General features: G+C 65.4%; 59 protein-coding genes, 2 tRNA genes and 1 pseudogene (2 of these 62 cut by a window edge). 33 read left to right on the top strand and 29 right to left on the bottom strand.

Translation table 11 applies throughout. The features are described 5' to 3' along the window. Window positions 1–236, bottom strand: the 5' end (the start) of a protein-coding gene (gene purM / locus PU724_RS05060) for a phosphoribosylformylglycinamidine cyclo-ligase (protein WP_127285793.1). Its footprint begins 844 nt before the window's first position; only the first 236 of its 1,080 coding nucleotides appear in the window; its start codon is at window positions 234–236; its stop codon lies off the left edge, out of view. 426 nt (window positions 237–662) lie between these two features. Between purM and PU724_RS05055 the strand changes: the two genes are divergently transcribed. The 5 genes from PU724_RS05055 to PU724_RS05035 all read left to right on the top strand — a co-directional run bounded on the left by PU724_RS05055 (window position 663) and on the right by PU724_RS05035 (window position 3,868). Continuing rightward, window positions 663–1,220, top strand: a complete 558-nt coding sequence (locus PU724_RS05055; RefSeq protein WP_127285792.1) for a CDP-alcohol phosphatidyltransferase family protein — start codon at window positions 663–665, stop codon at window positions 1,218–1,220. Further along, the gene (locus PU724_RS05050; RefSeq protein ID WP_128273039.1) at window positions 1,192–2,394 is read left to right on the top strand and encodes an AI-2E family transporter; all 1,203 of its coding nucleotides are present in this window, start codon (window positions 1,192–1,194) and stop codon (window positions 2,392–2,394) included. Before PU724_RS05055 ends, PU724_RS05050 begins: the two co-directional genes overlap by 29 nt. A gap of 6 nt (window positions 2,395–2,400) precedes the next feature. Continuing rightward, window positions 2,401–3,105, top strand: coding sequence for a DnaA regulatory inactivator HdaA (gene hdaA, locus PU724_RS05045; protein WP_354420623.1), 705 nt, complete (start codon window positions 2,401–2,403; stop codon window positions 3,103–3,105). An 89-nt stretch (window positions 3,106–3,194) separates the two neighbouring features. Beyond that, window positions 3,195–3,449 carry a FitA-like ribbon-helix-helix domain-containing protein gene (locus PU724_RS05040; RefSeq protein ID WP_354420621.1) on the top strand — a complete coding sequence of 85 codons (255 nt, stop codon included), beginning with the start codon at window positions 3,195–3,197 and terminating at the stop codon, window positions 3,447–3,449. Beyond that, window positions 3,446–3,868, top strand: a complete 423-nt coding sequence (locus PU724_RS05035; protein WP_354420619.1) for a type II toxin-antitoxin system VapC family toxin — start codon at window positions 3,446–3,448, stop codon at window positions 3,866–3,868. The genes PU724_RS05040 and PU724_RS05035 overlap by 4 nt, the downstream gene beginning before the upstream one ends. 286 nt (window positions 3,869–4,154) lie before the next feature. Here PU724_RS05035 and PU724_RS05030 read toward each other — a convergent pair. Next, window positions 4,155–4,231 (bottom strand) — tRNA-Pro (locus tag PU724_RS05030). Between PU724_RS05030 and PU724_RS05025 the strand changes: the two genes are divergently transcribed. Continuing rightward, the gene (locus PU724_RS05025; protein WP_127285786.1) at window positions 4,204–4,389 is read left to right on the top strand and encodes a hypothetical protein; all 186 of its coding nucleotides are present in this window, start codon (window positions 4,204–4,206) and stop codon (window positions 4,387–4,389) included. The genes PU724_RS05030 and PU724_RS05025 overlap by 28 nt on opposite strands. Window positions 4,390–4,400: 11 nt before the next feature. On the opposite strand, the gene PU724_RS05020 is transcribed toward PU724_RS05025, so the two are convergent. After that, a complete protein-coding gene (locus PU724_RS05020; protein WP_354421252.1) occupies window positions 4,401–5,570 on the bottom strand; it encodes a flavin-containing monooxygenase in 1,170 nt (389 codons plus the stop codon). A gap of 117 nt (window positions 5,571–5,687) precedes the next feature. Next, window positions 5,688–6,662 (bottom strand): NAD(P)H-dependent oxidoreductase, encoded by a 975-nt coding sequence (locus PU724_RS05015; protein ID WP_354420617.1) that lies wholly within the window; start codon window positions 6,660–6,662, stop codon window positions 5,688–5,690. A gap of 246 nt (window positions 6,663–6,908) precedes the next feature. Between PU724_RS05015 and PU724_RS05010 the strand changes: the two genes are divergently transcribed. Continuing rightward, window positions 6,909–7,214, top strand: a complete 306-nt coding sequence (locus tag PU724_RS05010; protein ID WP_354420615.1) for an ETC complex I subunit — start codon at window positions 6,909–6,911, stop codon at window positions 7,212–7,214. A 58-nt stretch (window positions 7,215–7,272) separates the two neighbouring features. Further along, window positions 7,273–7,349 (top strand) — tRNA-Arg (locus PU724_RS05005). Window positions 7,350–7,403: 54 nt separating this feature from the next. Here the strand turns inward: PU724_RS05005 and PU724_RS05000 are convergent. The 3 genes from PU724_RS05000 to PU724_RS04990 all read right to left on the bottom strand — a co-directional run bounded on the left by PU724_RS05000 (window position 7,404) and on the right by PU724_RS04990 (window position 9,065). Next, complete coding sequence (locus tag PU724_RS05000) at window positions 7,404–7,715, bottom strand: hypothetical protein (protein ID WP_354420613.1); 312 nt, start codon at window positions 7,713–7,715, stop codon at window positions 7,404–7,406. Window positions 7,716–7,890: 175 nt separating this feature from the next. Further along, the gene (locus tag PU724_RS04995) at window positions 7,891–8,244 is read right to left on the bottom strand and encodes a hypothetical protein (RefSeq protein WP_127285782.1); all 354 of its coding nucleotides are present in this window, start codon (window positions 8,242–8,244) and stop codon (window positions 7,891–7,893) included. A 563-nt stretch (window positions 8,245–8,807) separates the two neighbouring features. Continuing rightward, window positions 8,808–9,065, bottom strand: coding sequence for a DUF982 domain-containing protein (locus PU724_RS04990; protein WP_127311481.1), 258 nt, complete (start codon window positions 9,063–9,065; stop codon window positions 8,808–8,810). 437 nt (window positions 9,066–9,502) lie between these two features. On the opposite strand from PU724_RS04990, the gene PU724_RS04985 reads away from it, so the two are divergent. Beyond that, the gene (locus PU724_RS04985) at window positions 9,503–9,862 is read left to right on the top strand and encodes an ArsR/SmtB family transcription factor (RefSeq protein ID WP_127287233.1); all 360 of its coding nucleotides are present in this window, start codon (window positions 9,503–9,505) and stop codon (window positions 9,860–9,862) included. A 127-nt stretch (window positions 9,863–9,989) separates the two neighbouring features. Here PU724_RS04985 and PU724_RS04980 read toward each other — a convergent pair whose 3' ends face one another. The 5 genes from PU724_RS04980 to PU724_RS04960 form a co-directional block, all read right to left on the bottom strand. Next, on the bottom strand, window positions 9,990–10,793 hold the full coding sequence (locus tag PU724_RS04980) for an ABC transporter permease (RefSeq protein WP_354420610.1): 804 nt from the start codon (window positions 10,791–10,793) through the stop codon (window positions 9,990–9,992). 4 nt (window positions 10,794–10,797) lie between these two features. Beyond that, complete coding sequence (locus tag PU724_RS04975) at window positions 10,798–11,631, bottom strand: ABC transporter permease (protein ID WP_292101882.1); 834 nt, start codon at window positions 11,629–11,631, stop codon at window positions 10,798–10,800. Between the two features lie 24 nt (window positions 11,632–11,655). Continuing rightward, window positions 11,656–12,768: an ABC transporter substrate-binding protein gene (locus PU724_RS04970; protein WP_127311731.1), complete on the bottom strand. Its 1,113-nt coding sequence runs from the start codon at window positions 12,766–12,768 to the stop codon at window positions 11,656–11,658. Between the two features lie 71 nt (window positions 12,769–12,839). Further along, window positions 12,840–13,934 (bottom strand): ABC transporter ATP-binding protein, encoded by a 1,095-nt coding sequence (locus PU724_RS04965; RefSeq protein WP_292101883.1) that lies wholly within the window; start codon window positions 13,932–13,934, stop codon window positions 12,840–12,842. Window positions 13,935–14,062: 128 nt separating this feature from the next. Then, window positions 14,063–14,959: a LysR substrate-binding domain-containing protein gene (locus PU724_RS04960; protein ID WP_126055475.1), complete on the bottom strand. Its 897-nt coding sequence runs from the start codon at window positions 14,957–14,959 to the stop codon at window positions 14,063–14,065. Between the two features lie 82 nt (window positions 14,960–15,041). Here PU724_RS04960 and PU724_RS04955 point away from each other — a divergent pair, with 82 nt between their 5' ends. From PU724_RS04955 to PU724_RS04945, 3 genes are all read left to right on the top strand, one after another. Beyond that, entirely contained in the window at window positions 15,042–16,628 is a 1,587-nt protein-coding gene (locus PU724_RS04955) for a zinc-binding metallopeptidase family protein (protein ID WP_354420607.1), read from the top strand. A gap of 31 nt (window positions 16,629–16,659) precedes the next feature. Then, on the top strand, window positions 16,660–17,592 hold the full coding sequence (locus PU724_RS04950; RefSeq protein ID WP_127311353.1) for a dimethylarginine dimethylaminohydrolase family protein: 933 nt from the start codon (window positions 16,660–16,662) through the stop codon (window positions 17,590–17,592). A 210-nt stretch (window positions 17,593–17,802) separates the two neighbouring features. Next, window positions 17,803–19,242: an FAD-binding oxidoreductase gene (locus PU724_RS04945; protein WP_354420605.1), complete on the top strand. Its 1,440-nt coding sequence runs from the start codon at window positions 17,803–17,805 to the stop codon at window positions 19,240–19,242. 58 nt (window positions 19,243–19,300) lie between these two features. Here PU724_RS04945 and PU724_RS04940 read toward each other — a convergent pair whose 3' ends face one another. Then, window positions 19,301–19,510, bottom strand: a complete 210-nt coding sequence (locus PU724_RS04940; RefSeq protein WP_127286627.1) for a hypothetical protein — start codon at window positions 19,508–19,510, stop codon at window positions 19,301–19,303. Beyond that, on the bottom strand, window positions 19,507–19,683 hold the full coding sequence (locus PU724_RS04935) for a hypothetical protein (RefSeq protein ID WP_354420602.1): 177 nt from the start codon (window positions 19,681–19,683) through the stop codon (window positions 19,507–19,509). The genes PU724_RS04940 and PU724_RS04935 overlap by 4 nt, the downstream gene beginning before the upstream one ends. A gap of 100 nt (window positions 19,684–19,783) precedes the next feature. Between PU724_RS04935 and PU724_RS04930 the strand changes: the two genes are divergently transcribed. Then, window positions 19,784–20,104 carry a hypothetical protein gene (locus PU724_RS04930; protein WP_292101888.1) on the top strand — a complete coding sequence of 107 codons (321 nt, stop codon included), beginning with the start codon at window positions 19,784–19,786 and terminating at the stop codon, window positions 20,102–20,104. Window positions 20,105–20,135: 31 nt separating this feature from the next. On the opposite strand, the gene PU724_RS04925 is transcribed toward PU724_RS04930, so the two are convergent. The 5 genes from PU724_RS04925 to PU724_RS04905 all read right to left on the bottom strand — a co-directional run bounded on the left by PU724_RS04925 (window position 20,136) and on the right by PU724_RS04905 (window position 23,786). Continuing rightward, complete coding sequence (locus tag PU724_RS04925; RefSeq protein ID WP_292169220.1) at window positions 20,136–20,840, bottom strand: SOS response-associated peptidase; 705 nt, start codon at window positions 20,838–20,840, stop codon at window positions 20,136–20,138. 584 nt (window positions 20,841–21,424) lie between these two features. Then, entirely contained in the window at window positions 21,425–22,384 is a 960-nt protein-coding gene (locus tag PU724_RS04920; protein ID WP_354420600.1) for a squalene cyclase, read from the bottom strand. A 30-nt stretch (window positions 22,385–22,414) separates the two neighbouring features. After that, entirely contained in the window at window positions 22,415–23,002 is a 588-nt protein-coding gene (locus tag PU724_RS04915; RefSeq protein ID WP_354420598.1) for a dihydrofolate reductase family protein, read from the bottom strand. A gap of 103 nt (window positions 23,003–23,105) precedes the next feature. Beyond that, entirely contained in the window at window positions 23,106–23,561 is a 456-nt protein-coding gene (locus tag PU724_RS04910; RefSeq protein ID WP_127311823.1) for a hypothetical protein, read from the bottom strand. 78 nt (window positions 23,562–23,639) lie between these two features. Next, window positions 23,640–23,786, bottom strand: a complete 147-nt coding sequence (locus PU724_RS04905; RefSeq protein ID WP_189605964.1) for a hypothetical protein — start codon at window positions 23,784–23,786, stop codon at window positions 23,640–23,642. A 113-nt stretch (window positions 23,787–23,899) separates the two neighbouring features. Between PU724_RS04905 and PU724_RS04900 the strand changes: the two genes are divergently transcribed. From PU724_RS04900 to PU724_RS04890, 3 genes and pseudogenes are all read left to right on the top strand, one after another. Then, window positions 23,900–24,166: a metal-sensing transcriptional repressor gene (locus PU724_RS04900; protein ID WP_354420595.1), complete on the top strand. Its 267-nt coding sequence runs from the start codon at window positions 23,900–23,902 to the stop codon at window positions 24,164–24,166. Next, window positions 24,163–25,173, top strand: a pseudogene (locus PU724_RS04895) (cation diffusion facilitator family transporter); the annotation flags it as partial. The gene PU724_RS04900 and the pseudogene PU724_RS04895, both read left to right, overlap by 4 nt. 57 nt (window positions 25,174–25,230) lie before the next feature. Then, window positions 25,231–25,944 (top strand): nickel/cobalt transporter, encoded by a 714-nt coding sequence (locus PU724_RS04890; protein ID WP_354420593.1) that lies wholly within the window; start codon window positions 25,231–25,233, stop codon window positions 25,942–25,944. An 18-nt stretch (window positions 25,945–25,962) separates the two neighbouring features. Here the strand turns inward: PU724_RS04890 and PU724_RS04885 are convergent, their stop codons facing one another. Continuing rightward, the gene (locus tag PU724_RS04885; protein WP_128347007.1) at window positions 25,963–26,529 is read right to left on the bottom strand and encodes a cytochrome c; all 567 of its coding nucleotides are present in this window, start codon (window positions 26,527–26,529) and stop codon (window positions 25,963–25,965) included. Beyond that, window positions 26,526–28,034 carry a multicopper oxidase family protein gene (locus PU724_RS04880; protein WP_354420591.1) on the bottom strand — a complete coding sequence of 503 codons (1,509 nt, stop codon included), beginning with the start codon at window positions 28,032–28,034 and terminating at the stop codon, window positions 26,526–26,528. The genes PU724_RS04885 and PU724_RS04880 overlap by 4 nt, the downstream gene beginning before the upstream one ends. Before the next feature lie 242 nt (window positions 28,035–28,276). On the opposite strand from PU724_RS04880, the gene PU724_RS04875 reads away from it, so the two are divergent. From PU724_RS04875 to PU724_RS04850, 6 genes are all read left to right on the top strand, one after another. Then, window positions 28,277–28,438, top strand: a complete 162-nt coding sequence (locus PU724_RS04875) for a hypothetical protein (RefSeq protein WP_354420589.1) — start codon at window positions 28,277–28,279, stop codon at window positions 28,436–28,438. Between the two features lie 264 nt (window positions 28,439–28,702). Next, entirely contained in the window at window positions 28,703–29,770 is a 1,068-nt protein-coding gene (locus tag PU724_RS04870) for a type III polyketide synthase (protein WP_354420588.1), read from the top strand. Next, a complete protein-coding gene (locus PU724_RS04865) occupies window positions 29,767–30,486 on the top strand; it encodes a methyltransferase domain-containing protein (RefSeq protein ID WP_354420586.1) in 720 nt (239 codons plus the stop codon). The genes PU724_RS04870 and PU724_RS04865 overlap by 4 nt, the downstream gene beginning before the upstream one ends. Continuing rightward, on the top strand, window positions 30,483–31,727 hold the full coding sequence (locus PU724_RS04860; protein ID WP_354420584.1) for an NAD(P)/FAD-dependent oxidoreductase: 1,245 nt from the start codon (window positions 30,483–30,485) through the stop codon (window positions 31,725–31,727). Before PU724_RS04865 ends, PU724_RS04860 begins: the two co-directional genes overlap by 4 nt. A gap of 493 nt (window positions 31,728–32,220) precedes the next feature. Continuing rightward, window positions 32,221–33,693 carry a tlde1 domain-containing protein gene (locus tag PU724_RS04855; RefSeq protein WP_354420582.1) on the top strand — a complete coding sequence of 491 codons (1,473 nt, stop codon included), beginning with the start codon at window positions 32,221–32,223 and terminating at the stop codon, window positions 33,691–33,693. 291 nt (window positions 33,694–33,984) lie between these two features. Continuing rightward, entirely contained in the window at window positions 33,985–35,232 is a 1,248-nt protein-coding gene (locus PU724_RS04850) for a glycosyltransferase (RefSeq protein WP_354420580.1), read from the top strand. A 2-nt stretch (window positions 35,233–35,234) separates the two neighbouring features. Here the strand turns inward: PU724_RS04850 and PU724_RS04845 are convergent, their stop codons facing one another. After that, complete coding sequence (locus PU724_RS04845; protein WP_354420578.1) at window positions 35,235–35,990, bottom strand: bestrophin-like domain; 756 nt, start codon at window positions 35,988–35,990, stop codon at window positions 35,235–35,237. A 278-nt stretch (window positions 35,991–36,268) separates the two neighbouring features. Between PU724_RS04845 and PU724_RS04840 the strand changes: the two genes are divergently transcribed. Both PU724_RS04840 and PU724_RS04835 read left to right on the top strand, forming a co-directional pair. Continuing rightward, a complete protein-coding gene (locus tag PU724_RS04840; RefSeq protein ID WP_354420576.1) occupies window positions 36,269–37,054 on the top strand; it encodes a ThuA domain-containing protein in 786 nt (261 codons plus the stop codon). A gap of 174 nt (window positions 37,055–37,228) precedes the next feature. Beyond that, the gene (locus PU724_RS04835; RefSeq protein WP_354420574.1) at window positions 37,229–38,287 is read left to right on the top strand and encodes a Gfo/Idh/MocA family protein; all 1,059 of its coding nucleotides are present in this window, start codon (window positions 37,229–37,231) and stop codon (window positions 38,285–38,287) included. A gap of 89 nt (window positions 38,288–38,376) precedes the next feature. Here the strand turns inward: PU724_RS04835 and PU724_RS04830 are convergent, their stop codons facing one another. Beyond that, the gene (locus tag PU724_RS04830; RefSeq protein ID WP_426213048.1) at window positions 38,377–38,601 is read right to left on the bottom strand and encodes a tRNA-specific adenosine deaminase; all 225 of its coding nucleotides are present in this window, start codon (window positions 38,599–38,601) and stop codon (window positions 38,377–38,379) included. A gap of 369 nt (window positions 38,602–38,970) precedes the next feature. Here PU724_RS04830 and PU724_RS04825 point away from each other — a divergent pair, with 369 nt between their 5' ends. Beyond that, the gene (locus PU724_RS04825; RefSeq protein ID WP_354420572.1) at window positions 38,971–39,477 is read left to right on the top strand and encodes a GFA family protein; all 507 of its coding nucleotides are present in this window, start codon (window positions 38,971–38,973) and stop codon (window positions 39,475–39,477) included. 25 nt (window positions 39,478–39,502) lie between these two features. Here PU724_RS04825 and PU724_RS04820 read toward each other — a convergent pair whose 3' ends face one another. Continuing rightward, complete coding sequence (locus PU724_RS04820; RefSeq protein WP_354420571.1) at window positions 39,503–40,228, bottom strand: 3-keto-5-aminohexanoate cleavage protein; 726 nt, start codon at window positions 40,226–40,228, stop codon at window positions 39,503–39,505. Window positions 40,229–40,298: 70 nt separating this feature from the next. After that, window positions 40,299–40,766 carry a winged helix-turn-helix transcriptional regulator gene (locus PU724_RS04815; RefSeq protein WP_127391951.1) on the bottom strand — a complete coding sequence of 156 codons (468 nt, stop codon included), beginning with the start codon at window positions 40,764–40,766 and terminating at the stop codon, window positions 40,299–40,301. 108 nt (window positions 40,767–40,874) lie between these two features. Between PU724_RS04815 and PU724_RS04810 the strand changes: the two genes are divergently transcribed. Beyond that, on the top strand, window positions 40,875–41,471 hold the full coding sequence (locus PU724_RS04810) for a dihydrofolate reductase family protein (RefSeq protein ID WP_354420570.1): 597 nt from the start codon (window positions 40,875–40,877) through the stop codon (window positions 41,469–41,471). Between the two features lie 349 nt (window positions 41,472–41,820). Here the strand turns inward: PU724_RS04810 and PU724_RS04805 are convergent, their stop codons facing one another. Further along, window positions 41,821–43,074: a cytochrome-c peroxidase gene (locus PU724_RS04805; RefSeq protein ID WP_426213047.1), complete on the bottom strand. Its 1,254-nt coding sequence runs from the start codon at window positions 43,072–43,074 to the stop codon at window positions 41,821–41,823. Between the two features lie 245 nt (window positions 43,075–43,319). Then, on the bottom strand, window positions 43,320–43,772 hold the full coding sequence (locus PU724_RS04800) for a MarR family winged helix-turn-helix transcriptional regulator (RefSeq protein ID WP_127284962.1): 453 nt from the start codon (window positions 43,770–43,772) through the stop codon (window positions 43,320–43,322). Between the two features lie 103 nt (window positions 43,773–43,875). Here PU724_RS04800 and PU724_RS04795 point away from each other — a divergent pair, with 103 nt between their 5' ends. Then, window positions 43,876–44,700: a p-hydroxycinnamoyl CoA hydratase/lyase gene (locus tag PU724_RS04795; protein WP_127284963.1), complete on the top strand. Its 825-nt coding sequence runs from the start codon at window positions 43,876–43,878 to the stop codon at window positions 44,698–44,700. Window positions 44,701–44,782: 82 nt separating this feature from the next. After that, window positions 44,783–46,282: an AMP-binding protein gene (locus tag PU724_RS04790; RefSeq protein WP_292169568.1), complete on the top strand. Its 1,500-nt coding sequence runs from the start codon at window positions 44,783–44,785 to the stop codon at window positions 46,280–46,282. A gap of 15 nt (window positions 46,283–46,297) precedes the next feature. On the opposite strand, the gene PU724_RS04785 is transcribed toward PU724_RS04790, so the two are convergent. After that, on the bottom strand, window positions 46,298–46,969 hold the full coding sequence (locus PU724_RS04785) for a phytochelatin synthase family protein (RefSeq protein ID WP_128274696.1): 672 nt from the start codon (window positions 46,967–46,969) through the stop codon (window positions 46,298–46,300). 184 nt (window positions 46,970–47,153) lie between these two features. On the opposite strand from PU724_RS04785, the gene PU724_RS04780 reads away from it, so the two are divergent. The 5 genes from PU724_RS04780 (at window position 47,154) to PU724_RS04760 (ending at window position 51,212) form a co-directional block, all read left to right on the top strand. Further along, window positions 47,154–47,576, top strand: coding sequence for an OsmC family protein (locus tag PU724_RS04780; protein WP_354420569.1), 423 nt, complete (start codon window positions 47,154–47,156; stop codon window positions 47,574–47,576). A gap of 13 nt (window positions 47,577–47,589) precedes the next feature. Then, on the top strand, window positions 47,590–48,114 hold the full coding sequence (locus tag PU724_RS04775; protein WP_127284966.1) for a carboxymuconolactone decarboxylase family protein: 525 nt from the start codon (window positions 47,590–47,592) through the stop codon (window positions 48,112–48,114). Window positions 48,115–48,218: 104 nt separating this feature from the next. Further along, window positions 48,219–48,962, top strand: coding sequence for a 2OG-Fe(II) oxygenase (locus PU724_RS04770; RefSeq protein ID WP_127393463.1), 744 nt, complete (start codon window positions 48,219–48,221; stop codon window positions 48,960–48,962). Between the two features lie 179 nt (window positions 48,963–49,141). Beyond that, on the top strand, window positions 49,142–50,764 hold the full coding sequence (abc-f, locus tag PU724_RS04765) for a ribosomal protection-like ABC-F family protein (RefSeq protein ID WP_127284968.1): 1,623 nt from the start codon (window positions 49,142–49,144) through the stop codon (window positions 50,762–50,764). Window positions 50,765–50,861: 97 nt separating this feature from the next. Next, entirely contained in the window at window positions 50,862–51,212 is a 351-nt protein-coding gene (locus PU724_RS04760; protein ID WP_127310621.1) for a hypothetical protein, read from the top strand. A gap of 75 nt (window positions 51,213–51,287) precedes the next feature. Here PU724_RS04760 and PU724_RS04755 read toward each other — a convergent pair whose 3' ends face one another. Continuing rightward, a protein-coding gene (locus PU724_RS04755) for a bifunctional diguanylate cyclase/phosphodiesterase (RefSeq protein WP_354420568.1) crosses the window boundary here: on the bottom strand, window positions 51,288–53,705 show its 3' portion. 210 nt of this gene lie beyond the right edge of the window; 2,418 of the gene's 2,628 nt are visible here — the last part of the coding sequence; its start codon lies beyond the right edge, outside the window; its stop codon occupies window positions 51,288–51,290.

Here is a 53,705-nt window from a genome sequence, read left to right as displayed (position 1 = left end):
TTGAGCTTGGTGCCGACGCCGTCATTGGCGGCAACCAGCACCGGATCGGAGAAGCCGGCGGCTTTGAGGTCGAACAGCCCGCCGAAGCCCCCGATCTCGCCATCGGCGCCCGGCCGGCGCGTGGCGCGCACCAGCGGCTTGATCTTCTCCACCATAAGATTGCCGGCATCGATATCGACACCCGCCTCGGCATAGGTGAGCCCGTTCTTGCGCTTGGCTGTGTCGCGCTTGGTCATATCCGGCTCGTCGCTGTTTCCACTGTGCTTGCGGGCTCTTCGCATGAATGGTTTCGGGGAGCAAGGATGACGGCCCTCCCGGGCGACAAAACCGTGGACAGCAATGGTTGCAACAGCGCTGGCGACTGGCGAAGTCCGAGGCGACAGCTGATCTCCCCCCTTGCGAGGGAGATGTCCGGCAGGACAGAGGGGGTGTGGAGGATCGCGACCTTCGAACGATCAGTTGATGCCCGTTGAGCAATGGCCGATACGTCGGCGGGACAGCACCCCCCTCTGCCTTGTCAGGCATCTCCCCCCCAAGGGGGGAGATCGATCGTCATCGCCGCTTTCGCCAATCGCCCGTGTGGAAGAATGAGGCGCTCGGTCCTTGCGCCTACCTCCCATCTCCATCATCTATCTCCCAACAAGCCACGACGGGGCAGACGTTTGACCATCCCCAACATGATCACGATCATGCGCCTGGTTCTCGTGCCCGCCGTGGTGCTGGCCATGCTGCAGGCGCGCTGGGACTGGGCCTTTGCCGGCTTCCTCGTCGCCGGCATCTCCGACGGCGTCGACGGCTTCATCGCTCGCCGCTTCAACCAGTTTTCGAAACTCGGCGCCTATCTCGACCCGATGGCCGACAAGCTGCTGCTGGTCTCGGCGTTCGTGGTCATGGGCTTCATCGGCGAGTTGCCGCTGTGGCTGGTCGTCACCATGGTCTCGCGCGACGCGCTGATCGTCTGCGCCGTGCTTCTGTCGACGGTGATGGCGCATCCGGTCGAGATGAAACCGCTCCTGATATCCAAGGCCAACACCGCCATCCAGATCATTCTGGCGGCGGTGGTGCTTGGCGAATTGGCTATTTCGATCCACTTCGACCCGCTGAGGCCGGCGCTCATATTGCTGTCCGGGGTCTTGACCGTGGCTTCGGCCGCGGCCTATCTCGTGACCTGGTTGAGGCATATGAGCGGCTATGGCGAAGGCTCCAAACCGGACTCCTGACCAAGGATCCATCGCGGCGGCCGCCGAGGCAGCGGCGGCCGGCGAAGCCGCGTCTTCGGCGTTCCGCCGCCAGATATTCTTCTGGCTGGGCACCGCCGTCCTGCTCGCCCTGTTCCTCTACGTCTTCTCCAGCATCCTTCTGCCCTTCGTCGCCGGCATGGTGCTTGCCTATTTCCTCGATCCGGTCGCCGACCGGCTGCAGCGCCTCGGCCTCTCCCGGCTGATGGCGACGGTGGTCATCCTGATCGCCTTCATCGTCGTGCTTGTGCTGGCCTTCGTCATCCTGGTGCCGGTGCTGGCGACGCAAATGGCCGATTTCGCCGGCAAGCTGCCGGAATATCTCACCCGCCTGCAGGCATTGATCACCAGCTTCGACCCGAAATGGCTGGAGCAGAGATTTGGCGTCAACGCCAACAGCTTGCGCGACGGGCTGAACTCGCTGCTCACTTCCGGCTTTGGCCTGCTCACCACCGTCTTCACCTCGATCTGGAGCTCCGGCGTGGCGCTGGTCTCGGTGATCAGCCTGTTCGTGGTGACGCCGGTCGTCGCCTTCTACATGCTGCTCGACTGGGACCGCATGGTGGCCGAGGTCGACAGCTGGGTGCCGCGTGACTATGTCGAAACGGTGCGGACGATCGCCCGCGACATCAACACCGCGACCGCCGGCTTCGTGCGCGGCCAGGGCACGCTCTGCCTGGTGCTCGGCGCCATGTACGCCACGGGCCTGACTTTGGCCGGCCTCAACTTCGCGATCCTCATCGGCCTCTTCGCCGGGCTGATCTCCTTCATCCCCTATGTCGGCTCGCTGACCGGGCTGGTGCTCGCGGTCGGCGTCGCCTTTGTCCAGTTCTGGCCGGACTGGGTGATGATCGCTGCGGTGGCCTGCGTGTTTTTCGTCGGCCAGTTCATCGAGGGCAACATTCTGCAGCCGAGGCTGGTGGGCAAAAGCGTCGGCCTGCATCCGGTCTGGCTGATGTTTGCGCTGTTCGCCTTCGGCGCGCTGTTCGGCTTTGTCGGCCTGCTGATCGCGGTGCCGGCTTCGGCGGCGGTCGCCGTGCTGGTGCGCTTCGCCATTGCCCGCTATCTCGAATCGCCGCTCTACAAGGGCCACGCGACCGAGCCCATTCCGCCGCTGCCGGCCAACCGCCGCCGGGCCGCCAAGCCGCGCGGCTGACACGCCATGGCCGCTGACAGAACCGATCCGCCGCGCCAGTTGCCGCTCGATCTCGGCCACGGCACCGGCTACTCGCGCGACGAGCTCGTGGTGTCTTCGACCAACGCCCAGGCGGTGGCGCTGGTCGACCGGTGGCCCGACTGGCCGTCGCCGGTCGTGGTGCTGGCCGGGCCGGCCGGCTCCGGCAAGACGCATCTGGCCTCGATCTGGCTGGCCCGCGCCGGCGCGATAAGGGTCGATGCCGGACGCATCGAACAGTGCATCGCCGATCTTGGCGAGATGCCCGTCCTCATCGACGACATCGACAAGCACCCCGTCGACGAGACTGGCCTGTTCCACCTCATCAACGCCGTCCGTGGCGCCGGCTCCTCTCTGCTGCTGACGGCCAGGCGCTTTCCCTCGGCCTGGGGTGTCGCGCTGCCCGACCTCATCTCGCGGCTGAAGGCTGCAGCGACCGTCGAGATCCACGAACCCGACGATCTGCTGCTCGCCGGCGTCATCACAAAGCTTTTCGCCGACCGCCAGGTCGAGGTCGAGCCGCATGTCGTGCAATATCTGGTCAGGCGCATCGAGCGCTCGCTGGCCACCGCCATGCGCGTGGTGGAACGCCTCGACCGCGCAGCGCTGGAGCGCAAGACGCCGATCACCAGGGCGCTCGCCGCCGAAACCGTCAGCGCCATGGACGAAGGGCAGGGCGAGTTCGAGATTTAGGCCTTGTCCGGTAGCCAGCAGGTGACGTCAGAGCCGGTGAGATCAGAGACATATGGTGATATGATGTCAATGACATCGGGATGATATCAATGCCATCTGTGACGATCAGAAATATTCCGGAAGAAACCCACCGCGCTCTGCGCGTGCAGGCCGCCGTCCACGGCCGAAGCACGGAAGCGGAGATTCGAGCCATACTCGAAAACGCCGTGCGGCCGGAAGGGCGTGTGAAGCTGGGCGCTTTGCTGTCCGACATCGCCCGCCGCGCCGGGGTAAAAGGTGAGGATGTAGATGCCTTGGAGCAGGTCCGCGATAAAAGCCCGGCCGAGCCTCTGAGACTCGAATGATCGTCCTGGACACCAATGTCGTTTCGGAGGTGATGAGGCCACAGCCCCATCCGGCGGTTCTGGCATGGCTGGACGATCAGGCTGCTGAAACATTGTATATTTCCAGCGTGACTCTCGCTGAGGTGCTGTTCGGCATCGAGGTGATGGCTGCGGGGCGCCGCAAGAATGCCCTGGCTGAGGCCGTTGCTGGCATACGCGCGGTGTTCGAACAGCGCGTTCTGCCATTCGATGCGCAGGCAGCGAGGCAGTATGCCGGCCTTGCCCCAAAGGCCAGAGCCGCGGGCAAGGGGTTTCCTACACCCGACGGCCACATAGCGGCTATCGCCGCCGCCAAAGGCTTCCGCGTCGCTTCACGTGACGTGTCGGCCTTTCACGCGGCCGGCATACCCGTCGTCAATCCATGGGAAAGCGCCACTTAACTGTCCCATTTCGGGACAAGGCCGCCGGCATCCATCTTGCAACATCCAGTTTGCCGGCTGATCCCGGCCCCGATCGCGTTCCAGATCGGGTTGTGGGCTCGCCGGGTGTAAGGCGGTTGGGGTTCTCGCCCGGCGAGCTTACCTTCCAGAGATATCGTCTGCATCGTCATATATGGATCACAACGTGGTCCATCGGGGCAGCCGATAGAGGTATCTGTGACGGACGCCAGGGGCACCTCGTGCGCGCACTCGCCGGAGCTCGGGTGCTCAGGGACGGGGAGAAAAATGGTCGGAGTGGAGAGATTCGAACTCCCGACCCTCTGGTCCCAAACCAGATGCGCTACCAGGCTGCGCTACACTCCGAGGCCCTGCGGCGTATAAGGTTCCAGACCCGCGAAGGCAACCCACGAAACGAGAAAAACGAAAGCGCTGTATCGTTCATCGGGCACGAAGTGCTGACGAATGACGAAAGCTGGCTGCAGTCGACGAGGGAGAACTTCGCCGCCTTCATGCAGAAATGAGCGATTTGCGCTCAGCGTCGTCGTCTGGCGATCTCACGGGCGATCGCGGCGCCCTGGATGCGGGCATTGGCAAAGCAGCCGCGGATGCTCGGCCGCATGCCGGTGAACCAAAGGCCGGGCAGTCTCGGGTCGCTGTCGGCGCCGTTGAACAGCGGCACGCCCTTGGCGTCGAGCACGCCGAGCGAGCCCACCATCGGCTCCAGCCCGGTGCGGTAGCCGGTTGCGGCGATGACGATGTCGGGGGTGATCGTCTGGCCGTTGTCGAGGATGACGCCGTCGCGGGTGAATTCCCTGATCTGCGGAACCACGATGACACGGCCGGCCTTGATGGCATCGACGGCGCCGTCATCGGAGGCGATCGCGGTGTAGTCGGAGCCCAGTCGGCTGGCGCCGCCCACGCGTGACGACGGAAGGCCGAATTTGCGCAGGTCACCGAAGACGAGGCGTTGGGTCAGCGCCATCGCCCAGTCGGCCAGCCTCACGGGCAGCCGCGCCATGAAAGGCGAAAAACGGTGCACTGCGATCTGGCCGATGCGCTTGGGCAAGAGCGAGGGGCCGTTGCGGGCGGCAAGCCACATCTGTCCGGTCTTGACGCCGGAAAGGTGATTGAGCGCGTCGAAGCCCGAATTGCCGGCGCCCACCACCAGTGCCGTCTTGTCCTCATAGTCCTTCGCCGCGCCGAAATCGGCCGAATGGACGATGCGCCCGGCAAAGTCCTTCATGCCTTTCCAGGCGGGAATGAACGGATGCCGGTCGCGACCTGTAGCGATCACGACATGGCGCGCAAGCCGCGGCCCGGCGGTTGTCCTGACCGTCCAGTGATCGCCGTTGAAGGTCACTTCCTCGACGACGACGCCGAATTCGACCGGCAGCCCGTGCGTCTCGGCGAATTCGTTGAGATGGCTGATCACCGTGGTGCGGTGCGGAAAGGCGGGCGTGCCGGCGGGGTAGGCGACGCCGGGCAGGGAAGAAAGATCGCGATGGGTGTTGAGGTGCAGGTTTTCGTGCCGACGGTGCCAGGGTTCGGCCAGCCGGCTCTCCCGCTCCAGCACCTGCGTTGCCACGCCGGCCTCGATGAGCGCCAGGGCGACGCTGAGCCCGGCCGCGCCGGCGCCGATCACGATCGCGCCGTCGAAGGTCTCCGGTCGGCCGGCCTGAGCCTGCAAGGTTTCCGCGTCCATGTCCTTGTTTGTCGCCGTCATCACCCTGTCTGGCACGGCGTTGTATCCGACATATGCCGCTTGCAGCGCAATGGGAAGATGCCGCGGTTGCAAAGCCGCCGGCGTTATGTCGCGGGGCTATCCGGCCTTCGCCGGGTCGGCATGGCGGTGGACGAGCCTGAACGCGCCGTCCTCGAAGCGGAACACCTCGGTCACCCGCAAGGTCATCGCCGTGGTCTCGCCATTCTTGCCCATGCGCGCCTCTGCGTGCTGCAGGCCGGTCCAGAACGCCAGGCCGCCGCTCGCCGAAGATTGCAGCACCTCGAGATCGGTGCTGCCGCCTTCATGGAAGTTGCGCGCGTCGCGCTCGTAACGGCTCGCGACGGCGTTGGCGCCCTGGAGATGATCGCCCCGCGGCGAGAAGAAAGTCGCCGGTTCCGCGTGGGTGACGATCGCCTCGAGCGATTTCGCGTCGCCGTTGACATAGTCTTCGGCGATCTTCTCACGCTGCCGCATGAACGCTTCGAAGGAGGCATCGTCTGGCCGGATGGTTCGGATCCAGTCCTCCAGGGCGCTCATGAATTTCTCCAGGAATCCAGCGGTTTCGCTGCTCTTCACCCCGCCCTTGTCGTCCAGCAGGTCGGCGACGGTGCTGATATAGGCTTCCGGCTGCTGCATCACCGGCATGTCGAGAAAGACGAAGGTCTGGCGCAGCGCATGGTTGGCGCCAAACGCTCCAAGCTTGTTCGGTGTGACGCTGACGACCCCGGCCGGCAGGCCTTTGAACACGCTCTTGCCTGACGGGCGCGAGCCCACATCCAGCGCGTTCTTCAGGCAGCCGGGGATCGAGCGGTTATATTCCGGCGTGACGAAGAGCACCGCATCGGCGCTGCGGATTTCCGCGCGGAATGTCGACCATGCGCGCGGCGGATCTTCGCCCTCGAGGTCCTCGTTGTAGAGCGGCAGGTCGCCGATCTCGATGAAGCGGCAGCGCATCGAGTCAGGCGCGCGGGCGGCCAGTGCCCTGGCGATCTTGCGGCTGTAGGACTGGGCGCGAAGGCTGCCGACGATGACGGCGAGCTGGATTGCGCGGGTTTGGGCTGCATTGTTCATGATGCGTGTCCGGGCTGTTGGAACGGCTGCGTTTGCCTGGGTGCCGGCGCGGGGCGCCGGCGGCGGAATTCGTCCCGCTCGCGAGACAGGTCGCCTGATGTTTTGGATAATGCCCAGGCCTCGGCGAGGTTCCGACGCGCCGGCTGACGCCCCGCCCGGCGGCCGTTGGCCTTGCCGTCGGGGCCGTTGCACAGTAATGACAGGCGAAAGGTGGCGCTGCCGCCGGCCCGCAACAACGAGGTGGACATGTCCGCGCGCATTTTCAGCCCAGCCAAAACCGCGATGCAGTCAGGCAAGGCCAAGACCGGTCACTGGGTTCTGGAATTCGATCCCGCGCAGCGCAAGAAGATCGACCCGCTGATGGGCTACACCACCTCGGGCGACATGCTGAGCCAGGTCAGGCTGACCTTCGACACCAGGGAAGAAGCGGTGGCCTATGCCGAAAAGGAAGGCCTCGCCTTCCGCGTCGAGGAGCCGAAGGAGCCCAAGCGCCGGCAGATTTCCTACGCGGAGAATTTCCGCTATGACCGCAGGACGCCCTGGACGCACTGACTGGCAAGCCGGGCGGCGCGCCCGGCCGAGAAGCAGAAAGCCGGCATCGCCGGCCAGCGGTCCCGTAGCTCAGCTGGATAGAGCACCGGCCTTCTAAGCCGATGGTCGCAGGTTCGAATCCTGCCGGGATCGCCAATATCTCCGATTTTGTTGACTTTTTGGCGGGGCTGGCGAGGCTGAAGCGCCGGCCTAAGTGCGCGCGGCGCCGTTCCCCAGGCCGGCGAGCTGCTGTGCCGGCCGGCGACCGATCGGCGCTTCGCGCCGGTCATGTCCGCGCCCCACTTCGATGATCCCGACCAGCGCGCGAACGAACTCGACCATGTCGTTTGCGGTGATGGCTGCATCGTCCGGACTTTGCCCAATATGCTCGGCCGCCTTGCAGCAAGACAGGCGGATGAGATCGTAGTGCAGATCCCTCTCGTCATCCGGCAAAGCCGCTAATCTCATGGCCCGGCGATGAATCAACCGCAGCAATTGTTCCAGAGCTGTTTCGACACTCATGCGTTTGCTCCGCATTGGTCGAACGTCGCGGCGCTCGAGGGCGCACGTTGGGACGTCGATGAGGAGGGCATTGCCCTTCCTCCACGCGCAAAGGCTGCATGACAGCCGTTAACATATCGTTTCCTGCTAATATGATGCGCGGCAGGGCCACGCGCCGAGCGCGATCCAGGCGGACCTAGAGCCAGCGCCCGCGGCGGGGATCGTCCGCACCGGTAAGGATGAGACCAAGCATCAGGCCGATCGTGCCGCCGAGAACGAAGGCGGTCGAGACCGTGCCCGGATTTTCCTGGACCACTCCGGAAACCGATTGCGCTCTGCTGCGAAGTGCCTGAGCGGTCCGGCTGGCACGATCAGCCGCGCTGTCATACCAGCCATTGGCCTCCTCCAAAGCCTCTTCGGCGCGCTCGGACAATGTTCGATTGATCTTGTTGATCTCGCGCTTCAACTGCGCGACCTGCTTTTCGAGTGCCTCCTGAGCCTCGCGTTGGGTCATTTTGGGTGTCGAGGATTGGTCGTCTGTTTCGGCCATTGGTTTTCTCCTTCGCGTCGGTCAACGGCCGGCGTCGGAATATGGTTCCCGCCGTCAAGAGTTCCACCACCGTGAAAGTCTCGATCGGACCGGGTCGGACCAAAGCCTGATCGCCGAGCGCATTGGGCCGCGGCCGGCAACCAATTTCACGGTCGCGAGTTGGTGAGCGGCTGCGGCAAGGCCTGTCGTCAGTCACCGGATGTCCGCAAGTTCTTCTTGACATAGCGGGCGCCGATTGGCATCGCCACCAGCGGCAAGCGGTGTGGCGTATTCGAATAGCGAGACGAATGTGACCTCTAGCCCAAGCAGACTGAACCTGCATGACGAAGCAGGCCGACCCGCAAACGACAACCATACTGCCCCCCGAGTTTTTTCGATCCTCGATCTCATCTCAACCGACGACGATGAGGTCGCGAACCGTGTCAGACGCGCGGAGCGCTTCGCTATAGCCGTGCTGATCGCGATGGCTGTCTGCCTGATCGCAGGCCCTATCGTCTATGCGACCCTGATGTTCGGGATCTGAAACTCGAACGGATGGAACTGTCCATCCCGCCCGGGCACCATCATTCCGACGCGTGCTCCACCAGCACATGCGCCTCGCGCGCGGCGCCGATGAACGCGTCCCGGGCGGCGTCGGCCGGAACCTCGCCGCTCATCGCCCTGCGGCAGGCGCGCAGCGCCGAGCCGTGCAGCGCGCTGCCGGCGTCGCGCCACTGACCCGCCAGCAGCTCGGCCGCCTGCTGTGCGCTCGAAATGTGCCTGATCGCGCCCGCGACGCCTACCGAAACCGTGACCGGCCTCGAAAACCAACCCTGGGTCATGTTGGAACCCTCACTGCCTTCAACCATCCAAAACGCGGGAACGGCCGCGAGGTTTCATTGCCCTTCTCAACAGCCCGTGAGGTCGGCATTGCCGATGCATCCGGCCCTTGCTTCACCGTCTCGGAGCGGTGAGGGCGCTGCGACCACACGCAAAAAATCGTTATATTGTTGCTGAAAGAGCGCCGTGCTGGTACTTCTTGGCGGCGCGGGTTCGGAAGTTTGCGAATCTGCGCCGGCTTGCGCCGCTTTCCAAGGCGCGTGGGTCGTCCCGGCCATGATCCCGAATGGTGGCAACCGATTCTTCGAGAAGGATCATGGTCAAACAAGAAGCAGAGCTCCGTTCCGATATCGTCGGGATGGTTCGCTCAGGTAACGCTCTGGATGTCTGATGCCATTGCCCCCGTGGCTTCGGAAGAGCACGAAGTATGGGGAAATCGATGGTCTCGAAGGAACTCACTTCCAACGCCGAAACCGCGGCCGCGTTTCTGACCGTGATGGGCAACGGGAAGCGGCTTATGATCATGAACTATCTGGCTGCGGGCGAACTCTCGGTCGGCACTCTCGCCGAGAAGGTCGACCTCAGCCAGTCTGCCCTGTCGCAGCATCTTGCTAAGCTGCGCAGGTTTGGCCTGGTCGAAACCCGCCGCGACCGGCAGATGGTCTATTACTCCTGCAAGTCGGCCGCGGCGCGCGAGCTGCTCGCCTTGCTGGATGGCCTGCTGGCGACCGAGCGACCGCTCGCCGGCCAGCACCGGCAGTACGTGGCCGAAAGGCAGCGCCGGCCGCAGGCGGCCTGAACAGGCACGCCTGGCGCTCCCGCCGCGCCCGGCAGCCTGTCGATCCCGTGACAGGGCACCGGCCTTCCAGGCCGGTGCCGATGTCTTGTCTGCCTTTCGCCCTGTTTCCGTGAAACGGTGAATCGCTTTACGGCGCTGCGCGTCTGGTCACCACGCTCCTCACCGCAAGCACCAGCACGGTGATGATGATCAGGATCACCGAGAGCGCGGCGATCGCCGGATCGATGTTGTCGCGCAGCCCCATCCACATCAGGCGAGGCAGCGTGATGGCGTTGACCGAGGTGATGAACAGCGTCACGCCGATCTCCTCCCAGGACAGCACGAAGGAAAGTAGCGCAGCGGTGACGATGCCGAACTTGATGTTGGGCATGATGACGCGCGTCGCGCGCTCCCACACGCTGGCGCCGAGGCCGCGCGCGGCGAGGTCGATGCGGCGGTCGAGCTGGCTGAGCGAGACCAGAATCAGCACCGTCGCGAAGGGCACCGTCATCACCGAATGCGCCATCGCCACGCCGAGCCAGGTGTCGTAGCCGAAGAACGCGCTCGCCCCCGAGATCGAGGTCAGCAGGAAGTAGAGCGTGATCGCCGACACCACCGGCGGCACCACCATCGGCAACAGCACGAAGCCGACGAGTGCGGCTGTGAAGCGCGGCTGGAACATCCACACCCCAAGGCTGAAACAGAGCGCCAGCACGGTCGAGATGGCGCTGCTGACCACGCCGATCCGGATCGACAGCAAAATGGCGTCGATCCAGCGCGGGTCCTCGTAGAGCGATCGGTAGTGGCGCAGCGACAGTTCGCCCGACGGCATTGCCAGCATCCGGCTCGGCGTCAGCGACACCGGGATGACGGCAAGCAGCGGCAGCAGCAGGAACAGCGCCACCAGCACGGCGAGGATCAGCGAGACGGGACCGGGACGATAGGTCGGCATCGCGCTACACCAGCTGCTTCGGTTTGACGTAGCGGAACAGGAGCGCCATCAGCGCGCCGACGAACAGCACCAGCACGACGCTGATCGCCGCGCCCAGCCCCCAGTCTGGGCTCTGGAAGATGCGCAAATAAATCAGCTCGGCGATCATCACGCTGCGGCCGCCGCCGAGGATCGCCGGCGTGACGAAGAAGCCCAGCGAAAAGACGAAGACGATCATCGCCGAGCCGATGATGCCGGAGCGCGTCATCGGCACGAACACCGTCCAGAAGGTGCGCATGCGGCTGGAGCCCAGACCGCGCGCCGCGAGCAGCACGCGCTCGTCGAGGCTGCGCATGGCCGATGCCAACGGAAACACCGCGAAGGGAATGAGGAAATGCGTCATGCCGACAATGACGCCGAATTCGTTGCGCACCAGGGTGAGCGGCTCGGAAATGAAGCCCATCGACTGCAGCCAGGTGTTGATCAGGCCGCGGTTGGAGAGCAGCGCCACCCAGCCGAAGGCGCGCGTCAGCACCGAGATCCAGAACGGCACCAGGATGCAGAATTCGGCGAGCACGCGCTGCGCCGGACTGCCGCGCACCCACACCACGGTGATGGCATAGGCGGCGGTGACCGACACCAGCGTGACGATGAGCGCAATGCGCAGCGTGCGGATGAACACCGACTGCACCAGCGGGTCGGTCGCGAGCGCGGCATATTGGCCGAGCCCCGGTGTCGGCAAAGTGAAGCTCCACTTCACCACGCCGAGGAAGGGCCAGGCATAGGCAAGCACGAGGAACAGGAGCAGCGGCGCCATCAACAGCGCCGCGCCCGTCCTGTCGGAGAGGGTGCCTCTCATGTCAGTCAGAAAATCCGCGCCCGCTCAGGCGGAGATGATCTTGGTGTATTCGTCGAGCGCCGGCCCGTAATTCTTGGCGTACCACTCCATGTCGAGCGCGATCTGCTTCTTCATGTTCTCGGGATCGACCGGGTTGATGCGCTTCTTGTCGGCGGGGATCAGCGCGTCGGCGGCCGGATTGGCCGGGCCCTGTCCGAGCTTGTCGAACATGACCAGCTGCTTCTGCGGATCCTGCGCGCTGGCGATGAACTTCATCGCCGCGTCCTTGCCGCCGGGGTTGTTCTTCAGCACGGCCAGCGCGCCGGGCGAGATCAGGCCCTGGTCCCAGATGAATTTGATCTTGCCGCCGGAGTCCTGCTCGATCAGCGAGGCGCGCGTCGACCACACGATCGCCATCGAGGCCTCGCCGTTGAGCAGCACGCTCTGGCTTTCGGCGCCGCCACCCCAATAGGCGACAACATTCTCCTTGAAGGCGGCGATCTTGTCATGCGCGCGCTTCAAATCGAGCGGGTAGAGCGAGGCCGGCGCGATGCCGTCGGCGAGAAGCGCTGCCTCCCAGCTCGACACGCCCCATTTGTAGAGCGAGCGCTTGCCGGGGAATTTCTTCACGTCGAAGAAATCGGCCATGCCGGTCGGCGCCTCGCTGCCGTATTTCTCCGAATCGTAGGCGATCACATAGGAGAAGAAATAGGTCGAGGCGGCGTATTCCCAGCCGAAGCCCTCGCGCATCTTCTTCTTGTCGACGACCGCGTAGTCGATCGGCTCCAGCATGCCTTGCGCGCCCAGCGTGATCGCCGAGAACGGATCGACGTCGACGAGGTCCCAGGTCGGCGCGCCGCTCTTGAACTGCGCCGCGATCGCGCCTTCGGTCGGGCCCGAGCCGTCCATCTTGACGGTGATGCCGGTGTCCTTGGTGAAGGCCTGGCCATAGGCCGCGTCATAGGCGGTGATGGCGTCGCCGCCCCAGTTCACCAGCACCAGTTCCTTTGCCGCGGCGAAGGCGCCGGTCGAGCGCATGAGCAGCGGCGTGCCTGCCAGCACGAGGCCTGCCAGTTGCGCGAACTGGCGGCGCGAGATCTCGCCGCTCCTTGCCCTGGCGGCAAGGGATTCGATGGCGTGTTTCTTGGTATCGGTCATGTCAGTTCCCCTTGTTTTGTCGTTGATCTGATCCGGAAAGCCGGTGCGGCGAGGTCAGGCCGCAGCGGCGGTCATTGTCCTCCGTCCGGAAGGAGGAAACCTTTTTCGGCCGGCCAGGTCAGCCAGACGGAATTGCCCTTGCTTAGCGCCGCCGCGGCCACCTCGTTCGGCACCGACACCGTCACTTTCGAACCTTGGCGCGTCGTAAGATCAAGCCTGGTCGCAGCGCCCAGATAGGTGGAGGCGATCGCGGTCGCCGCGATGCCGTTCTCGCCCACCGCCGCCTCGCGCGCGATCGACATGTGCTCCGGTCGGATCGCCAGCAGGGCGTCGCCTTTGACCGTCTCGGCCTTGCAGCGCATGTTGACCGCGCGGTCTTCGCACAGGCCGACGGCGCCATTGTCGGCGGGCTTGACGCCCTTCACCGGCAGCATGTTGATCTCGCCCAGGAACTCGGCGACGAAGCGATTTGCGGGCCGGTCATAGACCTCGTCCGGGGCGCCGACCTGCAACAGCTTGCCATGGTTGAAAATGGCGACGCGCGACGACAGCGCCAGCGCCTCGCTCTGGTCGTGGGTGACGAAGACGAAGGTGGTGCCGGTCTCCTGGTGCAGCCGCTTCATCTCGGCCTGCATCTGGCCGCGCAGGCTCTTGTCCAGCGCCGAGAACGGCTCGTCGAGCAGGAGCACGCCCGGCTCGAACACCAGTGCGCGGGCGAGCGCCACGCGCTGCTGCTGGCCGCCGGAAAGCTGCGCCGGCAATTTCTTCTCGTGGCCCTTCAGCCCGACGCGCTCGACCATCTCGCCGACGCGCTGCCTTATCTCGGTGGCCGTTTTCTTGCGCACCTTGAGCGGGAAGGCGATGTTCTGCTCGACGCTCATATGCGGGAACAAAGCGTAGCCCTGGAACACCATGCCGGCGGCGCGCTGCTCGGCCGGCCGTTGAGTGATGTCGACACCGTCGCTGAACAGGCGGCCCTCGCTCGGCTGCACGAAGCCGGCCAGGATCATCAGGAATGTCGTCTTGCCGGAGCCCGACGGCCCGAGCAGGGTCAGGAACTCGCCGCGGCCGATATCGAGCGTCAGATTGTCCAGCGCCCGGAACGAGCCGAAGCTCTTGCCGATCCCGTTCGCCTTGATTTCTGCGGCCCGGCCGGGTTGCTGCATTCCTGCCTCTTCCTCAGTCTCGGTTGAAATCGTAGGCACGGCGCGCGTTCACCGCAATCGAATAGTTTTCGTCTGATCGGCAAATTTGATTCACGTCTGGGCCGACTAGGCGGAAAGGGCGCTCCGCCTCAATACGGCCCGACCCGGTTCTCCGACAGCTTCGATCGCAGCCATCCGCCGAACGCCTGCAGCACCGGATGGTTGGCCTTGGCGTGCTCCGACACCAGGAAATACGACCGCGGCGATTTGATCGCGATGTCGAAAGGGCGCACCAGCCGGCCCTCGTTCAGCGCCTTGCGGCTGGTCAATTCGTCACCCATGGCTATGCCCTGGCCGGCGATCGCCGCAGAGAAGACGAGGTTCATGTCGGAAAAGAAGATGCCGCCTTCGGTGTCGGGGTTCTCCACCTTGGACAGCGCCAGCCAGCGCGCCCAGTCCTCGGTATCGCCGAGATGCAGGAGGTTGGCGCGCAGCACGTCGGCGGGTTTGGAAAAACCGCCGACCTTGTTGAGCAGCGTCGGGCTGCAGAGCGGGGTGAACGAGATCTCGCACAGAAGCTCGGCCGCGCGGTTCGGCCAGTTGCCGACACCGAAGGCGATGAAGGCGTCGGCGTCGGGATTGCTGACGTCGTCGAGCCGCCTCGGCGTCAGGATGTGCAGCGCGACATCCGGGTACATCTGCCGGAACTCGCCGATATGGGTGCAGAGGAACAGCGAGGCGAAGCCCGGCGTGCAGGAGACGGCGAACGAGCCGCCGACGCCGGTGCCGGCGTTGCGCCCCACAGCGTCGCCGAGAACGGTCAGCGCCTTGCGCACGTCGCTGGCGTAGCGCTGGCCGCGCGGGGTGAGCGCCACTCCCTTGCCGATGCGCTCCAAAAGGTCGAAGCCGAGGTCGCGTTCGAGCAGGCGGAGCTGGTGCGAGACGGCGCTGCGGGTGAGGTGCAGTTCGTCGGCGGCGCGCCACACGCTGCCATGACGGGCGAAGCTGTCGAGGGCACGCAGGGCTTGTGTGGATGGTATGCGCAAGGGACCTCAGGTGAACCGAATTTGCACGAGCCGGGAAAACATATCACTTTTTGAAAAGCCGCTTCACTGCTTTCTTCTCACCATGGAGCAACCGGCGACGACATCGGCGCAAGCGACCGCGCTTGCCTGCCTCGACGACATCCAGCCGTCGCTATCGGCATGGACGCGCACCATCTTCGACTTCGGCGAGACCGCCTGGCGCGAGTACCAGTCGGCCGCCTGGTATGTCGAACGCCTGAAGCGCGAAGGCTTTTCGGTCGAGGAAGGCTCGGGCGGCATGCCGACCGCCTTTTGCGCCCACTGGACCAACGGCGCCGGCCCAACCGTCGGCATGTATGCCGAGTACGACGCCGTGCCCGGCAACTGCCAGGATGCGGCGCCGGTGAAGCGACCGCGCCCAGGCCTCGGTGTCGAGGCCGGCGGCCACACCGATCCGCATTCGGGGCTCGGCATCGCCAGCCTAGGCGGCCTGCTCGCCACCAAGGCGGCGATGCAACGCCACGGCATTCCAGGCACTTTGCGCTTCACCGGCGAGCCGGCCGAGAAGGTGAGGGGCTCGAAGCCGATCCATGCCGCCAAGGGCTACTATGACGGCCTTGCCGGCATGATCTCCTTCCATCCTTTCTACATGCTGCCGCTCTGCAACACCGCGCGCTGGGACACCCATTGCGGCGCCGCTTACGCGATGATCTATCGCTTCATCTGCGACGAGCCGGAAAATTGGGTTCGCGCAAGCGATGGCGCTCCCATCCCGCAGGCGCATTCGGCGGTGAGGGCGCCGGGTGCCAACGACGCGCTGATGCTGATGTACATGGCTTCCAAGGCGCTGCGCGATTCCATGCTGCCGCACCAGGGCGGCTGGTCGATCAGCGAGGCGATCCTGACCGCGGGGCAGGCGACCGCCGACAATCTGCCGGCTGGACTGGCCGAGATCCAGTATATGATCCGCGTTCCGACCATTGCCATGGCCGAGCAGGTCACCGCCGTACTCGACCGCAACGCGGAGGCGGCGGCGACCATGAGCGGCTGTCGCCACGAGCGCCATTGGGTGTCGAAGTCGCGGCCAGGCCTCGCCAACCATGCCATGGCCGAGATAACCTACGCGGCGCTTTCGACTGTCGGTCCGCCGCGCTGGGACGAAGAAGCGAGAGCCGTCGCTCGGGAAATCCAGGTCAGTGCCGGCGGGGTCGCGACCGAAAACCCTTTCATCGACGAGCTGGAGCGGCTGATTTCGCCACGGGAGGCCGAGGCGATCCTGCGTCGCGATCTGCCGCCTTCGCAGGTCAACTCGACCTCCGACGATTACACCGACATGAGCTGGCATGCGCCGACGGCGCGTTTCTATGTCGCGCGCCCGGCGCTGCGCTCGGCAAACGGCCATGCCTGGCCAGGCTGGGTGATGAACGCGCTGGGCGCCATTGCCGCGACGATCGACCCGATGGTGACCTGTGCTTCCAAGACTGTTGCGCTGACGGCGCTGCGCCTGCTCGAGGACAAGGCCGCGCGCGATGCCGCCATGGACGAGTTCGTTGCCCGCACCGGCGGTGGCATCGGCGGCGCGAATTGGATCGCGCCGCTCTGCGACTACGAGCCGCCGATCAATTTCCGCTGGCCGGAATATGTCACCACCGCGCGTGGGCGCGACTGGTGGATACCAAGCAGCCAATGATCTCAAGCAGACCACCTCGAGGAGAACAACCATGACCGTCCATGACCGCATCGTCGCCGAGCCGTTCTCGCTGCAGCGCCGCAACCCCAACGGCGGCACCAAGCCGCTGACCGCCTGGGGCTTCGCCAACGAGACCGATGTGCTGACCGACGTCTTGCTCGGCTCGCCGAACTTCCTGCGCCATCTGTCGACCAGCTCGCTGTCCAGAAAACATCTGCGCGAGGCGCCCTGCAACGTCCAGATCGCGCAGGCGCAGCACAAGGACCTGGTCGCCGCCTACGAGCATTTCGGCGTCAACATCCATTGGCATGAGCCGACGCCGGAACTGCCGATGCAGGTCTATTCGCGCGACTCCAGCGTCATGACTCCCTACGGCGCCTTCATCACCGCCATGGCCAACTGGTGGCGGCGCGGCGAGAACTACGCCGCGATCCGCACCTATGAAAAGCTCGGCATCCCTATCTACGACATGGTCACCGCCGGCACTTTCGAAGGCGGCGACTTCAACGTCATCGAGGACGGCGTGGTGCTGATCGGCTGCGGCGGCGCCCGCACCCAGGAGGAGGGCGCGCGCCAGGTGCAAGCCTGGTTCGATAAGGAGGGCTGGGAGACGCGCATTGCCTTCATCGACGAGTACTACGTCCACATCGACCTGATGGTCGTGCCGATCGCCGAAAAGCTTACCGCGGTGTGCCTCGCCTGCACCGAACCCGGCATCGTCGATTGGCTGAAGGGCAAGGGGCACGAGATCATCGACGTACCCTTCCAGGACACGATGGCGCTCGGTTGCAACTTCATGTCGCTCGGCAAGGACAGGGTGATCGCGCCGACGTCGAGCCAGACGCTGATCGGCCAGTTGAGGGCGCGCGGCTTCGAGGTCGCGGCGATCGATATGAGCGAGATCTCCAAAACCGGCGGCGGCATCCACTGCATGGCGCAGGCGCTGAAGCGCGAGAAGGCGTAAGAGGGCGTCACAGGAGCCGGGCTGGCTCAATCCTGGCATCCTTTGTTCTGTCGGACAGAGGATTTCGCCGAGTCGTGAGCTGTCCGGCTTCATCTAGCTCGAATTATTGCTCTACCGCGCAAGCCTCGTTGCCGACGAAAACTTGCGAGAAATCTAACATAAGCGCACACTAAAATGCTGGGGGCTCACCAACAAGATCGGGAGGAAAGCATGAATGCCATGAGCTTCACCACCCTTGACGGCGCTAAGGCGACCGTCGACGCCGCGGCCGTGGACGCTTTCTCGGCGCAAATTCGCGGTACGGTGCTGCGGGAAGGTGACGCCGCCTATGACGGCGCACGCAGCATCTGGAACAGCATGATCGACCGGCGGCCGGCGCTGATCGTGTGCTGCGTCGGCGCCTCCGATGTCGTTGCCGCCGTGAATTTCGCCCGCGAAAACAAGCTACTCGTCTCCGTGCGTGGCGGCGGCCACAACATCGCCGGCAGCGCCGTCTGCGACGGTGGTCTGATGATCGATCTGTCGCTGATGAAGTCGGTGCGGGTCGACGTCGCGGCGCGCCGCGCCTGGGTTGGGCCGGGTGCCACGCTCGTCGATGTCGACAGGGAAACACAGGCCTTCGGACTGACGGTGCCGGTCGGCATCAACTCGACCACAGGCATTGCCGGCCTGACGCTGGGCGGCGGCTTTGGCTGGACCACCCGCAAATTCGGCCTGACCATCGACAATCTCGTCTCCGCCGATGTGGTCACCGCCGACGGCAAGCTACTGCGCGCCAGCCAGAGCGAAAATCCCGATTTGTTCTGGGCGCTGCGCGGCGGCGGCGGCAATTTCGGCATCGTCACGGCGTTCGAGTTCCAACTTCACCAATTCGGGCCGCAAGTGCTGTCGGGCCTCGTCGTCCATCCCTTCGCCGATGCCCAGAAAGTGCTGCGCGAATATCGCGAGGCACTGGAGACCGCGCCCGACGAACTGACCTGCTGGGTCGTCATGCGGCAGGCGCCGCCGCTGCCCTTCCTGCCGGCCGAATGGCACGGCAAGGAGGTGCTGGTGCTGGCCATGTGCTATTGCGGCGACATCGAGGCCGGCGAAAAGGCGACGCGGAAGCTGCGCGCCATCGGCTCGCCGATCGCCGATGTCGTCGGGCCCAATCCGCTCACCGGCTGGCAGCAGGCCTTCGACCCGCTGCTTGCGCCCGGCGCCCGCAATTACTGGAAGAGCCATGACTTCACCGAGCTTTCCGACAGCGCGATCGAGATCACCACGGCGGCGATAGCCAAGCTGCCAGGCCCCGAATGCGAGGTGTTCTTCGCCCATATCGGTGGCGCGGCCGGTCGTGTGGCGGCGGACGCCACGGCGTTCCCGCAGCGCAGCTCGCATTTCGTCATGAACGTCCACGCCCGCTGGCGCGAACCGGCAATGGACAAGGCCTGCATCGACTGGGCCCGCGGTGTCTACGAGGCGACAAGGCCCTATGCCGTCGGTACGGCCTACGTGAACTTCATGCCGGAGGACGAGATCGACCGGGTCGAAGCTGCCTATGGCGGCAACTATCGCCGGCTGCTGGAGATCAAGCAGCGCTACGACCCGCAGAACCTGTTCCGCATGAACCAGAACCTGCGTCCGAAGGAGGGTCTGCGGGCGGCATGACGGCCAGGCATCCGCCGAGGCGACGGCGCGGGCAACCGCGTCGTCGCGCCAACGGGGCTCAGCCGATCACCGCCGGTGTATCATCATAGCTCACCGTCACCAGCTCCGGGTGGCGGTGAGCGAGCGCGAGGATTTGTGTCTCCAATTCGCAATTGTAGGCCATCAGCGCTTTCACCGTCTCTAGCGGGCTCGCGTAGCGGGCGATCAGCTTCTCGGCCTCGGCCTGCAATTCAGCCTGCGCTTCGGCGTCGAGATGCAGGATGCTCATGGCCGCCTCCTTGGAGCCTGCAGCCCATCGAGGCGCCCCTGTAGATGCCCATTGAGTACGATCATCTCCTTCAGCGCCTTCACCGCATCGCCCTTGTGGAGCGCAATGAACTTGTGGGCTACGGCCTGAAGCGCCGCTTCCTGGCGGCTGTCCAGCCTCACGATCAGGTCCATCCCGACACCTCCTCGTATATCGTGTGCGAAGTGAACAAAAAGGGTACAAAATTGTCAAGGGCGAATTGACCGGAAGAGGAATGCGTTCCTATTATTAGGCATGCCTGATACTGACGGAAGACGAAAGCGCGGCGGCGGGCGGCGGCTCAGCAACGCCCATGAGATTGGGCAGCTCGTGCTCGTCCGCTGCGGGTTGTGCAACGTCAAGCGCTGGTATCAGCCCGACGACCTCATGAAGATTTTCGGCGACATTGAACCTGACCTGGTGGGCAGCAAGATGCGCTGCGAGCGCTGCGGCAAGAACGAATTCATGCATGCCGAGACGCAGAGCCCGTCGGCCCTGGAAAGGCAGGGCATCCGGGTGAGGCGACTTGCCGAGATAAGGACGGTGCGGCGTGTCGTGTGGCGGGATGAGCAATAAGAAGGCGGGCGGCCATTGCCAGCTTTGGCTTTTAGAACAACGATCCCTGCGCCGGCGGCTCCGCCGGAAACTTGATCTGCGTCGCCGGCTTGTCGACGATCACCAGCGCGTCGTCCGGCGCCGGGCGCTGCAGCTTCCGCGCTTCCGGCCAGGGCGCGGTCAGCCACGTCACGATCTCCTCCGGCGTGGTCAGGATCACCGGCATCGCCTTCTCGTGGATCGGCGCGATCAGCGCATTGGGCTTGGTGGTCAGGAAGCCGTAGAGCTGATGGTCGCCCGGACCTTCCTTGACCTTGCGCACGCCTTGCCAGGGCGTCCACAGGCCGGCGAAGAAGAACAGCGGCCGATCCTCGCCGCGCGCGAACCAGAAGTTCTTCTGCACCCCGGTCTCGGGGTCCTTGTCGCCAGGCTGGGGCGAGGGCTCGGCGAAACTCGTCACCGGCACCACGCATCGGTTCTCGACGCCGAGGTAAGGCATCCAGTGGGCGTATTGCGGGTTCCGGATGTTGGTGGTGCCGGGGTCGGCATTGCCGCGCATGCGCTCCGGTGGCGTCGGCATGCCCCAGCGCAGACTGGCAAGTTCGCGCGCCCCGTCCGCCGCGTTGCGCACCACCGGGGCGAACTGGTTGGGATAGATGTCGATCGAGGGTTCGAGGTTGCCGATGACGTCGCGCAGGGCGCGCGTCCACTGGCGGATCGCCTCCTGGCTGGTGGTGATGTTGTAGAGGTTGCACATGATGCAGCCCGCCGTCTCACAGGGAGGAATTGTTCGCGCATTTCTCGGCAAAGCGCCAGAGCCGGCCGTGCAAACCCCCCGCCGCGTTGACAGGAGCGGCGAAGCAGCAGAAAGTTTGGCATCTGCTGAAGGAGAGATTCCGTGAAGAAGACCTACGCCAGGCCGGTACTGCTCAAGGCGGGCAAGCTCGGGGCGCTCGCCGCGACCACCGTTTCCAAGGCTCCCTGAGCCAAAGGCTTTTGCTTCGACGAAGCGCTGAGGCACTTGTTGCCTCCGCATCGATCTTTCGCGCCCCCGGCTGGCCCCCCGGCGCCAGAAGATTTGCGCCGCCAATCCCTCCGCCGCCGCAACTCTCCCGCGACCTGGATCGTACCTCATATCACTTTCGGGAAGTTAGGTGGCCCGGCCGCCGAGGGGGGGTGATGTATGGGTTGGCCGCCGGGCCTGACCGGCTTCTGCGACCTCGCCGGCTGCTTGAACATGCGCTCATGCTAATACTTGGGCAATAGCGACCTAGGGCCTAGGACCAACGTGTACCGGCGCCCCGGTCCGCAAGCGCAGGCTGGCGGCGCTTTCCACCCGCGCTACTGCTCCCACCATTTCAGCACCCGCATCGCCCTGAGCGTTACCCACCGCGAGGGCTGGCCTTCGCCGTCGTCGACCTCGAACCACACCCGCCCCGGCAGGCTCCAGTCGAGGGGCCATGTGCCGTCGTCCAGGCGTCTGGAACGAAGATGGTCGATGGCCTCGCCAAGCCGCGGATCGGGATCGGTGCCGGCATGTATCGCGGCGGAGCGGAAATGGTCGAGCGCGCGCAGGATGTCGTAGCGCCAGCGGTTCGGGTGCAGGAAGCGCAGGAACCGTTCGTCGGCCGGCTCGCCCGTGGCGAGGCGGCGAAACAGCTTGCGCTCGAGCAGGAACTCCTCGCCCGACCGGCGCGCCTGCCGCGATTGGTCCGTGCCGCCGGTGGCGCGCTCGAATTCCAGCAGACCTTCCAGCACATTGATCGTGCTGGCGTAGGAGGAACGGAGCGAGCCGTTCGCCCGCTCGCAGTTCCAGCCGCCGTCGTCGAGGCGCTCGCCGATCAGCCTCTCGACGATGGCGGAGACGTCGACGCCGAAATAGGCGCCGTCGGCAACGGTGCGGCCGTTGATGCACTCCTCGACCTCGCCCTGCCAATAGGGCTGGCCGCCTTCGTCCCAGCGTGAATTGGCGCCGACCAGATCGACGGTGCGCCTGGCCCGGTCCGAGGCGGGATCGAGGCCGAACTCGCGCAACTGCGACAGCGAAAAGCACGTCGCCGTCCACGGCTGGCCGTGCTCGCGCCACTCTTCGGGGGTGAAGCCGGCAGGCACGAAGGCGCCGCCCGCCCATTGCCCGTCCTCGTCCTGGCAGGCAAGCAGCCGGGCGCCCCAGCCCTCGCTCTCCACCTTGGCGCGTTCCGCCATCCATACCGGCTCCGGCGCGTCCTGCAGGTCTCGCATCACCTGCCAGCGGATCGACGGATCGGAAGCGAGGAGCCATACAATGACCGGGTCAGTCATGAGCGAGCCTGTCGGCGGGAGATCGATGATTCACTTGTAGCCGCTTCCCTTGGCCGGTGCGAGGTTGATGGGCGCGTAGCGCAGCAGCGTCACGCCCTGGGGCAGGCTTTCCGTCCCGAGCGGCTCCAGCCCCAGCGACAGGCCGACCTGGAAGTACGGCTTGCCGCCGCCAAGCACGACCGGATGCATGTAGAGCCGGTATTCGTCGATCAGACCCGCTCGCGCCAGATGAGCGGCAAGGTCGGCGCCGCCGACGCTGATTTCGCCATCCGTCTCCGCCTTGAGCGACCTTGCAACGGCCTCGGCGTCGCCGCGCATCGGCCGGGCGTTGAGGCCGACTTCGCCGAGCGTCGTCGAGAACACGATCTTCGGCGTTTCCCGCCAGGCGTGGGCAAAGTCGCGCTCGACCTCGTCGTCGGCGGTCTCTCGCTCCAGACTGTCCCAGAAGCGCATCGCGTCATACATCCTGCGGCCGCAGAGAACAGTCGAAGTACGTCTCATTTCGTCGTTGAAATGCCGGTGCAGCTCGCCTTCCGGCACCGGCAAGCCGATATTTCTGTCCGGCCCTTCTATGTAGCCGTCCAGCGACGTCAGCATGGAATAGACGATCCTGGCCATCGGCGTCTCCGTTCCGCTTCGCCAGCATGCATGACCAATTGCATATTGCAATCAGTTTTGCAGCTGACTGATGGTATTTGGCTTCCGGCGCCGGCGGAGCCCGTCAAACCCCCGCGTCGCGGCGCAGGGCCGCGAGGAACAGCAACAGCAGCGCCAGCGCGTTGAGGCAGGCGGCCGCCGCGTGCGAATATTCCCATTGCCGCCTGAGCATCTCCCAGTTGTCGGGCAGCATGGTCCAGTTGCGGGTCGCCCGGTTTGCCGGAAAGGTGAAGCTCCAGAACACGAACTGCGTGGCGCCGATGGCGATGAAGGCAAGCGCCACCAGGCCGAAGGCGCCGCCCGAGCGGTAGAGCACGACCGCAAGTGCCGCGCTCGACAGCAGGGCGCCCAGCACGAGGCTGCCGAACAGGCTCCAGCCGTCATAGGCGCGCTGCGCGGCGAGATAGCTCGTGCCGTCGAGCTTCAGCTTGTTGAGCATCGAGAACAGATGCGCGCCGGCCGGTACGAACGCCAGCGCCGCGAAGATGAAGCTCACCACCCTGAGACCATAGATCGCCATGCCGCTCTCTCCTTCCACGGAGAAGCTAGGGCAGGGGGCGGGCCTGGGAAGGAGGGATCGAAGGCTGGCGCGCCGGCCTCAAAATCCGAAGAACTGCCGTCCGACGAAATAGCCGAGCGCTACGACCACCAGCGGAAACAGCGCCGGCGCCACCTTGCCAAGCAGCGAAGGCCTGATCTCCTGGATCGGAGTGTTGCGCGTGGCGTTGTGGAGGTTCTTGGTCATCATATTAGCGTCGGCTGAACAAATTAATATTTTGCAAACCCCGGCGGGACCAGCCTCCGAAAGCCCTCCAGCCGGCTTGACTCTATCCTCCCCGGGGGGATATTCCCCGCCCCATGTCAGAAGGCATCCACACCTCGCACCCCGCCATCGTCAAGCGTTTGAAACGCGCGCAGGGCCACCTTGCCGCGGTGCTCTCGATGTTCGAGGCGCAACGCCCCTGCGTCGACCTTGCCCAGCAGCTCCACGCCGTGGAGAGCGCGATCAGCAGCGCCAAGCGCGAGCTGATCCACGATCATATCGAGCACTGCCTGAACGACAGCGCCGAGGGGGGCTCGCCTGACGCGCTCGCCGAGCTCAAGCAATTGGCGAAATATCTATGAGCGGTTTTGGCATACGCGTTCTCGACTGGTTCGGCCTCGGTTCGCACGATCACGCCGGACATGGCCACCATCATGACGGTCACGGCCCTCATGGCCATACGCATGGCGTGGTCGACCCCACCATCGCCACCACGACGCGCGGCATCTGGGCGATCAAATGGTCCTTCGTGGTGCTGGCAATCACGGCCGCGCTGCAGCTGGTCGTCGTGCTTCTGTCGGGCAGCGTGGCGCTGCTTGCCGACACCATCCACAATGTCGGCGACGCGGTCACCGCCATCCCGCTCTGGATCGCGTTCATGCTTGCAAGGCGCAAGCCATCGAAGACCTTCACCTATGGCCTCGGCCGGGTCGAGGACCTTGCCGGCATCATCATCGTGCTCATCATCCTGTTCAGCGCCATCGTCGCCGGCTACGAGGCGATCGACAGGTTGATCCATCCAAGGGCGATCGAACTCCTGGGCTGGGTGGCGATCGCCGGCCTCATCGGCTTCATCGGCAACGAAGCGGTCGCCGTGTTCCGCGTCCGCGTCGGCCGCGAGATCAATAGCGCGGCGCTGATCGCCGACGGCTACCACGCCCGCACCGACGGCTTCACCAGCCTGGCGGTCGTCCTCGGCGCCATCGGCGTCTGGGCGGGTTTTCCACTCGCCGATCCGATCATCGGCCTGCTGATCACGATCGCTATCTTCGCCATTGTCTGGCAGTCTTCCAAAGCCGTGCTGACGCGCATGCTGGACGGTGTCGAGCCCGGCATCGTCGATGAAATTCACCATGCGGCCGAGCATGTGCCGGGAGTGCGGCTCGTCGATGCGAGGGCGCGCTGGATCGGCCACAGGCTGCATGCCGACATCGCCATTGCCGCCGATGAGACCCTGCCGCTCGCCGAGGCGAGCAGGCTCGCGGCTATGCTCGAGGACGAACTCTTCCAGCACATGCCGGCGCTGGCAGCGGCCAATGTGCGGTTCGAGCGGCACGATCACTCGCATCAGCACCACCATGGCCACGGCGACCATGCCGGACATCGGGCTGACGCTCGCCGCGTCCGGCGGCTATAGTCCCGCCCGATGCTTCAGACCCTTGTCGATTTCCAGCGCACGATCTACCTGGCGCTCGCCGACCAGATCAAGCTTCTGGCGGCAGGCGGCGGTTGGCTGGCGTTCTTCTCCTTCCTGCCGATGGGCGTCGTCTTTGGCGCCGCCCACGCGCTGACGCCAGGACACAGCAAGGCGGTGCTCGCCACCTATCTCGCCGGCTCGGATACGAAGGTGTCGCGCGGTCTGCTTGCCTCGATCGCTCTTTCCGCCACGCATGTGACGATAGCGGTGCTGATCGCCGTGCTCTCCCTGCCGCTTGTGTCGCTAGCATTGGGAAGCGTCGGTCGGGCGCCGGTGCTCGAAGATGTCAGCCGCGCGCTGCTCGGCGTGATCGGCGCGTGGATGGTCTGGCGCGCGCTTGGCCATGGGCATAGCCACCAGTATGAAGGGGAGGTCGTGGGTTTCATGGCCGGCCTGATCCCGTGCCCGCTTACGCTGTTCGTCATGACTTTCGCCATATCGCGCGGCGTCCCTGGCGCCGGCATCCTTTTTGCGTTGACCATGATGGTCGGCGTTGCGTTGACGCTGTCCTGCGTTGCCGTGCTGTCGATCTTGTTTCGCGAGCGGCTCGTGCATCTCTTCGACAGCCGGCCGCGCCTGTTCGACCAACTCTCGCGCGGCATCGAGGGCGTTGCCGGCCTTGTTCTGGCCGGCGTTGCCGTCTGGCAGGTTACGTTGAATTGAAGCGATAGGTCGCCTGTGTCACTTCACCTTCCGCCGGAACTTCGAATGGCAGCTCGAACAATCCTGCAGGATGAGATGCAGGAGATGCTCCGCCGGCAGCTTGGCAGGATCGACATGCACGGCGTTCGGCCGTTTGCCGAGCAGGCTGCCGCCATCCGTCGGCAGCATCGCGCCCATGCGCATGTCGCTGGTGATTTGCGCCGGCGCCGTTTCGGCCTTTGCGGCCAGCGCCGAGGCGAGTCCGCCGATATGGCGGGCGAGCGCCTCGAATTCAGGCCGCGCCTGATCGATCTCAGCCTTGGCGCCGGAGGGCGCGCCGAGCGTGCCTGACGGAAATTCGGCGATCAGGACGGGGCCGGTGCGGGTACGAAGCGTATCGGCCGCCGTCCGGAAGTCTGCAGCGTCATAGGCTCGCTTGCCGTCGAACATCTCGGCAACGGTTTTCGCCGCCGCCGCCATCGCCTTCATTGAAGCCTGGCGGGCGGCAACGACCGCGTCGCCCGAGGCCACGGCCAGCGGCGAGGACATAACGAGCGAGCCGGTAAGCGCCAGCATCGCCACCCGGGATGCGATGCCCGCCCTCATGCCGTGACGTCGAGAACGCCCATCATGCCGAGTTGCTCATGCTCGAGGATGTGGCAGTGATACATGCGCCGGCCAGGCTGCTCCTGGCGCAGCAGCAGCCGCAGCGTCTCGCCGCGCGCCACGTTGACGGTGTCTTTCCAGGCAAGGAAGGGCGCCCTGGAGATCTTGCCGTCGCGCTCGTGCTCGATCACCTGGAACTGCGTGCCGTGGACATGGAAGGGATGGTCCATGTCGGCCTGGTTGACGATCTCCCAGAGCTCGGTCTCGCCGGCCTTGCCGACGATGTCGACGCGCGCCATGTCGAAGGCCTTGCCGTTGATCAGGAAGCCCATTTCCATGCCGGTGGCATTCATCGCCATGGTTTCGCTGAAGACGAGGCGCCGGCTAAAGGCGGGGGCAGGCAGCGGCGCGATCGGCCGCAGCCTCGCCGGCAGCGGCGGCATCGCTCCTCCCGCGTCTTCGGCGACGTCGACGGTCAGCAGTGTCAGCCCACCGTCTGCCGGGCGACCGGGCCCCATCCAGCCGCGATCGTAGTCAAGCGTGGCGAGGGTGACGGGGCCTGGCCGGCCGAAGGAGACCACCAGTTCGATGCGCTCGCCCGGGCTGAGCAGGATCTCGTCGGCCGCAACCGGCGCCGCCAGCAATCCGCCATCCGTCCCGATGACGGTCATCGCCGCACCGTCGAAGGCGAGCTTCAGGAAGCGCGCATTGGTGGCGTTGTAGAGACGCAGGCGCCGCACCGCGCCTTTCGTCACGGCAAGCCTGGGATTCTTCTGGCCGTTGACCAGCACATGGTCGCCGACGCGGCCGTTCATCAGGTCGGTCGTGGTGTTGGCGGGCATCGAGCCGTCGGCGGCGAGCCTGAGGTCGGTGAGCACCAGTACGGTATCGCCATATTCGGCCGGCACCGGATCGGCCTTGGCCTTGACGACGAAGGCGCCGGCAAGGCCGCGATAGACCTGCTCGGCGGTCGTGCCGTGGGGGTGCGGATGATACCAGTAGGAGCCGGCCGACCCTTCCGGAAGCTCGAAGGCGTAGATGCGGTCAGTGCCCGCCGCCACCGGGTCCATCGGATTGCCGTCCTGATCGGCCGGCACCGGCATGCCGTGCCAGTGGATGGTGCTGGCCTCGCCTTCGATCCGGTTGGCGAAGGTGATCTCGACGCGGTCGCCCTCGAAGGCCTCGATCAGCGGCCCGGGGCTCGTGCCATTATAGGCGAGGATCGGCGTGTCCAGCCCTTCGGCGAAGCGCGTGACGGCCGCTTCCGCCGTTAGCCGTGCCTTGAACAGGCCTGGCCGGCCGGCCGCGTTGGCGAGCAGCGGCAGGTCGCGCAACACCTCGCCCTCGGGCAGGGTGACGGCGCCTTCGGCCATCGCGGCCATGTCGTGCCCGGCATGGCCGCTCATGTCCATGCCGGACATGTCGTCCAGCTTCATCTGCGCCAGCGCGCGTGGGCTCGCCAGAACCGTCGCCAGGCCTGCCGCCAGAAAACCGCGTCGATGCATCGTTTGCTCCTGGATATCGAGGGAGTCCGCCGCCGGATTTCTCCACGCTAAGGGTTCCAGTTGCTGGAAGGTCAAGCCGGATCGAGGGCTGAGGTCGGAAATTCAACGGAAGGGCGGCGGCGGGCTGATGGTCGTTATCGACGTCACGTGATCGCGGCAATCGGCTTCTTCAATCCGGCGTTGCGCCCGGGAGCCTGGAACTCTTTCCGCTCCGGTCGGGTTCATAAGCGAGGCGAACCGCCATGGACGACAAACAGCCTGCCGAAAACCACCCGGGAAGGATCCTCGCCACCGTGCTGGCGATCTGCCTCATCATCATCGCCTTGTTCTTTATCGGCTTCAGATATTCGGAGCGCGACCAGGGGGCCTTGATCGTGGCCGGAGGGGTGCAAGGCAGCGAGTGAATCGGCCCGAAGCTTTTGCCTGACGGGCCGAAGATTCACGCCGGCTTGATGCGCTTGTGGCCGGCGCGCCTTTCGCGCGCCGACGAGACCGTAACACTTTGATTTTGCGTATGATCCTTTCAGAATGTTTTGGATCGCGCCAGGAAGAAACAGGTTTTTCGAAACGTTTATCGAATAGGCAACGCTCAACGCCTGGCGCCTGTCAGTAGCGGAAAATCCCTCCGGCACAGCGCGCATCGCGCCCGAGCCCAGGGAGGCAGAAACGTGTCCGCCAACGCCTATATCAACCGGATCGCGACGGCGGTGCCGCAGCACGACGTGCACCAGTTCTACCTGCGCTATGCAGCCTCGATGCTGGCCTCCGATCGCAGGAGAATATTCGAACGCATGGCCGGCCTCGCCGGCATCGAGCACCGCTTTTCCTGCTTCGCGCCCGCCCTCGAACCCGAAGGGCCGTCGGCCGATTTCGCCGGGACCTTCAGGCGCGGCGCGTTTCCCGGAACCGCCGTGAGAATGGCGATGTTCAGCGAAGCCGCCCCCGTTCTGGCGCAAAGCAGCGTCGACGGGCTGCATCTTGGCGATGAGGCGTCGCGCATCACCCACCTCATCGTCACTACCTGCACCGGTTTCTCCGCGCCCGGCATCGACCTCGACCTGGTTCAGCGCTGCGGCCTGCCGGCGGGCATCGAGCGCACGATAGTCGGGTTCATGGGCTGCTATGCGGCGGTCAGCGGCCTCAAGCTTGCCCGCCACATCGTCCGCTCCGATCCGCAGGCCAGGATCCTGCTGGTCAATATCGAAATATGCACTTTGCACATCAGGGAGACCGACGAGTTGGAAAAGCTGCTCTCTTTCTGCCTTTGGGGCGATGGCTGCGCGGCGACGCTCGTGACCGCCGAGCCGCCCGGCATCGCGCTCGACTCCTTCTGTTGCGCCGTCGCCGACGAGCAGCGGGACCTGATGACCTGGGATATCCGCGACCACGGCTTCGACATGTTTCTTTCCGGCAAGGTCCCGGGGGCGGTCCAGGAAGTGTTGCGAAGCAGCCAGGACGCCATCCTTGGTGGCCGGCCGCCGGAGGCGATCGACCTCTGGGCCGTGCATCCCGGCGGGCGCAGCATTCTCGACGCCGTCGAAAGGGCGCTCGATCTCGAACCGGCCGCGCTCGAGCCGTCGCGCGAGGTGCTGCGCGGCTACGGCAACATGTCGTCTGCGACGGTCATGTTCGTGATGGAGAAGATGCTGAAGAAGCCCGGCGGACTGCTGGGCTGCGGCATGTCTTTCGGACCCGGCCTGACGGCCGAGACCATGCTGTTCAGGACCGTCTCATGACCGCGCTCGCGCAGCGCAGCCTTATCCCGGAAATCCTGGATAGGCTCGCCGCCGACGATCCACGGGCGCGCGCTTCACGCCGTGACCTCCGCCGCATCAACGCGCTGATGCTCCAGGCGCGGATCATGGCGTCATTGCTGAGGAAATTCGTGCCGAAGCCGCCGGGCCGCATCCTGGAGGTCGGCGCCGGCGACGGCACCTTCATGCTGGCCGTGGCCCGGCGCATGGTCAAGCAGTGGCCGCGGGTGGAACTGACGCTGCTCGACCGTGTCGACGTTCTCACCGCCGAACTCTCGGTGGATTTCGACCGTCTGGGGTGGACGGTTGCAGGCATCACCGCCGACGTCTTCGACTGGGCGGAACGGGCCGGCGGCAGCCGCTACGACGCGATCACCGTCAACCTCTTCCTGCATCATTTCGATGACGCCGGGCTGCTGCGTCTGTTCTCACTGCTGGCGCCCAAAGCGCCTTTGCTCCTGGCAACCGAACCGCTGAGATCGAAGCCGGCGCTCGTCGCTGCCGGCCTTCTGCCGGCGATCGGCGTCAACGACGTCACCCGGCACGATGCGGCCCAGAGCGTACGCGCCGGCTTTCGCGGCAACGAGCTCTCCGCTCTCTGGCTTAAGGTCAACGGCATGCCGCTCGAGGAACGGCGTGCCGGTCCGTTTTCCCACGTCTTCGTCGGCGCCGGTAGCGTTTCCGATCCGGACCCATGACACGTCTGTCGACCCATGATGCGATCATCATCGGCGCCGGGCCGGCGGGTACATCCGTTGCGCTGACGCTTGCCCGGCGCGGATGGGCGGTAGCGATCGTGGAAAAGCGGCTGTTCCCGCGCCGCAAGGTCTGCGGCGAATACATCTCGGCAAGCAATCTCGCGCTTCTCGACCGGCTGGAGATAGGCGACGCCTGGCGCGCCAGTGCAGGCCCGCAAATCCGCCGCGTCGGCTTCTTCTCCGGCAATACCCGCGTTGAGGCGGCAATGCCTCCGGCAAGAGCAGGGCGCAGTGCAGATGACGGCTTCGGCCGGGCGCTGGGCCGGGACGTGCTCGACGCTCTGCTCTTGCAGGCGGCGTGCTCGGCGGGCGCCGAAATCTTCCAGCCCTTTTGGCCCGTCGCCATCGACCGGGATGGCGACATGCAGACGGTACGTATTCAAGCCAGTAATGTCAGCGACGAACACACGATGTTGCGGGCGCCGGTGATCGTCGCGGCGCACGGTTCCTGGGAACCGGGCCCCCTGCCAAGCCAACTCGCAAAGTCCAGCCGCCCGTCGGACCTGCTCGGCTTCAAAGCGCATTTCATCGGATCGTCGCTCGCAACTGATCTGATGCCGCTGTTGGTATTTCCTGGCGGCTATGGCGGCATGGTCTTCGCCGACCATGGCCGGCTGTCGATCTCCTGCTGCATCAGGCGCGACGTGCTCGCGCGGCTGCGCGGCAACCATCCCCCCGAACAGGATGGTCCCAAGGAGAATGGCCACCTATCTGCGGCCGATGCGGTCTGCCGCCACCTCATGTCATCCTGCCGGGGCGTGAGCGATGTCCTGGAGGGAGCCCGCCTCGACGGTCCATGGCTTGCGGCCGGACCGATCCGGCCCGGCATCCGCGCCTGCTACGAGCACGATATCTTCCGGGTCGGCAATGCGGCCGGGGAATCGCATCCCATCATCGCCGAAGGCATCTCGATGGCGCTTCAGTCCGGCTGGCTGCTGGCTTCGGAGCTCGGCGGGGCGCCAACGGGCCAGGCGGACCGCGAAGCGGTCGGCAGACGCTACGAGGCCGCCTGGAGAGGATTGTTCTCGACCCGAGTCTACACAGCCGCGGGCATCGCCCGGCTTGCATTTTGCCCCGGCGGTCCAGCCTTGATGAGGGTGGCTGTCCGGAATCTTCCGCAAGCGCTGACATTGGGCGCGCATCTGAGCGGCAAGACAAGGCGAGTTCCCGGATTTGGCTGACTGGCCAGTTTTTCGGATGGCCGGAGCTTCCTGTCGCCACGCCGCATTTTAACCCTAATCCGCCTCTAGCCGGCTGAAGACGTTGCGGTTCCGGTCTTCACGTTTTCTTGACACAGGCCGGAAAAACGGGCAGCAAGGCAAGTGAGGGAGAGCATTTTTACCATAGCGGAGACTGTGGAGGGCTCTTTTTTCGTGTCGACCGCAGTGCAATCGGCGGTCGCTGGAGGGATTGGTTAACCATCTTTGTCCATCTTTTGAATCAATCGGCAACAGACGCGTGAAGGTGCAGGGGGCACCAGGCGAACTGTGATCGTGACGGGTGCCAGGTCCGCGAACCGGCATGCCGATTGAGAGTGGTTGTATGGCGTCTTTGCGTTTGAAAAGCCGGGGTAATGCTCCTGAAGAGGGAGTAACTTCGAAGAAATCTGGTGGCCATCTTTGGGTTGCGGTGCCTGCTGTCGGCGCCGCCCTCGCTCTATGGTCCGTGGCGACCATGGCTGGCCTCTATTCGGTGGGCACCTCGCTCACCGCCGCCTCCAACCGATTGCCGCCGAGCCTGCTTGCGCCGGGCAGCATCGCGCTCGCCGATCCGCGCCGCGCGACTGCCAGTTCCTGGATGCTGCAGCTTCCGGTTGGCGCCCCGCATCGGCAGGCGCTGCTCGGGCGCTGCGATGCGGGCTGCGTGCGCCAGGCCTCGAGCTTCGCCGCTGCCGGCAATGCCGGCAAGATGGCCCGCCTCGCATCCGCCCACCCCGATAGCGTCGCACCGAAGATGGCCGCGCCGGAAACCGTGGCGCACACAGCCTCGACCGACCGCTTCGACAGCGTCGTCGCCAGGGCAAAGCTGTCGCCGCAAAAGCTGGCGGAGGCCTTCGCCCGCGCGCAGGACAAGCCGGCCCTGCTGGCCAGCCTGCCGGCCGATGCCCGCTTCGCCGAATCGGTTCGCCTGCCCGACCAGCAGGGCCCGGCATCGGTGCGCTTCGGGCCGCAGGTGGCGGAAATCGAACGCTCGTCGCGACTGGCCCTGGCGCTCGCCAATGCAATGCCGGAGGTCGACATGCTGGCGCCGCCGCCATCGGTGGCTATGGCCGGGCCTGACGCTGGGCAGGAGCCGCCCGAAGTTCAGCTCGCCTCGCTGCCGCCGCAAGACGAGATGCCGGACGCAGTTCCGCTGCCAACCGGCCGGCCGCAGGCCGAGATCGATCAGCCGGCCCCCAAGGCCTTGGCTCCCAAGGGCCAGGCCAGCAGGACTGATGCGCCAGGGACCGAGATGCCACAGGCGGCAAGGACCGGCAAGGCCCAGTCGGCCAAGGCCGCCGATGTGCCGCCGTCCGGGAAGGCGTCGATCCTGTCGCCGCGCAGCTCGGAGCAGGCGGCCGTGCCGACCCTGCCGGGCGTGCAGGCCAGCCAGGGCAAGCCGGCCAAGCCGGGCAAGCGGTCGAAGGCCCAGGACGCGGAGATGCTCGCCTACGCCAAGCCCGACATGCCGGAGCGCGGCGCGGGCGGCGTGTTCGGCAACCTGTTCAGCAACAGGCCAAGCGTGGGCAACGGCGTCGCCGTCTATGACATCTCGACAGCGACGGTCTACATGCCCGATGGTTCCAAGCTGGAGGCGCATTCGGGGAAGGGCGCCATGGCCGACCAGCCGCGCTTCGCCAACCGCAAGAATTCCGGCCCGACGCCGCCCGACACCTACAATCTGTCGATGCGTGAATCGCGCTTCCACGGCGTCGAGGCGATCCGGCTGACGCCGACCAGCGGCAGGAACAAATATAACCGCAACGGTCTGCTCGCCCATACCTATCTGCTGCGCGGCTCCCCAGCCCAATCCAGCGGCTGCGTGGCCTTCAAGGATTATGGCCGCTTCCTCTCTGCCTTCAAGAAGGGGAAGATCAAGCGCCTGGTCGTTGTGCCGCGCCTGAACGGGTCGCCCACCCAGGTCGCCCAGGAAGGCCGCCAGGGCTGACCCGCCCGCCACTATGCCGGCAGCAGCTAGTTGCCGGTAGGCTGCCTTTAATCTCTTAACGGTTTGCGGTCTTTACCGCCGTTGACGCGCGGCGCGGTCGACGCACGCGCTTGATGTCTTCGCCACGTCTCTTGCAACAGCGGCAGTGACCGGTTCCATCGAATTGCGGATGAGGAAAGGGAGAACTCCCCCTCCCAGAAAGCATATATGGCGCAGCCCGGGCTTGCGGCAAGCCCCCGGCAATGCCGTATGTACGCTGCCCTTGACCTCAGTTTAGGAAAGGGAGTTTGCATGCGGATTTTACTGTCGACCTATGGCTCGCGTGGCGATGTCGAACCGGTGGTGGCGCTCGGCGCGCGGCTGCAGGACGTCGGCGCCGAGGTGCGGGTAAGTGCCCCCGGCGATGAGGAGTTCGCCGCTCTGTGTGCCCGCGCCGGCGTCCCACTGGCGCCGGCCTTTTCGCCGGTGCGCGAATGGGCCAAGGAGATGATCCGGCGCAGGAGATCGGCATCGCCCGAGGGCGTGGCAGCGCTCGTCTCCGGCCAGGCGGCCGAGATCGTCGCCAGGCAGTATGATGCGCTGGCGGCAGCCGCAGAAGGCTGCGACGCGGTGGTGGCTTTCGGCCTGTTTCCGTCCTGCGCCGCCGCGCGGTTGGTCGCGGAGCAGCGGGGCATGCGCTACATGCTTGGCACGTTCTGCCCCATCTGGCTGCCTTCGGCGCACAACCGGCCGCATGAATATCCGGGCCATCCTCTTCCAGCCGGGGTAACCGACAACCGGCTGCTGTGGCAGACGGACATCCTGACCAAGAACGCACTGTTCGGCGGTGCGATCAACAGCCACCGCGCCTCGCTCGGATTGCCGCCGGTGGCGAATGTCCGCGACTATGTCTACGGCGATCCCGTCCTGCTCGCCTGCGACGCGACGTTGGGGCCGTGGCAGCCGTCGGACCTGATCGACGCCGTCCAGACCGGCGCCTTGATCCTGCCGGACGAACGACCGCTGCCCGACGGGCTGGAGGCGTTCCTCGAAGCCGGCTCTCCGCCGGTCTATGTCGGCTTTGGCTCCATAGCGGTCGCCAGCGAATCTGCCCGCGCGGCCATCGAGGCGGTCAGGGCTCACGGTCGCCGTACTGTGCTCGCGCATGGCTGGGCCGAGCTCGGCCTGATCGACGATCGCGACGACTGCTTCGCCGTTGGCGACGTCAACCAGCAGGCACTGTTTGGCCGGATGGCCGCCGTCATCCATCACGGCGGCGCCGGCACGACCGTCGCCGCTGCCCGGGCAGGAGCGCCTCAGCTCGTGGTGCCGCAGATCGGCGACCAGCCCTATTGGGCTCGGCGGGTGGCCGAACTTGGCATAGGGGCGGCGCATGACGGCCCTATACCGACCACGGCGACATTGTCGGCAGCCCTTGCGACGGCGCTCGCGCCGGAAACCCGCGCCCGGGCGGTCGTGCTCGCCGGCTCGATCCGCGGCGACGGAGCGGCGGTGGCCGCCAGGCTGCTGCTCGCTGACCTAGGCCGGGGCGGGAGCTGACCTCATTGCTTCAGCTCCGCCAGCGCCCTTTCGAGCGGCGCTGGAGAGATCTGGATCGGGCCGGAGAAGGGTATGTCCATGTCCATGATCAGATAGAGCGCGGCGGCGACCAGGGCCGCCGACACGACGAAGGTGGCGACGACCGTTGCGTTGCATGGCGCCCTGAAGCCGAAGCTGGCGAAGATCAGCACCAGCCAGGCGACAAGAAGCGCGATCAGCGCTCCAGGGATCGCGCCTTCCGACTGTTCGGCCAGCACCCAGCGCAATTCGATCACCTTTTGCAGCTGCTGGCGGGCATCCCGCAGCATGTCTGCATGCCTGTCGTCGGGCGGCGTCAGCACGCTCAGCTGGTCGCCCACATTGTTGAGCAGCAGCTCAGACAGCCGGTTGGCGACGATCGGCGATTGCTGGCTTGGCGAGGTGGCGTCGACCACGCGCTGCACATAGGCGATCAGCGGCTGGCGCGCGGCTTGCGTCTCGGGGCCGTATTGCCTCAGCGACCGGTCGAGCAGGATCAGCTCGGTCGCATAGGCGTGCAGATTGTGGTCGATGGCTTCGAATGTGTTCTTGGCCGAATTGATCATCAGGCCGAGCACCAGCGAGGTCATCACCACGAACAGGTTGGCGGCGAGCCGCACGATCGCGCTGGTATCGTCCTGGCGGTGATGCGGCGGAAAGCGACCATGGATCAGCAGGCTGGTGAGCGACGCTCCGGCCAGGCAGACAAAGATCGCGACCCCAAGCAACGCTTCGCGCATGGCCGATATTGTAACCGAGACGCGGCGTTTGCCAAAGGGTTGCCGGGTCGGGTTGATTCAGAGTCGGAGGAGGGGCGCCTATTGTGCTGGTTTGGAAGGGTTTTCGAGGCCAGAACTTTACGCTGGAGGGGCGGCAAGGCTCGCCTCGGTTCGCGTTCCGCGCAGCGCCTCCTCGCGCCCTTGGGACAGAACATCACCATCGAAAACGTTTCCATTCGCGCCTGGGCGGACTATGTATGACCGGGGCGGGTCGGTTCCGGTTTCACCACGAGGATGTCATGACAATACGCGCTGTCGTCTGGGGCGAGAATATCCATGAGCGCACCAATGAGGTGGTCGCGTCGATCTATCCCGAGGGGATGCACACCACCATCGCCAACGCGCTGAAAGCCGCCCCCGGCATCCAGGCTTCGACCGCGACGCTGGAGCAGCCCGAGCACGGTTTGCCCGAAACGCGGCTGGCCGAGACCGACGTGCTGGTCTGGTGGGGCCACAAGGACCATGGCGCCGTCGCCGACGAAGTGGTCGAGCGCGTGGCGCGCCGCGTCTTCGAAGGCATGGGGCTCATCGTCCTCCACTCCGGCCATTTCTCGAAGATCTTCAAGCGGCTGATGGGCACGCCCTGCACGCTGAAATGGCGTGAGGCCGGCGAGCGCGAGCGGCTCTGGGTGACGAGTCCCAGCCACCCGATCGCCGAAGGCGTCGGCGAATTCTTCGAGCTGGAGAACGAGGAGATGTATGGCGAGCAGTTCGCCGTGCCGGAGCCGCTGGAGACGGTGTTCATCTCCTGGTTCCAGGGTGGCGAGGTGTTCCGTTCCGGGCTTACCTACCGGCGCGGCGCCGGCAGCATCTTCTACTTCAGGCCGGGCCACGAGACCTATCCGACCTATCACGACGCCACCGTTCACAAGGTGCTGCGCAATGCGGTGAAGTGGGCGCATAACCCGCAAGGGGCAAAGCCCGCCATACTCGACGCGCCGAATGTGCCGGTCGACAAGGCGCTTGAGTCGATCGTCGAGCGCGGCGGCAAGTTGCACGCGGCGGGCGAAGCCGGCTTCCGCTAAAGCAATTCCAGGAAACGTGCGCACGGTTTTCCGTCCGGAATTGCGCGCGCAACAGGCAACAGAAAGCGTTCCGGAAAAGGCAGCGTTTTTTCCTTCTGGGATTGCGTAAGAATCGCGCTTAGACCACAGTCGCCCATATTATTGAATCGAACCAATCCGCTCGGAGGAGCAAAAATGCGGCTTTTGATACTCGGTACCGGCTGGATGGCGCAGGAACATGCCCGCCGTTTCAGCGCCATCGATGGCGTCGACATCGTCGGCGCCGTCGATGTCGATCCGGCCCGGGTCGGCGAATTCGCCGACAGCTTCAAGATCCCCACCCGCTTCACTTCGCTGGAGGAGGCGCTGAAATGGGGCGAATTCGATGCCGTCGCCAATGTCACGCCGGACCGCATCCACCACCCGACCACCATGGCGCTGATCGCCGCGGGCAAGCCGGTGCTGTGCGAGAAGCCGCTGGCCGAGAACTTCGGCAAGGCAAGCGAGATGGCGGATGCGGCTGAAGCCGCCGGCATCGTCAACATGGTGAACCTCACCTACCGCAATGTCGCCCCCTTGCAGAAGGCGCGCGCCATGGTGCAGGCCGGCGAGATCGGCACGGTGCGCCATGTCGAGGCGTCCTACCTGCAGAGCTGGCTGGTGTCGAAATTCTGGGGCGACTGGCGCACCGATCCGAAATGGCTGTGGCGCCTGTCGCGCGGCCACGGCTCGAACGGCGTGCTGGGCGATGTCGGCATCCACATCCTCGATTTCGCCAGCTATGGCGCGGCGCTCGACATCGACCATGTCTTCTGCCGCCTGCGCGCCTTCGACAAGGCGCCGGGCAATCGCATCGGCGAATACGGGCTCGACGCCAATGACAGCTTCGCCATGACGCTCGATTTCTCCAACGGCGCCTTCGGCGTGGTGCACGCGAGCCGCTGGGCGAGCGGGCATCTGAACGAGCTGAGGCTGCGCATCTACGGCGACAAGGGCGGCATCGAGGTGGTGCACAATCTCGACGGCTCGCTGCTCAAGGCCTGCGTCGGCGACAATGTCGAGAACGCCAGATGGGAGGTGCTCGACGCCGGCACGGTGCCGACCAACTACCAGCGCTTCGTCGATGCGGTGAAGAGCGGCGTCCAGCCCGAGCCGACCTTCCGCCACGCCGCCGAATTGCAGAAGGTGCTGGATCTCTCGGTGGTATCCGACGAGAAGCGCGCCGAACTGAGAGCGCACGCGGACACGCAGTGAGGGTGGTACTGCCGGCCACAGCCGGCAGGAAAGTCGAAACATTCGTGCCTGGGATCGTTGCGGGCGTCGTCCCTTGTCGCAAGGACCGGTCAGCGTTTCCAGAAATCGCGGTGCGGCGCGATCAATTCGTCGGCGATTTCGGGGAAGGGGCCAAAGACCTCGATCTTCTTCTGGCCGGAATCGAGCACGGTGCGCGAAGAAAGGCTCATCGTCGGGTTCTCCGCATGATCCCCGGTGAGCGCCAGGAGCTCGCTCTCCTCGAAGCCGTAGACCAGCCGGCCGATGTTCGCCCAATAGAGCGTGCCCGTGCACATCGCGCAGGGCTCGCCGGTTGAGACCAGCGTGCATTGCCAGAGGAACTCGGGCTCGTAGGTCCGGCAGCGCGGCGGGCGAGCTCGGTCTCGGCATGGCGCACGGTGTTGAGATTGCCCTGCCGCATCAGCACGCGATCATCGGGCCCGACCAGCACGCAGCCGAACGGATGATGCCCATGCGCTGCCGCCTCGCGCGCGACAGCGTCGGCGGATCGCAGATGGGCAAACATTTGATCGCGGGTCATGGCAATACCCCATCATGCCGACATCCAGCCGATGAGCGGCTGTTGCGCCGAGATTGCTGCCGAGGGATATGATTAGCAAGCGCTAATTGTCGCCAGCCAGGCCTCACAAGGGCCGCCGCGCTCCGTGGCACGTGAGGCGCAAGCGTCCTTCCGCCGCGCCGCCGAACTCAATAAGGTGCCGATCTGCGCTGTCCCGGACAAGGCGGGGGCGGAGCTGAAAGGAGCGGTCATGATCACCCGTCGCGCGGAATGTTCCTGCGGCCAGCTTTCAGCCGTCTGCTCGGGCGAGATCGTTCGCATTTCCGTTTGCCACTGCCTGGACTGCAAACGGCGCACCGGCAGCGCCTTCAGCTACAATGTCCGCTTCAAGGAAGGTGACGTATCGATCCAGGGACGGGCTGCGGATTTCACCCGCATCGGCGAGGAGGGCGGCCGCGTCAGCTACAGCTTCTGCCCTGATTGCGGCACCACCGTCCACTACCGGATCGACACCCAGCCCGGCGTGATCGCGATTCCGGTGGGCGCCTTCGCCGACCCGTCCTTCCCGCCGCCGTTCCAGTCCTTCTATCACGACAGCCGGCGCTGCGAGTGGGTGGAGATTAGCGCCGAGCCTCTGGCGAAAATCGGCTGACTTCTTGCGAGCGTTCTTCGCGCTCCTATCGCCCTGCCCGATAAATCGTCACCGCCGCCGCCACCAGCGCCGCATTGCCGGCCGCGATGCCGCCGTCCGGCAATTCCTTCCCATCCTCCAGCCCGACGCGGGTCGAAAGCTTCCGCGCTGCCGCCCGCTCGACGAACGGCCACACCGTCGCATTCTCGCCATGCAGCAGGATCGAGCGTCGGATGCCGGCGCGCTCCAGCACCTTCTCGATGCCGTCGGCGACGGCGAAAGCCTCGTCCAGTGCCTGCTCGGAAATCTCGATCAACACGCGCAGCACGCGTCCGCCATGGTCGAGACTGATCAGCCGCTCGGCGTCGGCGATAGAGGCCAGGCCCGCCTCGATGCCGATGCCGCGCTGGCGCAGGCTTTCCATCACGACAGGCGCCGCCGTCTCGCTGAGATTGACCGAGGCATAGTCCGGCAGCTCATGCCAGCCGGCGATGGCGACCAGCGTGCGCAGGTCGCCCTTCTCGATCCAGGCGCCGGTGGAAACGCCGATCAGCGTGCCCGGACAGGCGCGGCGCAGCGCCAGCACGGTGCGGTCCATTGCTGCCGGCGCGAGGCTCTCCAGTCGGTCGGCGCCGCGCGCGTGGACATGCAGGTCGGCAGCACCCGCCGCAACCGAAGCCGCGCCGTCGCGCGCCATGGCGTCGGCGTCGAGCGGCAGTGCGGGATGGAAATCGGCGGAACGGGCGCCATTGATGCAGGCCTGGACGATCATGGCTGGCAATCCGGTTGCAATGCCAGTCTAGCGCAGGGCGGGGTCAGCGGGAACGGCAGTAATGAAAGCGCTACAGGGTGATCCCGGCGGCGCCGCGACTTTTCGCGCCCCCAGCCCCGCCGAGCCTTACCTGCTCCTTCCGTAACCTCTCCTTCATCCGCGCCAACGCCGGCGCGCCATCCGCCGCGAATTCCCTGGCAATTCGAGCCAGGCTCTCGTCCGCCTTGCGATATTTGCTGCCCCAGGCGCCGAGCGTCGCCAGCACCGGCAGCAGGTCGATGCCGGCCTCCGTCAGCCGGTAGATCGCCTTCAGCCCGTGCGTCGGGTCTTCGCTGCGGGTGAGGATGCCTTCGTCCTGCAACGTCTGCAGCCGCTCGGCGAGCGTGCGCGACGAGATGCCCTCGTCAGATTGCAGGAACTCGCGAAAATGCTTTTTCCCGGCGAAGACCAGGTCGCGGATGATGAGCAGCGTCCAGCGGTCGCCTAGCAGTTCGAGCGAGAGGCTGATCGGACAGCCGGACCTTTCCCTGGTCGACATTGATTTGCTTCCATTTGTAAATCACTTTACAATTGACATCATTCGTTCCTTCGCGTCAACTGGTTCCAAAAGTAAACCGTATGTGAGCAACGCGAAGAGGACCGCGCAATGAAAAAGCTGATCCTGCAAATGCAGATGTCGGTCGACGGCTTCGTCGGCGCCGATGAGGACCATCGCTGGCAGCTTTGGGAATGGGGCGACGACAGCGACTGGGACGATGCGCTGAAGCAGGACTTCAACGCTGTGTTCGAAACCGTCGACACCATCCTGCTCAGCCGCAAGATGGCCGAGGAGGGCTATCTCACCCACTGGGGCAATGCGGCGAGGAAATTCCCGAAGGACCGTTTCTACGCCTTCGCCCAGCGCATCGTCGAAGCGCAGAAAGTGGTGTTGAGCGACAGGCTGAGGACTTCGCGATGGGAGCGCACGCGGGTCGCCAGCGGCGACCTGCCGCGCGAGGTCAATGCGTTGAAGGTGGGCGAGGGTGGCAACATCGCCGTCTTCGGCGGCGCCGGCTTCGCCTCGGCGCTGATCGCCGCCAGGCTGGTCGACGAGTTCCAGTTCTTCATCAACCCGGCGGTGCTGGGCAGCGGCCGCCGCATATTCGATCAGGGCGGCTTCGCCAGGCTGAAGCTAATCGGCTCGAAGGCCTATGCCTGCGGCATGGTGGTGAACCGCTACGCGCCGGCCGGCCGAGCGACCTGAATCAGGCCGGCAGCGCGCCGTCGCAACGGCTTGTTCGCCCGCCGCTTTCCCGCATCGTCGTTGGCCGCGGCCGTGAAGCACCGGGCCTCGTGCGACGTCAGCCCGATGAGCACGCGCCCGGCATAGGCGGCGGGCTCGTCCCTGACTGTATCAAACACCGCCCAGCTATGATGGGGCGGCTCCTGCACCGCTACAAACCTCATTCGAGCCCCCGCTCTCAGAAGAAGATGCTAATATAGCAGGAACTTTCCGGCGACCCTGTGACGGAGGCCACACAGGCAGACTGTTCACCGATATTTTTTTGGCCGGAGGAAAGTCCGCCGGTCCGTGGCCTGCACTGCGCCCGCCTTCAATGTCCCGCCTGATCGGCGTCCGTCAACGTGCCGAGGAACGTGACGATGTCGTCGATCTCGGCGTCGGTCAGCGCCGCCCTGTCGCCTGGTTTCCTGCCGTTGAAAGGCGGATCCGTATTGAGGTTTCCCCGGTAAGCCTTTGGCAGGTCGTCATATTGGTTGATCGTGCCGTCGGCGCCCTTTGGATACCAGCGGCCCGGATCCGTGTCGCGGCTGGCGTAGAAGGCGACGGCATCGCGCAACGTGTGGAAATACCCGTTGTGGAAGAAGCTCTTTCGCAACGCCACGTTGCGCAGCGTCGGCGTCTTGAACAGGCCGCAATATTCAGCGTGCCCCTTGATGTCGGTGCGCAGCGGGCCGCACAGGCCGAGATCGACATAGGCCGGATCGGCATTGGCCGGGATCGCTGCGTTGCGCGGCACGGCAATGGCGATCAGCCCATAATCGGTGAACTGCGGCGGCTCGCCATTGTTGCTGGGCCGGCTCAGATGGCAGCTGGCGCAATTGCCCTTGGCTTCGTCCTCGAACACGGCGCGGCCGCGCAGTTCCTGCGCCGAGAGTGTCGCCTTGCCGGCAAGGAAAGCGTCGTAGCGGCTGGAATAGGGGTAGAAATCTGCGCTGCTCTGCTCGAACGTGCCGAGCGCTTCGGCGGCGGCATCGAAGGCGTCGCCCGGCCGCTCGAACACGCCGTCGCCGAACGCCGCCTGGAACTCCTGCGCATAGGCCGCCTTGCGCAACGCCGCCACAACCGCGCCCTCATCCTTGTTGGCCATCTCGAAGGGCGAGAGCAGGGGGATCTTCGCCTGCTCCTGGCCGCGATCGGCGCGGCCGTCCCAGGTCAGTCCGCCGGTCGGACCGTTGTCGACGCTCTCGTCGCCCTCATCCTCGGAATCGTAAAAGTGCTCGGTGAAGGCGGGCGCCGCCTGCAGGTAGCGCAGCGATGGCACCGCGCGCAGGCCCGGCCGGTCGAGATTGGGCCCGCCCATCTCGACCGGTGCCGCCGAGGCCGGCCCGAAGGCGTGGTTGGGATCATGGCAGGAGGAGCAGGCCTGCTTGCCCGAGGCCGACAGCGACGGATCGAAGAACATTTTCCGGCCGAGCGCCGTCAGCGCCTGCGCTCGCGCGAAAGCCTCCGCGCGCGACAGCGGGCCGGGATGGGTGCTGCCCGCGGTGGTCGCCGGTAAGGCGAAGCCGAACATCGCCGCCGTGGCGATCGCGATTGTCAGGCCTTTCCATCGTCTTGTCGGCATAGGCATGGTCCGGTTTGCGCCGGGGCTAGGTGCCCAGTGCAACGGATTGATGACCGGTCGCGAAGCTCAGCAACCGTGTTCGCGGGGAGAATGTCACAAAAGTGACAGTGGCGCTCGATCTGACGCGCTGAGGGCGTGAAGGAAGGAAGCCCGTTACGCCGCTTCCCCTGCAGAACAGATGAATCAATCCGGCAGGATGCGCAGCTATCGGATTGTTTTGCCTAGAGTTGGGAGCGCGCCGGCGCTCACTCCGCCTCATCCACCCAGATCAGCCGCAGCAGCCGCAGCAGCGTTGCGCGCTCCTTGCTGGTCAGCCGATGCAGGAAGCGGTCCTCGTGCAGGCGCACCTGACGCCGCCAGGCCGGCATCGCGGCCTTGGCCGCCTCGGTCAGCCGAAGCTCCTGCACGCGCCGATCCTTGGCATGGTCGTCGCGCTCGATCAGGCCGCGCTCCTCGAGCTCGGCCAGCAGCGGCGCCATGTTGGCGCTCTTCATGGCGAGCAGCCGGCAAAGCCCGGCGGCGCGGATGCCCGGCCGTTCGTCGATCAGCGCCAGCATGGCGTAGGTGACGGGGCGCAATTCCGCTTCCGCCATCTCGATGGCGAAATCGTTGAGCGCCAGCGCCGAGGCGCGCCGCAGATTGTAGCCGATCTGCGCGTCGAGCGCGTCCTCGGCGAGGTCGTTGCCGGTTTCGTCCATGTCCGATCGATTGCCGCGATCCGGCCCCTTGTCAAGACAAAAATACTATGCGACATAGCGAAGATAAAAGCTATGTAGCATAGCGATATCGGAGGAGTTGACCATGGCAGAGGAAATCGAAGATACCGTCGCTTTCGATGTCGAGGGCGGCATCGCCTGGGTCCGCTTCAACCGGCCGGCCAAGCGCAATTCGATGAGCCCGGCGCTCAACCGGCGCATGATGCAGGTGCTCGACGAACTTGAATTCCGCGACGATGTCGGCGTTCTCGTGCTCTCCGGCGAAGGCGCCGCCTGGTCGGCCGGCATGGACCTCAAGGAATATTTCCGTGAGACCGAGGCGAAGGGCCAGGGCGCCGTGCGTAAGGCTCAAGCCGAGGCCTATGGCTGGTGGCGGCGGCTGCGCTGGTATCGCGTGCCGACCATCGCCATGGTCAATGGCTGGTGCTTCGGCGGCGGCTATGGCCCGCTGTTTGCCTGCGATCTCGCCTTCGCCGCCGACGAGGCGCAGTTTGCGCTCTCCGAGATCAACTGGGGCATCCTGCCCGGCGGCGGCGCCACCAAGGTGGTGGTCGATCTCTTGTCTATGCGCGACGCTATGTATCATGCACTGACCGGCGAACTGATCGACGGCAGGAAGGCGGCGGCCTGGAAGCTGGTCAATGAAAGCCACCCGCTGGAAGGTCTCAAGGCGCGTGTCGCCGAGGTGGCCGGGATCCTGTTGAAGAAGAACCCGGTCGCGCTCAAGGCCACCAAGGACGCCATCCGCCGCGTCGCCGAGATGACCTACGACAATGCCGAGGACTATCTGGTGCGGGCGCAGGAGGCGGCGAATTCCTTCGACAATGAAGGCCGCAAGGAAGGCATCCGCCAGTTCATCGACGAAAAGAGCTACAAGCCCGGCCTCGGCGCCTACGACAAGGCGAGATGATCCGGTCGATGTGACCTGACACCGGCCGGCGATCGATGCCGGCTGGCACCCGATACGGCGCGTGACACGGGAGGAGATCGCAATGCCGGCATGGACGACACCGGACCCCATTGCCCTGCATGCCCGCGCGCAGCCGGACCGCCTTGCTTGCGTCGACCTGGCGTCCGGACGCCGCTGGACCTACGCCGCGCTCGACGACGCCATCCAGCGCGCGGTCGCGGTGCTCGAAAACCATGGCGTAGGGCAGGGGCAGCGGGTCGCCGCGCTGGCCCGCAACAGCGCTGACCTCGTCATCCTGCAGCAGGCGGCGATGCGCCTCGGCGCCGTCTTCGTGCCGGTCAACTGGCGGCTCGCCGCGCCCGAGCGGCAGGCGATCCTGGCCGATTGCGATCCCGCGCTTCTGGTCCACGACACCGGGCTCGATGTGGCGCCGCCTACCGGCTGCGCGCCGCTCGACGTCGCGCGCTTCCAGGCGGCCGTGGAAGAGGCCGAGCCAGCGCCGCGTCGCCCTTTGCCGGAAGCAGACCGGCCGTCGATCATCCTCTACACGTCAGGCACGTCGGGCCAACCGAAGGGCGTCATCGTCACCGAGGCCAATGCCTTCGCCACCGCGGTCAATTTCGGCGTCATCGGCCGCGTCGGCCATGACAGCGTCGTCCTCTGCGACGCGCCGATGTTCCATGTCATCGGCCTGATCACCAATCTGCGCCCGGTGCTGCTCAAGGGGGGCACCGTGCTGGTCTCCTCCGGCTTCGAGCCCGGCGTCACCAACGGCCGGCTCGCCGACTCGGCGCTCGGCGTCACCCATTATTTCTGCGTGCCGCAAATGGCGAGGATGCTGCGCGAACATGCCGGCTTTGAGCCTGCGCGCTGGACATCGCTTGTGGCGCTCTTCACCGGCGGTGCGCCGAACCCTGCCGCCGACATAACGTGGTGGCTCAAGCAGGGCGTGCCGATGGTCGACGGTTTTGGCATGACCGAGGCCGGCACCGTGCTCGGCATGCCGCTGGAGGCCGAGCGTATCGCCGCCAAGGCGGGCTCGGCCGGCCTGCCGGCACCAATGGTCTCGCTGCGCATCGTCGATGATGCCGGCAACGAAGTCGCACCGGGGGAGGCGGGCGAGATCTGGCTCGCCGGCCCCAACATCACGCCGGGCTACTGGAACCGACCGGAGGAGACGGCGCGCGCCTTCAGCGCGGGCGGCTGGTTCCGCACCGGCGACATGGCGAAGCGCGACGAAGACGGCTTCGTCACTTTGGTCGACCGCCGCAAGGACATGTTCATCTCCGGCGGCGAGAACGTCTTCCCGGCCGAGGTCGAGATGGCGCTGCTTGCCCATACCGATGTCGCCGAGGTGGCGGTGATCGGTGTCGCCGACGAGCGCTGGGGCGAGGTCGGCCGCGCCTTTGTGGTGCTGAAACCCGGCCGCATGCTCGACCCGGCGGCCCTCGCCAGCCACTGCGCCGCGCGCATCGCCCGCTACAAGGTGCCAAAGGAATTCTTGGCCATGGAAGCCCTGCCGCGCACGGCATCGGGCAAGATCCAGAAGCATCTGCTGCGCAGGTGGGGTAAGTCGGGTTGAGGCCGCTGTGAAGGTCTACTCGATCAGCAGCAAGCCCCGCTTTTTGTCGCCATCGCTGTCGACGGTGTCCATGGCCGAGAACAGGCGTTCACGCTCAACCAGCCAGGGCTTGTAGCGCTCGTTGACATCGAGCACGAAAACCATGTCTTCGGCTTCCAGATACCCTCCGATTGGAGAAAAATGGCCGCTGCCGGCGCCGAAAATCTTCTCGCGTGTGAAGTTGATGATGTAGCGGCGGTTCGGATCGTTGGCGCGCTTCAAGTGCTCGCGGAACTCTTCGGCGCTCAGGTTGCGCAGCACCGAGACTTTCCGGCTGGTTTTCGTTCGAGCGACCTCGGCAACCTCGTCCAACGTGAGCCCGACGATGCAAAAACCTGTCCAGCATTTGCCGGTGCCCTCAAGCACTTCGGCCTCGGTCGTCTCTTCTTCGCCGATCGAGCGGAATGTGTTGGCGACGCTTGCAGGCCCGCATCGCGAGCTGTTCGATTGCCAGTCGAGGTCGGCCTTGAACGAGGCGGCCACCGGCAGCTTCCAGGCGCTGTCGATCAATGCCGGGGTGCGGATAACCGACGACTGGATAGCGTCCTGCGAGACGGCGGATTGACCGATAGTCAAAAGCGCGCCGCCGCCGAGCAGGCCAACGCCGGCAATGCCTGCAATCAGAGCGAAAGCGAGACCGCGCTTCATTGCCGAACCTCGAGACAGTGCAGCATCAGGACAATGCAACAAGGTGTTGCAGCCTAGCGGAACCAGAGACATCAGTCGATGTTGCGACGTCGGCCCCTCGCGTACCATATAGCGGGGCAGGGCGTGCGCCGCGGCGGCTGCGCCCTCGATTTTTGGCGTGCCGCCGGCCGAAAGGGATACCGCGATGAGTGAGCTCAAGGTGAGGACCCGCGTCACCGGCGCAACCGCTGTCCTGCAGCCGGGCAGCCTGCCGGTCGTCACCACGCCGACCGGCGGCACGGTCGATGTCGTCACCGGCGTCAGCGCGCCGGGCTTCAACCCGCTCGACCTGCTCTATGCCTCGCTCGCCGCTTGCATGGTGATCAGCGCCCGCATCGCTGCCATGCGTCTCGGCGTGGCTGCGCAGCTCGGCGAGGTGCGCGCCGAGGTCGGCGGCGAGAAGGCGGCGGACGAGCCGTCCCGCGTCGTCCGCTTCAACATCAGGCTCGATATTTCCGGCGATCTCGACGCAGCGACCAAGCAGCGCATCGTCGAGGATGCCGAGGCGATATGCACCGTCTCCAACACGCTGCGCGCAACGCCAGAATTGCACGCGACGCTTGGGTGAGGCGACCGTTCCCATGGCAATGATCCCGCCCATCGACTATTCGACGGCGTCGCAAGAAATCCGCGCCGAGCACGACAGGGAGCTCAGCCTGCGCGGCCGCATGACCAACATGAAGCGCATCCTGCTCCATTCGCCGGCCGCCCATCGCATCTATGCCGAATGGTTCACGCTGCGCGATCTGCTCAAGCCCGCGCTCGACGACCGCGCCATCTGGTTGTTGTCGCACGCGATCTCCGAGACCTGCCGCGCCGAGATCCCCGTCACCTTCTTCCGCCGCGCGCTGATCGATTCCGGCTTCGATCCGGAGGCGCTCGAGCCGACCGCCGACGAGGCGTTGCTGATAAGGTTCGGCAAGGCGGTCGCGGCGGATGCCAATGCTGTTCCGGAGGAGGTCTGGGCCGCGCTCAAGTCGCGCTACGACGACACGCTCTTGGTCAACCTCGTCGCCTTCGCCGGCATCATGGTGGCGACCTGCCTGTTCACCAATGCGGTACGGGTGGATCTCGATCCGGAGCTGGAGGGGTATCGCAAGCGGTGAAAGCGCGATCTCCCACAGGAGAGAAGGGAGAGCCCACCTCCGCAGGAATCGGGTGGCCGCCACCTTTCACCCGCCCCACCTTGATCCCATCAAAGGAGGCACCAGTGACCATCCATTCGATAAGCTCGCATCGTAAAATCCGCTCTGCCGAAGCGCGCGTCGCAGCCCAGGACTGGCGCACTCTGACCGGTGAACTGAACGCCCATGGCTGTGCCGTCATGCCCGCGCTTCTCGCCGCCGACGAATGCGCCGAAATCGCCGCGCTCTATCCGCATGAAGAGCATTTCCGCAGCCATGTGGTGATGGCGCGCCACGGTTTCGGCATGGGCGAGTACCGCTATTTCCGATATCCGCTCCCCGATCTGATCGAAGGCCTGCGCACCGCGCTCTATCCGCGGCTGGCCACCGTCGCCAACGACTGGCACGAGAAGATGGGGGTGGCGCTGCGCTATCCCGGCGACCACGCCGCCTTCCTGAAGCGCTGCCATGACGAGGGCCAAACGAAGCCGACGCCGCTCCTGCTGCAATACGGCCCTGGCGACTTCAACTGCCTGCACCAGGACCTCTACGGCGCGCTCGCCTTTCCGTTGCAGGTTGCGGTCCTGTTGTCCGAGCCAGGCGAGGATTTTAAAGGCGGCGAATTCGTGCTCACCGAACAGCGCCCGCGCATGCAGAGCCGCGCCGAGGTGGTACCACTGAGGCGAGGCGACGCGGTGATCTTCGCCGTCCACAATCGGCCGGTGCAAGGCAAGAAGGGGCACTATCGCGTGAACCTGCGCCACGGCGTCAGCCGCTTGCGCTCGGGGCAACGGCATACGGTCGGGATCATCTTCCACGACGCGAAATAAAGACGGGGCGCCGAAGCTGCTGATCTCCCCCCACGAGGGGGGAGATCGGCTGTCGCCGCCGCCCTTCGCCAATCTCCAATGTCTCATCTGCGGCGCTTCTGCCTCTTCCCTCGCCGCCTTCATTCGGGTAAGCGCTCGGGCAAATCCCGCCACATCAGCGCATTTATCCGGACCGTCCTATGATCCGTCTCGAAAACATCGGCAAGCAGAACGGCCGTCAGATCGTCTTCATCGAAGCCTCGGCCGCCTTGCAGAAGGGCGAGAAGGTTGGCCTCGTCGGCCCGAACGGCGCCGGCAAGACGACGCTCTTCCGCATGATCACCGGGCAGGAACTGCCGGACGAAGGCCAGGTCCAGGTCGATCGCGGCGTCACTATCGGCTATTTCAGCCAGGATGTCGGCGACATGGAAGGCATGAGCGCCGTTGCCGAGGTGATGGAGGGCGCCGGGCCGGTGAGCGCGGTCGCCGCCGAGATGCGCGAACTCGAGCATGCCATGGGCGACCCCGACCGCGCCGACGAAATGGACGCCATCATCGAGCGCTACGGCGAGTTGCAGCACCGCTTCGAGGAGCTCGACGGCTATGCGCTGGACGGCCGCGCCCGTGAGGTCCTGGACGGCCTCGGCTTCAGCCAGGAGATGATGGACGGCGACGTCGCGAAACTCTCCGGCGGCTGGAAGATGCGCGTCGCGCTCGCCCGCATCCTGCTGATGCGGCCCGACGTGATGCTGCTCGACGAGCCGAGCAACCATCTCGACCTCGAAAGCCTGATCTGGCTGGAGCAATTCCTGAAGAATTATGACGGCGCGCTGCTGATGACCTCGCACGACCGCGAGTTCATGAACCGCATCGTCACCAAGATCGTCGAGATCGACGCCGGCTCGCTCACCTCCTACTCCGGCAATTACGAGTTCTACCAGGAGCAGCGGGCGCTGGCCGACAAGCAGTTGCAGGCGCAGTTCGAGCGCCAGCAGGCGATGCTGGCCAAGGAGATCGCCTTCATCGAGCGCTTCAAGGCGCGCGCTTCGCACGCCGCTCAGGTGCAGAGCCGGGTGAAGAAGCTCGACAAGATCGATCGCGTCGAGCCGCCGAAGCGGCGCCAGACGGTGACCTTCGACTTCCAGCCGGCGCCGCGCTGCGGCGAGGACGTGGCGACGCTGAAGGGCATCCACAAGAGCTATGGCAGCCGCAGCATCTATGCCGGCCTCGACTTCCAGGTGCGCCGGCGCGAGCGCTGGTGCGTGATGGGCATCAACGGCGCCGGCAAGTCGACGCTATTGAAGCTGGTTGCCGGTGCTTCCGAGCCTGACCAAGGCACGGTGGCGCGCGGTCCGAGCGTCAAGATGGGCTATTTCGCCCAGCACGCCATGGAACTGCTCGAAGGCGAGCGCACCGTGTTCCAGACGCTGGAAGACAATTTCCCGCAGGCCGGCCAGGCGCCGCTGCGCGCGCTCGCCGGATGTTTCGGCTTCTCCGGCGACGAGATCGATAAGAAGTGTCGCGTGCTCTCGGGCGGCGAGAAGGCGCGGCTGGTGATGGCGCTGATGCTGTTCGACCCGCCCAACCTGCTGGTGCTCGACGAGCCGACCAACCATTTGGACATGGCGACCAAGGAGATGCTGATCAACGCGCTTTCGCAATATGAAGGCACGATGCTGTTCGTCTCGCACGACCGCCATTTCCTCGCTGCGCTGTCCAACCGCGTGCTGGAGTTGACGCCCGACGGCATCCACACCTATGGCGGCGGCTATACCGAATATGTCGAACGCACCGGACAGGAAGCGCCGGGGCTGAGGAGCTAGGGAGACGGCGGCCATGACCCGCTACAGTCATCCGGCACGCGATTGCCGGAAGAAGAATTCCGTGTACCCTCCACGATGCTTCAGGGGAAGCTTCGGGATGAGAATTGCAATGTCGGTCGCGTTGGCCGCGACAGTGGCCGGATGCGCGACCTCGCCGGTCGATTATGAAGCGTCGCTTTCGCAGCAGGATCAGAAATGGGCGTCGCCGCAATGCCAGCAAGCCCGCGCGGACGCTTCGGATTACGACGCTCGCGAAAAGAACCACCCGGGCTGGGGGTTCGTCGTGCTCGGCCCGTACGGGTTGGGGATCATAGCAGCCGTCAAGGAGCACGAGCAGAAGCAGCGAAAGGCGCTCGCCCGCGAGGTGCACATGCAATGCTCGAGCCTTCCGCTGCCCAAGGCGTTGCAGGGCGAGTCAAGCCCACAGGCCCCGACGAAATATCCATAGCCGGGATCGCCCTGCTTGGAGACTGGGTGCCCGTAAAGGGCTCAGATGGGGCGTAGCCGTCGTGGACGAGGGGCGCTAGCCGACCGCCAGCCATTTGCGCGACTGGGCGAAGGCCTTGAAGGTCTTGGCGTCCATCGGGCGGCCGAAGGCGTAGCCCTGCAGGATGTCGCAGCCCAATTCCTTCAGGATGCGCGCATGTTCCATCGTTTCGACGCCTTCGGCCACCACTTCAATGCCGAGCGACTTGCCGATCTCGATGATCGACGACACCAGCCGCCGTTGCGCCTTTGAGCCGGTGATCGGCGTGATCAGCTGGCGATCGATCTTCAGCCGGCGCGGCTGCAGCTTGAGCAGGCTGACGATCGAGGCATAGCCGGTGCCGAAATCGTCGATCTCGATGTCGATGCCGAGTTCCTTGATCTGCTCGATGTTCCAGGAAACGAAGTCGTCGTTCTCGTCGAGGAAGATCGACTCCACCAGCTCGAACGACACGGTCCCTTGTTTGATGGCGAGCTTGCGCAAACCCTTGATCAGGTCCCTGTCCTCGAGGCGCCGGGCCGAGACGTTGACCGAAACGCGCGGAATGTTGAGATGCGACCAGCGCTCGAAATTCTCCAGTGCCTGCTTGAGCGTGGTGCGGTCGATCAGCGCCACCACGTTCAGCTCCTCGGCCACCTTGAGATAGGCGGCGGGCGCCAGGATGCCGCGGCGCGGATGCTTCCAGCGCGACAACGCCTCCACGCCGACGATCTCCAGCGTCCTGGCGTCGAACTGCGGCTGGTAATAGGCGACGAACTCGTTCCGCTCCAGCCCGCCGAGGATTTCGTCGGCGATCTGCTTGGTCCGGACGATCTCGCTCTGCAGCTCCTCGTTGAAGAACTCGTAGCGATTGCGGCCATGGCTTTTCGCCCGGTAAAGCGCGAGATCGGCATTGACGAGCAACTGCCTGGCGTCGACGCCGTCATTGGCGGCGATGCCGATGCTGACGCCAAACCGGCACTGGTGGCCCTGGTAGGTGACCGGTTGGCGCATCTCCTCGATGATGCGGCTGGCCAGTTCGGCCAACTTGTCGTCGCCATCCCCATGGGCGACCACCACGAACTCGTCGCCGCCGATGCGGGCCACGAAATCGGCGATTCCGGCGTTGGCCTTGATGACTTTCGAGGCGTGCATCAGCATGGCATCGCCAGCCGCGTGGCCGAGCGTGTCGTTGATCTGCTTGAAGCGGTCGAGGTCGAGATGCAGCAGCGCCGTGCGCCGGCCGCTTTCACCGCTTTCGGCCAGCATCTCGTCGAGATAGCGGCGGTTGGGCAGGCCGGTCAGCGAGTCGTGAAGCGCGACATGCTCGATGCGCGCCTTGGCGATCTCCAGCTCGGCGTTCTTCGATTCCGACAGCTGCCGCTCGCGCTCCAGATTTTCGTTGAGCAGCACGTCGCTCGTCACGTCCCATTCGGCGCCGATCATCTTCGGCGTGCCGCCGGTGTCCTGGAAGAACGTGGCGCGCGTGCGGACGTGGCGGACGTCGCCGTCATGATGGATGAGGCGGTATTGCGAGGAGTAGAGGCCCCTGGTCGCCGCAGCCAGGTCGAAATCCCGTCGAGCGCGCTCGATGTCGTCGGGGTGGATCGTTCCCGCCCAGTCATCATAGCCGCGCGGCTCGCTGCCGGCGGCCTTGCCATAGATCTCGTTGACGCGCTCGTCCCACACCAGTTCGTTGGTGGCGAGGTCGTGCTCCCAGACGCCGATGCCTGAGGCCTCCAGCGCCAGCTCCAGCCGCCCCGACAGGCGCCGCAACTCGGCATAGTTCTTCTGCCTTTCGCCGAACAGCCGCCCGGCCACCAGGATCGGCAGGACCACCAAGACGCCGGCGAGCGCCATGAGGGCCAGCAAGGTCCGCTCATTCTTCGGCGCCGCTGGCCAGCCGCCCTTGGGAATGGCCGAAATCCGCCACGAGCCTGACGGCACCTCCACTTCGGCTGTCACCGGATTGCCGGCGACGACATTGTCGCCGCCGAAGAAACGTTCGCCGCTGCCACCAAGCGCGTCCTTGCCGGTCAGCGCCACATCGATGTCTATGGCGGGGTCGGTAAGGCCGCTTGCCGCGTAGAGCCGGTCGACGTCGACCACCGCCGAGATGATGCCCCAGAAGCGGTCGCCACCGCCCGCCGTCGGCACGAAGACCGGGATGCGGCCGATGAAGCCGCGCCCGCCTTGCGCCAGATCGACCGGGCCGGCGAACACCAGCTCGCGCCGGTCGCGCGCCCGCAGCGCTGCCGTGCGTTGCGCCTCGTTCTTGCGGTAATCGAGCCCGATCGCCTTCTCGTTGCCCTTCATCGGGTACATCAGCGAGATGATGAGGTCGGGCGCGCCGGCGATGTTGCGCAACTGCGACTTCTGCTCGAACAGATTGCCGGCAAGCGAGGCAAATCTCTGCTGGCCCAGATACGGCTCGGTGACGATGGCCGATACCAGGCCCTGGGTGAGCTGAAGATT

Origin of the sequence: Mesorhizobium abyssinicae (assembly GCF_049887195.1) — a bacterium.
Lineage (GTDB): Bacteria > Pseudomonadota > Alphaproteobacteria > Rhizobiales > Rhizobiaceae > Mesorhizobium > Mesorhizobium abyssinicae.
This window is presented reverse-complemented; position numbering and strand designations above follow the sequence as displayed.

Bases quoted from the DNA above. Each gene is read 5' to 3' on its own strand.
- PU724_RS05050 (WP_128273039.1), top strand. From the start codon at position 1,192: ATGGCGAAGGCTCCAAACCGGACTCCTGACCAAGGATCCATCGCGGCG.
- hdaA (WP_354420623.1), top strand. From the start codon at position 2,401: ATGGCCGCTGACAGAACCGATCCGCCGCGCCAGTTGCCGCTCGATCTC.
- PU724_RS05040 (WP_354420621.1), top strand. From the start codon at position 3,195: ATGCCATCTGTGACGATCAGAAATATTCCGGAAGAAACCCACCGCGCT.
- PU724_RS05035 (WP_354420619.1), top strand. From the start codon at position 3,446: ATGATCGTCCTGGACACCAATGTCGTTTCGGAGGTGATGAGGCCACAG.
- PU724_RS05025 (WP_127285786.1), top strand. From the start codon at position 4,204: ATGCGCTACCAGGCTGCGCTACACTCCGAGGCCCTGCGGCGTATAAGG.
- PU724_RS05020 (WP_354421252.1), bottom strand. From the start codon at position 5,570: ATGGACGCGGAAACCTTGCAGGCTCAGGCCGGCCGACCGGAGACCTTC.
- PU724_RS05015 (WP_354420617.1), bottom strand. From the start codon at position 6,662: ATGAACAATGCAGCCCAAACCCGCGCAATCCAGCTCGCCGTCATCGTC.
- PU724_RS05010 (WP_354420615.1), top strand. From the start codon at position 6,909: ATGTCCGCGCGCATTTTCAGCCCAGCCAAAACCGCGATGCAGTCAGGC.
- PU724_RS05000 (WP_354420613.1), bottom strand. From the start codon at position 7,715: ATGAGTGTCGAAACAGCTCTGGAACAATTGCTGCGGTTGATTCATCGC.
- PU724_RS04995 (WP_127285782.1), bottom strand. From the start codon at position 8,244: ATGGCCGAAACAGACGACCAATCCTCGACACCCAAAATGACCCAACGC.
- PU724_RS04990 (WP_127311481.1), bottom strand. From the start codon at position 9,065: ATGACCCAGGGTTGGTTTTCGAGGCCGGTCACGGTTTCGGTAGGCGTC.
- PU724_RS04985 (WP_127287233.1), top strand. From the start codon at position 9,503: ATGGTCTCGAAGGAACTCACTTCCAACGCCGAAACCGCGGCCGCGTTT.
- PU724_RS04980 (WP_354420610.1), bottom strand. From the start codon at position 10,793: ATGCCGACCTATCGTCCCGGTCCCGTCTCGCTGATCCTCGCCGTGCTG.
- PU724_RS04975 (WP_292101882.1), bottom strand. From the start codon at position 11,631: ATGAGAGGCACCCTCTCCGACAGGACGGGCGCGGCGCTGTTGATGGCG.
- PU724_RS04970 (WP_127311731.1), bottom strand. From the start codon at position 12,768: ATGACCGATACCAAGAAACACGCCATCGAATCCCTTGCCGCCAGGGCA.
- PU724_RS04965 (WP_292101883.1), bottom strand. From the start codon at position 13,934: ATGCAGCAACCCGGCCGGGCCGCAGAAATCAAGGCGAACGGGATCGGC.
- PU724_RS04955 (WP_354420607.1), top strand. From the start codon at position 15,042: ATGGAGCAACCGGCGACGACATCGGCGCAAGCGACCGCGCTTGCCTGC.
- PU724_RS04950 (WP_127311353.1), top strand. From the start codon at position 16,660: ATGACCGTCCATGACCGCATCGTCGCCGAGCCGTTCTCGCTGCAGCGC.
- PU724_RS04945 (WP_354420605.1), top strand. From the start codon at position 17,803: ATGAATGCCATGAGCTTCACCACCCTTGACGGCGCTAAGGCGACCGTC.
- PU724_RS04940 (WP_127286627.1), bottom strand. From the start codon at position 19,510: ATGAGCATCCTGCATCTCGACGCCGAAGCGCAGGCTGAATTGCAGGCC.
- PU724_RS04935 (WP_354420602.1), bottom strand. From the start codon at position 19,683: ATGGACCTGATCGTGAGGCTGGACAGCCGCCAGGAAGCGGCGCTTCAG.
- PU724_RS04930 (WP_292101888.1), top strand. From the start codon at position 19,784: ATGCCTGATACTGACGGAAGACGAAAGCGCGGCGGCGGGCGGCGGCTC.
- PU724_RS04925 (WP_292169220.1), bottom strand. From the start codon at position 20,840: ATGTGCAACCTCTACAACATCACCACCAGCCAGGAGGCGATCCGCCAG.
- PU724_RS04920 (WP_354420600.1), bottom strand. From the start codon at position 22,384: ATGACTGACCCGGTCATTGTATGGCTCCTCGCTTCCGATCCGTCGATC.
- PU724_RS04915 (WP_354420598.1), bottom strand. From the start codon at position 23,002: ATGGCCAGGATCGTCTATTCCATGCTGACGTCGCTGGACGGCTACATA.
- PU724_RS04910 (WP_127311823.1), bottom strand. From the start codon at position 23,561: ATGGCGATCTATGGTCTCAGGGTGGTGAGCTTCATCTTCGCGGCGCTG.
- PU724_RS04905 (WP_189605964.1), bottom strand. From the start codon at position 23,786: ATGACCAAGAACCTCCACAACGCCACGCGCAACACTCCGATCCAGGAG.
- PU724_RS04900 (WP_354420595.1), top strand. From the start codon at position 23,900: ATGTCAGAAGGCATCCACACCTCGCACCCCGCCATCGTCAAGCGTTTG.
- PU724_RS04890 (WP_354420593.1), top strand. From the start codon at position 25,231: ATGCTTCAGACCCTTGTCGATTTCCAGCGCACGATCTACCTGGCGCTC.
- PU724_RS04885 (WP_128347007.1), bottom strand. From the start codon at position 26,529: ATGAGGGCGGGCATCGCATCCCGGGTGGCGATGCTGGCGCTTACCGGC.
- PU724_RS04880 (WP_354420591.1), bottom strand. From the start codon at position 28,034: ATGCATCGACGCGGTTTTCTGGCGGCAGGCCTGGCGACGGTTCTGGCG.
- PU724_RS04875 (WP_354420589.1), top strand. From the start codon at position 28,277: ATGGACGACAAACAGCCTGCCGAAAACCACCCGGGAAGGATCCTCGCC.
- PU724_RS04865 (WP_354420586.1), top strand. From the start codon at position 29,767: ATGACCGCGCTCGCGCAGCGCAGCCTTATCCCGGAAATCCTGGATAGG.
- PU724_RS04860 (WP_354420584.1), top strand. From the start codon at position 30,483: ATGACACGTCTGTCGACCCATGATGCGATCATCATCGGCGCCGGGCCG.
- PU724_RS04855 (WP_354420582.1), top strand. From the start codon at position 32,221: ATGGCTGGCCTCTATTCGGTGGGCACCTCGCTCACCGCCGCCTCCAAC.
- PU724_RS04850 (WP_354420580.1), top strand. From the start codon at position 33,985: ATGCGGATTTTACTGTCGACCTATGGCTCGCGTGGCGATGTCGAACCG.
- PU724_RS04845 (WP_354420578.1), bottom strand. From the start codon at position 35,990: ATGCGCGAAGCGTTGCTTGGGGTCGCGATCTTTGTCTGCCTGGCCGGA.
- PU724_RS04840 (WP_354420576.1), top strand. From the start codon at position 36,269: ATGACAATACGCGCTGTCGTCTGGGGCGAGAATATCCATGAGCGCACC.
- PU724_RS04835 (WP_354420574.1), top strand. From the start codon at position 37,229: ATGCGGCTTTTGATACTCGGTACCGGCTGGATGGCGCAGGAACATGCC.
- PU724_RS04830 (WP_426213048.1), bottom strand. From the start codon at position 38,601: ATGTGCACGGGCACGCTCTATTGGGCGAACATCGGCCGGCTGGTCTAC.
- PU724_RS04820 (WP_354420571.1), bottom strand. From the start codon at position 40,228: ATGATCGTCCAGGCCTGCATCAATGGCGCCCGTTCCGCCGATTTCCAT.
- PU724_RS04815 (WP_127391951.1), bottom strand. From the start codon at position 40,766: ATGTCGACCAGGGAAAGGTCCGGCTGTCCGATCAGCCTCTCGCTCGAA.
- PU724_RS04810 (WP_354420570.1), top strand. From the start codon at position 40,875: ATGAAAAAGCTGATCCTGCAAATGCAGATGTCGGTCGACGGCTTCGTC.
- PU724_RS04805 (WP_426213047.1), bottom strand. From the start codon at position 43,074: ATGCCGACAAGACGATGGAAAGGCCTGACAATCGCGATCGCCACGGCG.
- PU724_RS04800 (WP_127284962.1), bottom strand. From the start codon at position 43,772: ATGGACGAAACCGGCAACGACCTCGCCGAGGACGCGCTCGACGCGCAG.
- PU724_RS04795 (WP_127284963.1), top strand. From the start codon at position 43,876: ATGGCAGAGGAAATCGAAGATACCGTCGCTTTCGATGTCGAGGGCGGC.
- PU724_RS04790 (WP_292169568.1), top strand. From the start codon at position 44,783: ATGCCGGCATGGACGACACCGGACCCCATTGCCCTGCATGCCCGCGCG.
- PU724_RS04785 (WP_128274696.1), bottom strand. From the start codon at position 46,969: ATGAAGCGCGGTCTCGCTTTCGCTCTGATTGCAGGCATTGCCGGCGTT.
- PU724_RS04780 (WP_354420569.1), top strand. From the start codon at position 47,154: ATGAGTGAGCTCAAGGTGAGGACCCGCGTCACCGGCGCAACCGCTGTC.
- PU724_RS04775 (WP_127284966.1), top strand. From the start codon at position 47,590: ATGGCAATGATCCCGCCCATCGACTATTCGACGGCGTCGCAAGAAATC.
- abc-f (WP_127284968.1), top strand. From the start codon at position 49,142: ATGATCCGTCTCGAAAACATCGGCAAGCAGAACGGCCGTCAGATCGTC.
- PU724_RS04760 (WP_127310621.1), top strand. From the start codon at position 50,862: ATGAGAATTGCAATGTCGGTCGCGTTGGCCGCGACAGTGGCCGGATGC.